This is a genomic window from Niabella aquatica, assembly GCF_054779315.1.
On record NZ_BAAGYM010000004.1, the window covers coordinates 1 to 57671 of the forward strand.

The 57671-nt window shown below is 42.0% G+C and carries 50 protein-coding genes (1 of these 50 running past the window's edge); 22 read left to right on the forward strand and 28 right to left on the reverse strand.

Annotation, left to right across the window (positions count from 1 at the left end):
• Positions 1 to 392 precede the first annotated feature (392 nt).
• Positions 393 to 1298 (reverse strand): ribonuclease Z, encoded by a 906-nt coding sequence (locus tag ACYVBM_RS03780; RefSeq protein ID WP_460684289.1) that lies wholly within the window; start codon positions 1296 to 1298, stop codon positions 393 to 395.
• Between the two features lie 82 nt (positions 1299 to 1380).
• Positions 1381 to 1767, reverse strand: a complete 387-nt coding sequence (locus ACYVBM_RS03785) for an STAS domain-containing protein (RefSeq protein WP_460684290.1) — start codon at positions 1765 to 1767, stop codon at positions 1381 to 1383.
• Positions 1768 to 2059: 292 nt separating this feature from the next.
• Here ACYVBM_RS03785 and ACYVBM_RS03790 point away from each other — a divergent pair, with 292 nt between their 5' ends.
• Both ACYVBM_RS03790 and ACYVBM_RS03795 read left to right on the forward strand, forming a co-directional pair.
• On the forward strand, positions 2060 to 4591 hold the full coding sequence (locus tag ACYVBM_RS03790) for an ATP-dependent Clp protease ATP-binding subunit (protein ID WP_460684291.1): 2532 nt from the start codon (positions 2060 to 2062) through the stop codon (positions 4589 to 4591).
• 357 nt (positions 4592 to 4948) lie between these two features.
• On the forward strand, positions 4949 to 5416 hold the full coding sequence (locus ACYVBM_RS03795; protein WP_460684292.1) for a hypothetical protein: 468 nt from the start codon (positions 4949 to 4951) through the stop codon (positions 5414 to 5416).
• A 156-nt stretch (positions 5417 to 5572) separates the two neighbouring features.
• Here ACYVBM_RS03795 and rsmG read toward each other — a convergent pair whose 3' ends face one another.
• Positions 5573 to 6208, reverse strand: coding sequence for a 16S rRNA (guanine(527)-N(7))-methyltransferase RsmG (gene rsmG / locus ACYVBM_RS03800; RefSeq protein WP_460684293.1), 636 nt, complete (start codon positions 6206 to 6208; stop codon positions 5573 to 5575).
• Between the two features lie 127 nt (positions 6209 to 6335).
• On the opposite strand from rsmG, the gene ACYVBM_RS03805 reads away from it, so the two are divergent.
• Complete coding sequence (locus ACYVBM_RS03805; protein ID WP_460684294.1) at positions 6336 to 7592, forward strand: putative DNA modification/repair radical SAM protein; 1257 nt, start codon at positions 6336 to 6338, stop codon at positions 7590 to 7592.
• A 2-nt stretch (positions 7593 to 7594) separates the two neighbouring features.
• Positions 7595 to 8359: a TIGR03915 family putative DNA repair protein gene (locus ACYVBM_RS03810; RefSeq protein ID WP_460684295.1), complete on the forward strand. Its 765-nt coding sequence runs from the start codon at positions 7595 to 7597 to the stop codon at positions 8357 to 8359.
• Positions 8360 to 8577: 218 nt separating this feature from the next.
• Here ACYVBM_RS03810 and ACYVBM_RS03815 read toward each other — a convergent pair whose 3' ends face one another.
• The 5 genes from ACYVBM_RS03815 to ahcY all read right to left on the reverse strand — a co-directional run bounded on the left by ACYVBM_RS03815 (position 8578) and on the right by ahcY (position 12026).
• Entirely contained in the window at positions 8578 to 9090 is a 513-nt protein-coding gene (locus ACYVBM_RS03815) for a DUF4251 domain-containing protein (RefSeq protein ID WP_460684296.1), read from the reverse strand.
• A 90-nt stretch (positions 9091 to 9180) separates the two neighbouring features.
• The gene (locus ACYVBM_RS03820) at positions 9181 to 9606 is read right to left on the reverse strand and encodes a hypothetical protein (RefSeq protein WP_460684297.1); all 426 of its coding nucleotides are present in this window, start codon (positions 9604 to 9606) and stop codon (positions 9181 to 9183) included.
• Between the two features lie 118 nt (positions 9607 to 9724).
• Complete coding sequence (locus tag ACYVBM_RS03825; RefSeq protein ID WP_460684298.1) at positions 9725 to 10084, reverse strand: hypothetical protein; 360 nt, start codon at positions 10082 to 10084, stop codon at positions 9725 to 9727.
• Positions 10085 to 10214: 130 nt separating this feature from the next.
• The gene (locus ACYVBM_RS03830) at positions 10215 to 10526 is read right to left on the reverse strand and encodes a hypothetical protein (RefSeq protein ID WP_460684299.1); all 312 of its coding nucleotides are present in this window, start codon (positions 10524 to 10526) and stop codon (positions 10215 to 10217) included.
• Between the two features lie 171 nt (positions 10527 to 10697).
• Positions 10698 to 12026 carry an adenosylhomocysteinase gene (gene ahcY / locus ACYVBM_RS03835; RefSeq protein WP_460684300.1) on the reverse strand — a complete coding sequence of 443 codons (1329 nt, stop codon included), beginning with the start codon at positions 12024 to 12026 and terminating at the stop codon, positions 10698 to 10700.
• 158 nt (positions 12027 to 12184) lie between these two features.
• Here ahcY and ACYVBM_RS03840 point away from each other — a divergent pair, with 158 nt between their 5' ends.
• Positions 12185 to 12688 carry an Lrp/AsnC family transcriptional regulator gene (locus ACYVBM_RS03840; protein ID WP_460684301.1) on the forward strand — a complete coding sequence of 168 codons (504 nt, stop codon included), beginning with the start codon at positions 12185 to 12187 and terminating at the stop codon, positions 12686 to 12688.
• Between the two features lie 92 nt (positions 12689 to 12780).
• Here ACYVBM_RS03840 and ACYVBM_RS03845 read toward each other — a convergent pair whose 3' ends face one another.
• Both ACYVBM_RS03845 and ACYVBM_RS03850 read right to left on the reverse strand, forming a co-directional pair.
• Positions 12781 to 14418 carry a helix-turn-helix domain-containing protein gene (locus ACYVBM_RS03845; RefSeq protein WP_460684302.1) on the reverse strand — a complete coding sequence of 546 codons (1638 nt, stop codon included), beginning with the start codon at positions 14416 to 14418 and terminating at the stop codon, positions 12781 to 12783.
• 526 nt (positions 14419 to 14944) lie between these two features.
• The gene (locus ACYVBM_RS03850) at positions 14945 to 15679 is read right to left on the reverse strand and encodes an FKBP-type peptidyl-prolyl cis-trans isomerase (RefSeq protein ID WP_460684303.1); all 735 of its coding nucleotides are present in this window, start codon (positions 15677 to 15679) and stop codon (positions 14945 to 14947) included.
• Positions 15680 to 15777: 98 nt separating this feature from the next.
• On the opposite strand from ACYVBM_RS03850, the gene ACYVBM_RS03855 reads away from it, so the two are divergent.
• Together ACYVBM_RS03855 and ACYVBM_RS03860 are read left to right on the forward strand one after the other, a co-directional pair.
• A complete protein-coding gene (locus ACYVBM_RS03855; protein WP_460684304.1) occupies positions 15778 to 16209 on the forward strand; it encodes an acyl-CoA thioesterase in 432 nt (143 codons plus the stop codon).
• A 12-nt stretch (positions 16210 to 16221) separates the two neighbouring features.
• Entirely contained in the window at positions 16222 to 16983 is a 762-nt protein-coding gene (locus tag ACYVBM_RS03860; RefSeq protein ID WP_460684305.1) for an endonuclease/exonuclease/phosphatase family protein, read from the forward strand.
• 113 nt (positions 16984 to 17096) lie between these two features.
• Here ACYVBM_RS03860 and ACYVBM_RS03865 read toward each other — a convergent pair whose 3' ends face one another.
• The 6 genes from ACYVBM_RS03865 to ACYVBM_RS03890 form a co-directional block, all read right to left on the reverse strand.
• The gene (locus ACYVBM_RS03865; RefSeq protein WP_460684306.1) at positions 17097 to 18623 is read right to left on the reverse strand and encodes a MoxR family ATPase; all 1527 of its coding nucleotides are present in this window, start codon (positions 18621 to 18623) and stop codon (positions 17097 to 17099) included.
• Between the two features lie 13 nt (positions 18624 to 18636).
• Positions 18637 to 19053: a GxxExxY protein gene (locus tag ACYVBM_RS03870; RefSeq protein WP_460684307.1), complete on the reverse strand. Its 417-nt coding sequence runs from the start codon at positions 19051 to 19053 to the stop codon at positions 18637 to 18639.
• Positions 19054 to 19068: 15 nt separating this feature from the next.
• Positions 19069 to 20166: a vWA domain-containing protein gene (locus ACYVBM_RS03875; RefSeq protein ID WP_460684308.1), complete on the reverse strand. Its 1098-nt coding sequence runs from the start codon at positions 20164 to 20166 to the stop codon at positions 19069 to 19071.
• Positions 20167 to 20432: 266 nt separating this feature from the next.
• On the reverse strand, positions 20433 to 23963 hold the full coding sequence (locus ACYVBM_RS03880) for a DUF2723 domain-containing protein (protein ID WP_460684309.1): 3531 nt from the start codon (positions 23961 to 23963) through the stop codon (positions 20433 to 20435).
• Between the two features lie 101 nt (positions 23964 to 24064).
• Positions 24065 to 24781: a DUF4294 domain-containing protein gene (locus ACYVBM_RS03885; protein WP_460684310.1), complete on the reverse strand. Its 717-nt coding sequence runs from the start codon at positions 24779 to 24781 to the stop codon at positions 24065 to 24067.
• 89 nt (positions 24782 to 24870) lie between these two features.
• Positions 24871 to 25596 carry a DUF92 domain-containing protein gene (locus tag ACYVBM_RS03890; protein ID WP_460684311.1) on the reverse strand — a complete coding sequence of 242 codons (726 nt, stop codon included), beginning with the start codon at positions 25594 to 25596 and terminating at the stop codon, positions 24871 to 24873.
• A gap of 361 nt (positions 25597 to 25957) precedes the next feature.
• On the opposite strand from ACYVBM_RS03890, the gene ACYVBM_RS03895 reads away from it, so the two are divergent.
• From ACYVBM_RS03895 to bshC, 10 genes are all read left to right on the forward strand, one after another.
• Positions 25958 to 26881: a prephenate dehydratase gene (locus ACYVBM_RS03895; RefSeq protein WP_460684312.1), complete on the forward strand. Its 924-nt coding sequence runs from the start codon at positions 25958 to 25960 to the stop codon at positions 26879 to 26881.
• On the forward strand, positions 26872 to 28068 hold the full coding sequence (locus tag ACYVBM_RS03900) for a pyridoxal phosphate-dependent aminotransferase (RefSeq protein ID WP_460684313.1): 1197 nt from the start codon (positions 26872 to 26874) through the stop codon (positions 28066 to 28068). The genes ACYVBM_RS03895 and ACYVBM_RS03900 overlap by 10 nt, the downstream gene beginning before the upstream one ends.
• A gap of 47 nt (positions 28069 to 28115) precedes the next feature.
• Positions 28116 to 28967: a prephenate dehydrogenase gene (locus ACYVBM_RS03905; RefSeq protein WP_460684314.1), complete on the forward strand. Its 852-nt coding sequence runs from the start codon at positions 28116 to 28118 to the stop codon at positions 28965 to 28967.
• Positions 28968 to 29084: 117 nt separating this feature from the next.
• Entirely contained in the window at positions 29085 to 30173 is a 1089-nt protein-coding gene (locus ACYVBM_RS03910; RefSeq protein ID WP_460684315.1) for a chorismate mutase, read from the forward strand.
• Between the two features lie 24 nt (positions 30174 to 30197).
• The gene (locus tag ACYVBM_RS03915; RefSeq protein ID WP_460684316.1) at positions 30198 to 30818 is read left to right on the forward strand and encodes a hypothetical protein; all 621 of its coding nucleotides are present in this window, start codon (positions 30198 to 30200) and stop codon (positions 30816 to 30818) included.
• A 68-nt stretch (positions 30819 to 30886) separates the two neighbouring features.
• Complete coding sequence (aroB, locus tag ACYVBM_RS03920; protein ID WP_460684317.1) at positions 30887 to 31903, forward strand: 3-dehydroquinate synthase; 1017 nt, start codon at positions 30887 to 30889, stop codon at positions 31901 to 31903.
• Positions 31904 to 32021: 118 nt separating this feature from the next.
• Complete coding sequence (gene aroA, locus ACYVBM_RS03925) at positions 32022 to 33410, forward strand: 3-phosphoshikimate 1-carboxyvinyltransferase (protein ID WP_460684318.1); 1389 nt, start codon at positions 32022 to 32024, stop codon at positions 33408 to 33410.
• A 261-nt stretch (positions 33411 to 33671) separates the two neighbouring features.
• Positions 33672 to 34664 carry a chorismate synthase gene (locus tag ACYVBM_RS03930; protein WP_460684319.1) on the forward strand — a complete coding sequence of 331 codons (993 nt, stop codon included), beginning with the start codon at positions 33672 to 33674 and terminating at the stop codon, positions 34662 to 34664.
• A gap of 110 nt (positions 34665 to 34774) precedes the next feature.
• Positions 34775 to 35035 carry a GlsB/YeaQ/YmgE family stress response membrane protein gene (locus tag ACYVBM_RS03935; protein ID WP_460684320.1) on the forward strand — a complete coding sequence of 87 codons (261 nt, stop codon included), beginning with the start codon at positions 34775 to 34777 and terminating at the stop codon, positions 35033 to 35035.
• A gap of 216 nt (positions 35036 to 35251) precedes the next feature.
• A complete protein-coding gene (bshC, locus tag ACYVBM_RS03940; protein ID WP_460684321.1) occupies positions 35252 to 36856 on the forward strand; it encodes a bacillithiol biosynthesis cysteine-adding enzyme BshC in 1605 nt (534 codons plus the stop codon).
• On the opposite strand, the gene purE is transcribed toward bshC, so the two are convergent.
• The 7 genes from purE to ACYVBM_RS03975 all read right to left on the reverse strand — a co-directional run bounded on the left by purE (position 36853) and on the right by ACYVBM_RS03975 (position 47183).
• Positions 36853 to 37365, reverse strand: a complete 513-nt coding sequence (gene purE / locus ACYVBM_RS03945; protein ID WP_460684322.1) for a 5-(carboxyamino)imidazole ribonucleotide mutase — start codon at positions 37363 to 37365, stop codon at positions 36853 to 36855. The genes bshC and purE overlap by 4 nt on opposite strands.
• Positions 37366 to 37402: 37 nt before the next feature.
• A complete protein-coding gene (locus ACYVBM_RS03950) occupies positions 37403 to 37864 on the reverse strand; it encodes a hypothetical protein (RefSeq protein ID WP_460684323.1) in 462 nt (153 codons plus the stop codon).
• Positions 37865 to 37880: 16 nt separating this feature from the next.
• Positions 37881 to 39272: an alpha-L-fucosidase gene (locus ACYVBM_RS03955; RefSeq protein WP_460684324.1), complete on the reverse strand. Its 1392-nt coding sequence runs from the start codon at positions 39270 to 39272 to the stop codon at positions 37881 to 37883.
• Between the two features lie 220 nt (positions 39273 to 39492).
• Complete coding sequence (locus ACYVBM_RS03960; RefSeq protein WP_460684325.1) at positions 39493 to 41355, reverse strand: SusD/RagB family nutrient-binding outer membrane lipoprotein; 1863 nt, start codon at positions 41353 to 41355, stop codon at positions 39493 to 39495.
• A 139-nt stretch (positions 41356 to 41494) separates the two neighbouring features.
• Positions 41495 to 44902: a SusC/RagA family TonB-linked outer membrane protein gene (locus ACYVBM_RS03965; protein WP_460684326.1), complete on the reverse strand. Its 3408-nt coding sequence runs from the start codon at positions 44900 to 44902 to the stop codon at positions 41495 to 41497.
• A gap of 74 nt (positions 44903 to 44976) precedes the next feature.
• The gene (locus tag ACYVBM_RS03970; protein WP_460684327.1) at positions 44977 to 46206 is read right to left on the reverse strand and encodes an ROK family protein; all 1230 of its coding nucleotides are present in this window, start codon (positions 46204 to 46206) and stop codon (positions 44977 to 44979) included.
• 368 nt (positions 46207 to 46574) lie between these two features.
• Positions 46575 to 47183 carry a MiaE family protein gene (locus ACYVBM_RS03975; protein ID WP_460684328.1) on the reverse strand — a complete coding sequence of 203 codons (609 nt, stop codon included), beginning with the start codon at positions 47181 to 47183 and terminating at the stop codon, positions 46575 to 46577.
• A 202-nt stretch (positions 47184 to 47385) separates the two neighbouring features.
• On the opposite strand from ACYVBM_RS03975, the gene ACYVBM_RS03980 reads away from it, so the two are divergent.
• The 5 genes from ACYVBM_RS03980 (at position 47386) to ACYVBM_RS04000 (ending at position 51894) form a co-directional block, all read left to right on the forward strand.
• On the forward strand, positions 47386 to 47739 hold the full coding sequence (locus ACYVBM_RS03980; protein ID WP_460684329.1) for a hypothetical protein: 354 nt from the start codon (positions 47386 to 47388) through the stop codon (positions 47737 to 47739).
• A gap of 110 nt (positions 47740 to 47849) precedes the next feature.
• Positions 47850 to 48119, forward strand: a complete 270-nt coding sequence (gene rpsO, locus ACYVBM_RS03985; protein ID WP_460684330.1) for a 30S ribosomal protein S15 — start codon at positions 47850 to 47852, stop codon at positions 48117 to 48119.
• 251 nt (positions 48120 to 48370) lie between these two features.
• Positions 48371 to 50542, forward strand: coding sequence for a polyribonucleotide nucleotidyltransferase (gene pnp, locus ACYVBM_RS03990; RefSeq protein WP_460684331.1), 2172 nt, complete (start codon positions 48371 to 48373; stop codon positions 50540 to 50542).
• A gap of 145 nt (positions 50543 to 50687) precedes the next feature.
• Positions 50688 to 51530, forward strand: coding sequence for a HipA family kinase (locus tag ACYVBM_RS03995; protein WP_460684332.1), 843 nt, complete (start codon positions 50688 to 50690; stop codon positions 51528 to 51530).
• Complete coding sequence (locus tag ACYVBM_RS04000; protein WP_460684333.1) at positions 51508 to 51894, forward strand: DUF3037 domain-containing protein; 387 nt, start codon at positions 51508 to 51510, stop codon at positions 51892 to 51894. The genes ACYVBM_RS03995 and ACYVBM_RS04000 overlap by 23 nt, the downstream gene beginning before the upstream one ends.
• Positions 51895 to 51899: 5 nt before the next feature.
• Here the strand turns inward: ACYVBM_RS04000 and ACYVBM_RS04005 are convergent, their stop codons facing one another.
• The 5 genes from ACYVBM_RS04005 to ACYVBM_RS04025 all read right to left on the reverse strand — a co-directional run.
• Complete coding sequence (locus ACYVBM_RS04005; protein WP_460684334.1) at positions 51900 to 52889, reverse strand: UbiA family prenyltransferase; 990 nt, start codon at positions 52887 to 52889, stop codon at positions 51900 to 51902.
• Positions 52876 to 53883, reverse strand: a complete 1008-nt coding sequence (locus tag ACYVBM_RS04010) for a glycosyltransferase family 2 protein (RefSeq protein WP_460684335.1) — start codon at positions 53881 to 53883, stop codon at positions 52876 to 52878. Before ACYVBM_RS04010 ends, ACYVBM_RS04005 begins: the two co-directional genes overlap by 14 nt.
• A complete protein-coding gene (locus tag ACYVBM_RS04015; RefSeq protein ID WP_460684336.1) occupies positions 53880 to 55052 on the reverse strand; it encodes a glycosyltransferase family 4 protein in 1173 nt (390 codons plus the stop codon). Before ACYVBM_RS04015 ends, ACYVBM_RS04010 begins: the two co-directional genes overlap by 4 nt.
• A gap of 2 nt (positions 55053 to 55054) precedes the next feature.
• Positions 55055 to 56872 carry an ABC transporter ATP-binding protein gene (locus ACYVBM_RS04020; protein WP_460684337.1) on the reverse strand — a complete coding sequence of 606 codons (1818 nt, stop codon included), beginning with the start codon at positions 56870 to 56872 and terminating at the stop codon, positions 55055 to 55057.
• Positions 56873 to 56937: 65 nt separating this feature from the next.
• A protein-coding gene (locus ACYVBM_RS04025) for a prenyltransferase/squalene oxidase repeat-containing protein (protein WP_460684338.1) crosses the window boundary here: on the reverse strand, positions 56938 to 57671 show its 3' portion. It continues 343 nt past the right edge of the window; the window shows 734 of its 1077 coding nt (coding positions 344–1077); its start codon lies beyond the right edge, outside the window — the gene reads right to left on this strand; it ends in the stop codon at positions 56938 to 56940.

Below are 57671 nucleotides of genomic sequence, written 5' to 3' on the forward strand. Positions count from 1 at the left end.
GAGTAAAAATACTCACCCAACAAACAAATGATGAATTTGACACCCTCTCTTAATGTACGAAAATAATCGTACAATGACTATCTTTTAATTTTCGGGAACACCCTTTTGATTTCGGTCTTTCCGGCTTTTCTGACCTCCGACTTCCGCACTTTTCATCGGGTTCATATATATAGCAGCTGTGAGTATATAAATTCTATATTATCTATCTGATTAGGTTTAAAATTCAATGTTCCAGGTTTAAGGTAATAATCAACAATCGATGCTCAATTTCCCGATGTTCATTGGACTTTCGTTTTGAAGGCATGATTGAACGTTGATTATTGCGTATTGAAAATTGGATATTCAACTTATCCCCTGTCAATTATCATCTGTCATCCGTCAACTAAACCATCTCACGGCATCAGATAGCTTACTCCTTCCAGTGCCAGATCGGTATCCGGAAATACTTCTCTAGTTTCAATTTCAAATTCCTCAAGTGTATCGTAACGGCTGCTAAAATGGCCGATCAGTAGTTTTTTGGTACCAGCCAGCCGGGCTATGGTACCGGCCTGCCTGGTAGTAGAATGAAACCTCGCATTAGCAATCTCTGCAAAAACATCCAGGTAGGTGGTTTCATGATAAATCATGTCGGCGCCTTTTATGTGATCCAGGATGCCCTCATCATAACGGGTATCGGCACAAAAAGCATATGTTTTGGCCTTGTCAGCAGGAAAAGTAAGCAGTTCGTTCTTTATAACGCTTCCATTAGGTGTTACATAATCCTCACCTTTTTTCAGGTGATGATAAAAATTTACAGGAACTTCCGTGGCTTTTACAGCGTTGATATTCAATTTCCGGAGTTTCTCAATTTCTTTAAACACAAAACCATAACATTCTATGCGATGGTCCGTTCTGAAGCAGCTTACTTCCACGCCATCAATAGCAAGTAAGGTGCCGCTGCAATTAATGGTTACAAAATTCAGCGGAAAGCAAAGTGTGGTGTGGGCCGCATCAAGCTGCATCTGGATGATCTGGCGTAATGGCTCAGGAGCAATAATGGTAAGCTCCTGCTGACGGCCCAACAGGGCGAATGAATTAATAAGTCCAACCAGGCCGTAATAATGATCTCCATGCAGGTGAGAAATAAATATGTGTGAGATCTTACTTCTCCTGATTTTGTATTTTATAAGCTGTATCTGAGTTCCTTCACCGCAATCGATCAGGAAATTACGACCCGGCAAAGTTAATACCTGGCTGGTAGGGTGCCGGTCAAAGGCAGGTACCGCCGAATTATTACCAAGTATAGTTACTGCAAACATTAAAAAAATTACCGGTTAAGTTAAAACAATAATTGGTTAACAGATCAATGCCTCCATTTTTTATTAGCGCACCTGCAGATTTTTACGCGTCCAGCGGATCTTCATCCAGCAGCTCCCGTTCTATTTCTTCCATTTGTACAATATCTGCGGCTTCACTTTGAGTGGGAGCAACATTTAAAAGTTCTAAAAGTTCATTTTCTGCCAAAAATGCTTCTGCTTTCCTGCTCAGGCAGCATGAAACAAAAGAAGCATTGTTTTCATAAAACTCCTGCTGAATATGAAGCAATTGTTCTGCAGCCCCCATGTCTAATACAGTAATATTGCTCATATCCAGTACAATGTTTTTTACCTTATTTTTTATATAAGGCAGCAATGCTACCTTAATACCATCTGCCATTGTAACAGTTAAAGCAGTCTCAATTGGCGTGATGACGTGAAATTTCTCTTTGGTATCTATTTTGACCTGCATAATAAGTTCTAATTTCCTCTTGTAAATGGTATAAATATTTTCAAGAGCTGCCTGCGGTAAGCAGCGCAATAGCCTTTCTGAAATTTTTCATTCGCGGTTCATGAGCCAACAGAAAACTTTCATATAGGTTTTAAATGGTTGGTGATTTTTAAAATATTTCCAATTTTTTCGTCTTTTCCTGAAAAGAAATGATAAAGCCGGATTAAATTTTGGATAGATACATTATAAATAACCTAAACCAGTACCAAATATATTTGTTAATATTGTAACTAATCACTTTATCTGCAATAATATGGATAATAATTTTTCAACTCAGGTAAAAGAAATCATTTCTTACAGCAGGGAAGAAGCCCTCAGGTTAGGGAATGATTTTATTGGCACAGAACATTTATTGCTTGGTTTGATACGTGAGGGAGATAATACAGCTATACGAATACTGAAAGGATTTAATATAGATATTTTCGAACTCCGTAAAGAAATTGAGCTGGCCATAAAAGACAAAACAGGCAAAAATATTGCAAATATTAACAGCCTGCCTTTGACCAAACAGGCCGAAAAGGTCATCCGGGTTACGGTGCTTGAAGCGAAAGCTTTAAAAAGTAACCAGGTAGAAACCGAGCACCTCATGCTTTCGATTTTAAAAAACAGGGAGAATATTGCTACGCAGATTTTAAACCAGTACGATCTGGATTATGATATGTTTAAGCAGGAGCTGGGCATCGTAAAATCCAATGAACCCCGTGCGGAGTTTGGCGAGGAGAACGACGATGATTTTGATGATGAAAAGAAATATGCCCAGCAACCGAAGGGTACCGCTTCCAAATCGAATACAAAGAGTAAAACGCCTGTTCTGGATAATTTTGGGCGCGATGTTACCCGCCTGGCCGAAAGCGGTAATCTTGATCCGATCGTAGGCCGCGAAAAGGAAATTGAAAGGGTTTCCCAGATATTAAGCCGGCGTAAAAAGAATAATCCTATTTTGATCGGTGAACCGGGTGTAGGTAAAACCGCTATTGTAGAAGGTTTGGCACTTCGGATTGTACAAAGGCGTGTAAGCCGGGTGTTGTTTGACAAAAGAGTAATATCGCTGGACCTGGCATCGCTGGTGGCCGGTACCAAATACCGCGGGCAGTTTGAAGAAAGGATGAAGGCTATTATGAATGAGCTGGAAAAGAACCGCGACGTTATTTTGTTCATTGATGAAATGCACACTATTGTGGGTGCCGGTGGTGCCAGCGGTTCGCTGGATGCCAGCAATATATTCAAACCTGCATTAGCACGCGGCGAACTTCAATGCATTGGAGCATCTACATTAGATGAATACCGCATGTATATCGAAAAGGACGGGGCTTTGGACCGTCGTTTTCAAAAAGTAATTGTGGATCCTCCAAGCGTAGAAGAAACCATACAGATATTAAATAATATCAAATCCAAATACGAAGATTTTCACAGTGTAACTTATACGGATGAGGCTATTGAAGCGTGTGTTAAACTGAGCGACCGCTATGTAACAGACCGTTTGCTGCCTGACAAGGCTATTGATGTGATGGATGAGGTAGGGGCCAGGGTGCACTTAAAGAATATCAATGTACCGGATAACATTGTAGAGCTTGAAAAGAAAATAGAAGATGTAAAAGAAGAAAAAAACCGTGTGGTAAAAAGCCAGAAGTTCGAGGAGGCTGCTTCTTTGCGCGATACCGAAAAGAAGCTGGCTGAAGAGCTGGAACGCGCCAAAGCACAATGGGAAGAAGAAAGCAAACACAAACGTTATCCTATTACCGATGAAGATATCGCGGAAGTGATTAATATCATGACAGGTATACCGGTAAGGAAAATGGTAGAAGCAGAAACGGAAAAGCTTCGGAAAATGAGCGAGGATATGAAGGGCATGGTCATAGGCCAGGATGAAGCGATCGTGAAGGTAGTAAAAGCTATTCAAAGAAACCGTGTAGGTTTAAAAGACCCCAGAAAGCCTATTGGCAGCTTTATATTCCTGGGCCCCACTGGTGTAGGAAAAACCGAGCTGGCACGTTCGCTGGCAAGATATCTTTTTGATTCGGAAGATTCGCTCATTCGTATAGACATGAGTGAATATATGGAGAAGTTTACAGTAAGCCGGTTAATCGGGGCGCCTCCGGGCTATGTAGGGTATGAGGAAGGAGGTCAGCTTACAGAGAAAGTACGCCGCAAACCTTACAGTGTCATTCTTTTAGACGAGATCGAAAAAGCACATCCTGACATTTATAATATTTTATTACAGGTGCTTGATGACGGACAATTGACGGATGGCCTGGGCCGAAAGGTGGATTTTAAAAATACCATCATTATCATGACATCCAATATCGGGGTACGCCAGCTGAAAGATTTTGGATCAGGTGTTGGTTTTGCTACCCAATCGCGCTTAGCTAATGAAGAGGAGGAAAATAAGGCAGTGATCGAGAAAGCGTTGAAACGTACGTTTTCTCCGGAGTTTTTAAACCGTATTGATGATGTAGTGATCTTTAACAGCCTTACTAAAGAAAACATCTTCAGTATCATCGATATTTCGATGAAGGGAGTGTTAAAACGTATCCAGAACCTGGGTTATGGGCTGGAGCTTACCGAAGATGCCAAAACCTTCCTGGCAGATAAAGGGTATGATCAGCAGTTCGGCGCAAGACCCCTGCACAGGGCTATTCAAAAATATCTCGAAGATCCTTTGGCAGAAGAAATTTTAAATATGAATGTTAAGCCGGGTGATGTATTGCTGGTAGATTTTGATAAAGAAAAGGATAAGCTGTTCTTTACAGTAAAAGACCCCAAAGAGAATCCACAGGAAGCATAATGGAAAGGATTAAATGCTGGTAAAGGTTGTCTTCAATTTCTGAAGACAACCTTTACTTTTATCAGCCGTTTTGTGCTCAAACAAAACGCATAGATATGATCCGGGATATTATAAATGCAGGCCTGGCTTTTGTATAAAGCTGATTCATCAAGCTTACATGAATGGCCTGATGCATTTTTCAATTTTTATGAACGCTGTTAAACTTTTGCTAAAAGCATCTCCGTAGCTAAAGAAGTACGAATGTGATCGTATTTTTATACGAAATATTTCGTTCATCTAAATCAAAGCTTTATGTATGGCTTCCACACAGTCCGGAACAAACTTATTGTAGCTGTAACTTTAATAATCGCTGTTTTAATGCTTGTTTCCTGGAGTATGCCGCTTTCCGGCAACATGTTTACGGATTTTTTTTATGGTACAGATACTATACCCGCCAGTTGCGATAAAAAAATAGCAGCGCTTGATAAAGCCCTGGCCCGCCTGGAAAAGGTAAAAGAGGAATTGAAAGAAAAAGATATTAAGAAACGGATAGAGCAGGCATTAGAAGATATAGATATGCAGCAAATAAAGGCAGGCATTGATAATGCAATAGAAGGCGCTAATACCGCTTTACAAAATGCAGATGTGGAAAACGTAAAGCAGCACGTAGAAACCGCTATGGCGCGAATAGATATAGATAATATCAGCCGGAAAGTAAAAATGGCGGCAGCTGATCTTCAGCCGCAAGTTGAAAAATCGCTGGAAGAGGCCCGGTACCAGATCGAAAATGCACAGGATGAGCTGAAGAAGGCCAAGCGCCAGTTAAGAAGCAGGGATGATTTATAACTCAAAGACAGCAAAGAGCTGGTGGAGAAATGATTGTTCAGCCGCCGCTTCGTTCCCCGGCGCGATTAGATGCAGCGCTCATTGATGAGAGATGCTTGGGTTTAAGTATTGGAGAGATATCGATTTTTTGTAAAAAATGTACCTGGAAACCCTGCTCTATTTCGGTATATACAGCATATATTTTTCCTCAAAAAAGGGCTCCTTAAAAATATCTTTAATAGGGGTAACATAAGGACGGGTGCCACTTTCCTGGATCTCTTTTGCCAGGTCGCCGCCTTTCAGGCAAATAAGCCCCGGAGCCGGCGTATCATTATTTCTCTCTGTATTTAATTTTTGAATCAGTGGTTTGCTCCAGAGCCAAAGATCCTTCAGCGGCGCTACAGCGCGGGAAATAACGTAATTACATTTTTTGTCCTTTATATCTTCCACCCGGGTATGCTGAACGGTTATGTTCTTCAGGCCTGTTGCTGATGCTACTTCCTGTACCACCTTTAGTTTTTTAGCAATGCTGTCTACCAGGTGAAAATGAACTTCAGGAAAAAATATCGCCAGTGGCACACCCGGAAAGCCACCACCGCAGCCAAGATCTACAATACGGCTGCCTGCATTAAAATGATACACAGCGGCAATGCTTAAAGAATGCAGTACATGCTTTTCATAAAGACTGTCAATATCTTTACGGCTGATCACATTTATCTTTTCATTCCAGTTCCTATACAATTCCTCCAGCGCTTTTAATTGTTCCAGTTGGGTATCTGAGAGCTCAGAGAAATATTTTAATATAATGTCCATTGTTACAAAAGTAGAAATATGTTGATGCATTCATATAAAGATTGCAATAGGAATTTTAATAAAGACCCAATTTCTTTTTTACTAAAAAAATTAGTAAATTTGTGATGGCAAATCATAATATTTTCGAATGGAAAGAATAGAAGAAAAGCTGAAGATATTGGCGGACGCAGCTAAGTATGATGTGAGCTGTAGTTCCAGCGGAAGCAAAAGAAAAAATACCGGTGGTATTGGCGATGCTTCATCGTCGGGTATTTGCCATACATACACAGAAGATGGGCGGTGTGTTTCCCTGCTGAAAATTTTACTCACCAACCATTGTATTTACGATTGCGCATTCTGCGTCAGCCGGAAAAGTAATGATGTAAAAAGAGCCGCCTTTACAGTTGAGGAAGTGGTAAGGCTGACAATGAATTTTTATCGCAGGAATTATATTGAAGGTTTGTTCCTGAGCTCCGGCATTTTTAAAAATGCGGATTTTACCATGGAGCGTTTGCTGAGGATTGTAAAGAAGCTGCGGATAGAAGAAAAATACAATGGATATATACATTTGAAAACTATTCCCGGGGCCAGTGAAGGCCTGATTATGGAAGCGGGTTTGTATGCTGACAGGATGAGCATCAACCTGGAGATGCCCACGGAAGCGGGTTTGAAAATGGTAGCGCCGGATAAAGACCACGAGTCGGTAAAGAAGCCATTGGCTTTTGTAAATGAACAAATCCAGGGATATAGATCCGAATCTAAAATAATCAAACATGTTCCTGTTTTTGTACCGGCAGGACAAAGTACGCAGATAGTAATAGGTGCCACACCCGAAACGGATTTTGAAATCATGAACGTGGCAAAAACATTTTATAAAAACTACCAGCTTAAAAGGGTGTACTATAGCGGTTATGTACCTGTTAATACCAATAATCATTTATTGCCCCTGGTAGGTTCTGCGCCGCCTTTGATCAGGGAGAACCGTTTATATCAAACAGATTGGCTGCTGCGTTTTTACGGTTTTGAGCTGGATGAGATCTTGAATAAGGAGCATACCCATCTGGATCTGGATATTGATCCGAAACTTAGCTGGGCATTACGTAATCTGTATTTATTTCCGGTGGATGTAAACAAGGCGGATTATACAATGATTATCCGTATCCCCGGCATTGGCCGGCAGTCGGCCCTGAAAATAATCCAGGCAAGAAAATTCGGGCGGCTGCACGAATACCAGCTACGGAAAATGGGAATCGCTTATAACAGGGCGAAACATTTTATGACATGTGCCGATTCTCCTTTTGTATTCGGAATACCGGATGTATCAGCTATCAGAAGCAATATTCTTGAAAACGGCAACAGTAAATATAAAAGTAAAACGCCCGAAGCACAGCTTACACTTTTTTAAAAATGTATTATTTATTCGACGGCAGTTATGCAGGATTTTTATGCTGCGTTTTTGAAAGTTTTGAAAGGGAGGAATGGAATGTCATTCCCTTAACGCCGCAGCAATTTACAGGAGATTTTTTCAGCGATAAAAGAGAAATATTCACCCACCCTGCCAAAGCCAGACGCGTGCAGTACGGTTTACAAAAAAAGACAGGAACGGAAAAATCTAAAGATTTTTTCCGGGCTTTTTTATCAGAAGACAAAAAAGCATGGGGTGCTTGCTTCAAAATTATTACAGCAATTTTTAAGACAGGCGTCACCATTTTAGAAAACTTTGGGAATGCCGATGTATTGTATTTCACTCAAACTTTAAAAAAAGTGGGCCGCGAACGTCATCGCATGAAAGCCTTTGTTCGCTTTCAGAAAAGTAGTGATGGAATGTATTTCGCGCTTATTGAACCGGATTTTAACGTACTGCCTCTGATCTCGGATTTTTTCAGGAAGCGCTATGCCGACCAGCCATGGCTGATATATGATATGAAAAGAAAATATGGCTTATTGTATAATAAAGTGGCTGTTTCGGAAGTTACTTTATCGCCTGAACAAAAGCAATCCTTGACTGCACCTGTTATCGCCATATCCGCGGATGAGCAGGATGAAAAATTTCAACGCCTTTGGCAGCAATATTTTAAAAGCACCAATATTGAAGCCCGCAAAAATATTAAACTGCATTTGCAGCATGTGCCTAAAAGATATTGGAAGTACCTGGTGGAAAAGAAGAATTGAAATATTCCAACAGAACTATAAGAAACTATTTAACTGTAAATGATCTGCCCTGATACTGAGTTGTCAAAAAAAGCAAATAAACAATTATTCAATTAATGTCGTTTACTTAACATTTCAGGGTAGTTGCAGGCGTTTGCAACTGTCTCTTTAAGTAACAGGCATGTGTTGTAAATACAGAATGCCGGGATCACCAACAGGTGTTTATAAATCATGGATTTCTATGGTGCAGGTTCTATGATCCCGTTAAAAGATATAGGGGTTTTGTTAAGGCTCAATACCTGTACATAAGCATACCCTGCTGGGGTAATCGATATCAATACGCTCCTGATATCCTGCACATCTTTAGGTGTAATGGTGATTTCGGTATTCTTCTTACGTATTGATTTTTTATAGTCAAAATCAGTAGATGTAAATTTGATGCCACCTTTTGAAGGATCAAGCGGCGCGGTAAAAGACCGCCCGAAAAACGGCAGATAGGCAATAACAGAATCCCGGGTTACCTTAAGATCGTAACCTGATGTTAGCTGGTACAGATTATTACCATTCGGAAACATAAACCTGGGGTTGTAACGGCTGTCTTCGGTAGGTATTACAGTTCGTGCCACAAAAGTATATCGTTGCTCATTCAGCATATTTTCAATGTCGGAAGCTGTTGCTGCTGCCGTACTTTTTGAAGAGGAGCAGCTTTGTATAATCATTCCCAGGAACAGAAATAAAACAATGCGGTTCATAACAGTATTTTACAGTAAGATGAAAATTATTGTCTTTTTACATAATCACTTTACCATAATATGCAGCTAAAAATGTACCAAATAGCCCGGCTAGCGCCTTTCAAAAACATACGTAACCACGTTCATGCTGTTATAAACTTTGGCTTTAAACCTGTTGGCATTTCCAAAACGGGGTATTTCCAGCCTGTCGAACTTGATACTATTGCCATTGGCCACATCGATACTTAAAATATATTCGGTATCGCTGTCTCCTTCATTGTCGGTGTAGGTATAGGCGTCAATATACCATGTGCCGCTATAAGCAACATTATTCCTGTCGTAATAAATAGCGCTGTTATCGCTTCTGAAAGAGAAGGAGCCTCCGTTAAAAACGATATAACTGCTTCCCAGACCAAAAGTGTTGATCTCTACAAGGCTCCAGTTTCCCACGATCCGGTTATTGAATTTTTCAAGCCTGTGTTTGGTACAGCTTACTAATACGATCAAAAAAAGAAAAGAAATGGTGAAAGCTCTCATAATACGGGTTTTAAACAATTGACGTACAGTGAAGAGCAAAGGTTGCAGATATAAAAAACCGCCAGTGAAGGCGGCTTTTAACGGCATCGGAGAAATGTTCTGAACTTGCTTTAAAAAATTACATATTTTTTTCGATAGTTAATAATTTGCTTTTCAGATCCTGGATCTCTATACTTTGCTTTTTAAGCGAAGATACCATTGCCGGGATCAAGGCTTTCTCGTCAATTACTTTAACAACTTTAGTGCGATAGGCATTTTTGCCAAATCTTTCGCTTACTTTTTTTTCTTTAACCAAAGAGGGAAACAGCTCCTGTAGGTCTTTGGCCAGGAATCCGTATTCCTTTCCATGCTCAAGGTCCAGTTCATTAATAAAATGGGCATCTGAACCTAATTTGATTACTTTTTGGGGATCAGTTACCTGCGCGAAGGCTGAAAGAGAAAATAAAAGAGCAGAAAATGCAATATATAATTGTTTCATGATTGTATAATTTTTATAGAATTTTAGATATACTGATGTATACGGATCGTACTACACGGTTGAATTTTGCAAAATAAAATTTGAAGTAAAAACAGCGCTGATATAAATGCGTGCAAAGCGCCTTTGCCAGTTATCCAACTTTAGGAGGCGGAACAATAATACCGGGTTCAATGGCAGGAATATAGGGAGCATTATAGGTCGTTTTATGAAAAACAAGGCAAGCTGCCGGCACCGGTATCAACATGGCATCTGCCGGTAATTTTTGCTCCTGCTCAGTACTTCTTTCTTCAGCATCCTGGTTTTGTTCTGTGTTGGATGATTCGCAATCGGTACAAATTTCTTTTTTTTCAGTATGAACCAGGCGAACACTAGCCGCCATTTCATTTGATGCAAAAAGCAAAAAAAGCAAGCAGGCAATAATATGTATCCATCTTAATTTCATGTGTAGCGCAAAGCTATTTATTCCTGTTTTTTTAATGAAAAAATACCGGTATTTTTTTTCAGGTTATAACAATTTTATAACAAAAAGTCCGCCTTTTAGGGCGGACTTAATGATTTGTAAATTAATTGTTTACAAAAACATATTCATTTTTTTATTATATTGATAATTAATTTAATATCTATATAATTCGGGTTTGAACGGGCCTTCTTTGGGAATACCCAGGTACAAAGCTTGTTTATCAGTAAGAATGTCCAGTTCCACCCCGATTTTTGCAAGGTGAAGGCGTGCCACTTTTTCATCAAGGTGCTTTGGTAACACATATACGTTATTCTCATATTTATCGTGATTAGTCCATAGTTCGATCTGGGCTAAAGTTTGATTCGTAAAAGAATTGCTCATCACAAAGCTGGGATGACCTGTAGCGCAACCTAAGTTCACCAGCCGGCCTTCTGCCAGCAGGATAATATCTTTTCCCTCCACGTTATAAATATCAACCTGTGGTTTGATGGTGTCTTTCGTATTGCCATAATTATCATTTAACCATGCCACATCAATTTCAATATCGAAGTGACCGATGTTGCAAACAATGGCTTTATCTTTCATTGCCTTGAAATGTTCAGCAGTGATCAGATCACGACAGCCGGAAGCCGTAACTATGATATCCGCTTCTTTCACCGCGTCGACCATTTTCTTTACTTCAAAACCATCCATTGCCGCCTGCAGGGCACATATTGGGTCAATTTCAGTAACAATCACGCGGCAGCCGGCGCCGGCTAATGAAGCTGCAGAGCCTTTTCCTACATCTCCATAACCACCTACAACCGCAATCTTCCCGGCCAGCATTACATCAGTAGCACGGCGGATAGCGTCAACGAGCGACTCTTTACAACCATATTTATTATCAAATTTGGATTTGGTTACAGAATCATTTACATTAATGGAAGGCACAGGCAAAGTACCTTTTGCCACGCGCTCGTACAGGCGATGCACACCGGTGGTAGTTTCTTCGCTGATGCCTTTTACATGCTGAACCAGCTCTGGGTAGGTATCCAGTACCATATTGGTAAGGTCGCCGCCATCGTCCAGGATCATGTTCAAAGGACGGTCGGCACTACCGAAGAACAAGGTTTGTTCAATGCACCAGTCGGCTTCTGCCTGTGTTTGCCCTTTCCATGCAAATACACCAATACCGGCAGCAGCAATAGCTGCAGCAGCGTGATCCTGCGTAGAAAAAATGTTACACGAGCTCCATTTTACTTCAGCGCCTAAAGCCACTAAAGTTTCAATGAGCACCGCTGTTTGAATGGTCATGTGCAGGCAGCCGGCAATACGCGCTCCTTTCAGCGGTTGGGAAGCGGCATATTCCTGGCGGATGCTCATGAGGCCGGGCATTTCAGCTTCGGCCAGGCGGATCTCTTTGCGACCCCATTCAGCTAATGAAATATCTTTTACCTTGTACTTCAGGTCAAAGTCAATCTGGGATTTTGTAACGGTTGACATATTTCTTATTTAAGATTTAATATTTGTATATGATCCATGAATTGTAAGCTATGAACCAGGCCGCAAAATTACCTCATAGGATAAAATAATAGGTTAAAATTAATATTTCAGGATAAAATGATATAAATTGAGTATCTTTTAGCGTATAATCATATTCCATGAACTCAAATAAAGCTGCAAAAGAAAAAGTAACTATGCAGGCCCCTGCTCTTGATGCAAAAGATGTTGACATATTGAAGATGCTTCAGCAAAATGCCCGTATTACTGTAAAAGAAATTGCAGATACCATACATTTAAGCACCACGCCCGTGCATGAGCGCATCAAGCGTCTGGAACAGTCGGGGATTATTACCCGTTATGCGGCTATGCTCGATGCTGCCAGGTTAGGTAAAAAGCTGATGGTGATCTGCCATGTATCTTTGAGGGAACATAATAAGATTGCCGGTTCAAAATTCATAAGATCCATTCTGGCAATGCCGGAGGTACTGGAATGTTACAGTATCTCGGGCGAATTCGATTTTTTGCTGAAAGTGCTTACAGAAGATATGGAGACGTATTACAATTTTCATGTAAACAAACTTAGCCAGGTAGAGAACGTGGGGCATGTGCAGAGCACCTTTGTAATGGGTGTGGTAAAGCAGACGCATGAAGTATTGAGTTAGCAACAGAACTGATTGTTAAGGAGCCTGCGATCACTGATAGAATAAGCATACGATTGTATGTAGCCGGTTATAACGCAAGCGTTATTGCTTTTTTATTCCCGCAATCGCAGATGCTCTATAAAGTATGATGGAGAGATACCCGTTTTCTTTTTAAAGGCAATTGCAAAAATCGCTCTGGAAGAGAAGCCACAGGCTTCAGCAAGGTAGCTTATTTTATATTCCCTGTACTTTGGCTCTTCATACAGAAGTTGGGTGATGTAATCAATCCTCAGGTCATTAATGTACTGGCTGAAGGTTTTGTCTTTATATTGTTTTAAAATCTCGTTCAGGTATTTCGAGTTCGTTCCCAGGTAATTGGACAGATACGCAAAATTGACCTCCGGCTTTATAAACCTGTTGGATTTTTCAAATTTATCTAATTTGCTCAGTAGTAGTGTAATTGTTTCTTTGGAGATATTTACTGATCTCTGCATATTTTTTTCGGGTACCTGCTGTTGCGATGGTGCTGCAGGGGTTTCCTGCGGTTCCGACAGGTTCGTTTTCAGGTGATCAATAATGGCTTCATATTTCCTGTGAAGCCTTTTTTTCTTGTGCTTCCAGATTATGAGGCCTGTAAGAAGCAAGGCCAGAACCAGCGTGCCAACGATGACACTTATATTTTTTATCCTTTGGGAATAGCTTTTTTCATTCTTTTTAATCACCTGCCGTACCGGGTCTTCTACGGCTTTTTTTTCTACGGTATTAATACTATCGTTCAGCTTCGAATATAACTCCAGGTATTTTTGGGAGATTTCATTTTGCCCCGTTCCCAGATAAGATTTTGCCAGCACCATATAACAAACCCTCCTGTTGTACGGCATGTGGTAAGATTTTTCCAGATCAAGCATTTTTTCACCGTAATGGATGGCTTTTTCATAATCCTTTGTGTTGTAGTAAAATTCCAGGAGCGCTTCAAAAAGATCAATTTTAGAATCGGGGCGTATTTCGTAGCGGTCATTCTCAGCATCTTTTAAGGCTGCCATGAAATAAGATGCTGCGAGGCGCAGATTTTTTTTCGGGTTTCTTTTAAGGTAATAGAAAGTGCCAAGATTCATATTCGTTGAAACCAGCATATCCTTTTTTTTGCTCAAAGAAATGGTGGTGCTGCTGTCTTTTATTTTTTCAATTTCATATTTGCTTTTTTTCAGGTATTCTATCGATTTTTCCAGGGAAGTGTCCTGATAATAAGGGGCAAGGTTATAATAAATAAATCCACGATTATACTGCCTGCTGTCTTCATTTTTAATGAGCTCCGTATAGGTAAGCGCCGTTTCGTATTGCCGGATCGATTCGCTATACATACCTAAATTAACATATAACGTAGCCCTTGTTGTGTACAGGGTAGATAAAACGGGATAATCTTTAAGCTGCTGGGCAATTTTTTCTGCCTCTTCCGATATTTCAAGTGCCTTTTTATAGTTATAAGCCTGGGCGTAAAGCAGCATCAGGTTTTTCCTGGCGGAAAGTTCCCCATGCCGGCAATCTGATGATTTAGAAATATTAATTGCTTTCGTTAGTACCTCAATTCCTTTTTCCGGTTCTCCGGCTTTTGTATATCCAATTCCCTTGTCAATTAATTGGTCTACTTCTTTGTTTTGCGGGCATAATATCGTTTGTGAAATGGCAGTACTTCCTAAAAAAAGAAAGATAAAAGCTATAGAATTCCGGCAGAAGTTTTTGTTTGTGATCATATATCAGGTAATCAGGATTTTTTCCGGAAGTAAAGTACAGCGTATCGGGTACAAACACGAGTTTTAGCTGTAATGAATTACAGAATTATCCTATTGATAGGAAGTGTTCAATTATTTGTTAGTCATTTAATTAGGTGTAATTTTTTTAATAAAAAGGATCTGCCCTGAATTAAGGAATTTTATAGCTTCAGTTTTCAGAAAACCTATCCTGGATCATTTTTATATACTGTTCCACGTCTGTAAAATTGGAAAAAAGTAGCTTGATGGCCAGGAATGCTGTATTTGTAGACAGGTTAATAAAATGTAACGGAAAAGGAATATCTAACCGGATAATCCAGCCGCTGATTTTATTCTTTTTCTGTATGTTTATTATAACCGGGGCAGATAGTAAGCGCAAAAACGGGCATGAAATGTCCAGACAGATGTACATCAGCCCACATGATAGACCAGTAATCAAACACTCCTGCTTTTCAGATTTTGGACCTTCCTGGATATTGAAATTAGAGCAATTTCATTTTTGAACCTGCTATTCGCCTTTTTTAATATCCAGCAGTTCAACTTCAAATATTAAAGTGCTGCCGGGAGGTATATCGCCAGCGCCACGTAATCCATAACCCAGTTCCTGGGGAATATAAAATTTATACTTTGAGCCTTTGCTCATCAGCTGTAATCCTTCTGTCCAGCCAGGGATCACATTCGATACATGAATGGTTAAGGGCGCTCCACGATCGTAAGAGTTATCGAATGGTGTGCCATCTGTCAGGGTACCCTTATAGTTGCAGACAACTGTATCGCTGGCGCCGGGTTTATCGCCGGTTCCCTCTTTTATTACTTCATATTGCAGGCCGCTGGCAGTAGTTTTAACACCAGGGTTGGTTTTGTTTTTTTCAAGGAAAGCGCGGCCCGTATCAATCGTGGCTTTAGCCTCGCTTTCCTGCTCCTGCTGCGAAAACTGTGTAAGAATGGAACGTAGCTGCTCTTCGCTGAACTTAGGCGCTTTACTGTCAAAAATATTTTTTATGGCCTGAAGAAAAGCATCTTTATTCAGACTTTTCAGATCTTTGCTGATAGATTGCGCAATGTTTTGGCCAATAGCATAGCTTGCAGAGTCCGCAAGATTTTTTAAAGGAGCCTGGGTATTCACATTTTGTGTTACAACCGGTTTTTTTACCGGCGTAGTGGTTTTGGGTTTTGCTTTTGTTTGAGCAAAGGCATTCATGGTAAGAACTAATGATAAACTGATAATACTTAACTGCTTCATAATTAAAAATAATTGTTCGGAGTACCTCTCCGGGAGGTGCAAAAATAGTTGTATCATTGTTATGGAACTGATAATTGCATGCTCAATTTTAAGTACGTATGGGATATATAATGCAGGTACAGATAAGATGGTCTGATTTGGATGTTAATGCACATGTAAGGCATAGTGTATATTACGATTGGGGGGCATTTTGCCGTATTGAATTTTTGCGGGAAAAGGGTTTGCCTGCTATAAAAATGCAGGAGCTGCACATTGGGCCTGTAATTTTCAGAGAGGAATGTTTATTCAGAAGGGAGATAAGGCAGGGAGATGTAGTGAACATCCGTTTAGAGCTTACGAAAGCCCGTAAAGATCTCAGCAGGTTTTCCATCAGGCACACGATCATAAAAAACGAAGAGGTCATTTCTGCTGTTATTAATATGGACGGGGCATGGATGGACACCATAAAAAGAAAGCTGTGCACGCCTCCGCCAATTGTTGTGGCTGCTCATGCCGATATGCCCAGGGCTGATGATTTTGAATGGCAATAAAATTTCTGTAAAATGCTTTTCCTGAAATTCATATTTACTATTCTTCTTTGTGGTTGCACACAGGTTATTGTGGCACAAACCATAGCGGTAATGAGTTATAATATTCATCATGGTGCAGATAAAGAGGAACGCGACCGTGTAGCAGAGATAGGCGCATTTATAAAAAGTTCGGCGGCAGATATTGTGGGATTACAGGAAGTGGACAGCGTTTGCCTGCGTACAAAAGGAGTGGACCAGATGAAAAAGCTGGCTGGCATAACCGGTATGTATTATGCCTTTGTACGGCATTTTGCTTACCAGGGAGGTGCCTATGGCATGGGCATCCTTTCACGTTACCCGATTGAAAATGTGGAAAATAAAAGAATGCCCCTGCTTAATAATAAAAACCCTTCAACCGCAATGATCACTGCTGTTATACAACTGCCGGAAAATAAAAAAATAAAATTGGCATCAGCCCATTTTGCTCTGGACGATTCTTCACGGATGCTGCAGGCTGCAGCAGTAGTTACTTGTTTTAAGCAGGAAAAAATACCTGTAATTTTTACGGGAGATCTGAATGCTGAACCTAATACCCCGGAAATAAGATTTCTTAAAGAATATTTTGCTGAAACTGACGCTGCAAATATTTTTACATTTCCCGCACCTGTTGCTACAAAAAAGATTGATTATATTTTTATAAGAAAGCCCCACCTGAAAAAAATAAAGCAATATACAGTGCCTGTTAATGCCTTGTCTGATCACCTGCCGGTAATAGCAGAGATGGAGCTGAAATAATAGCTATATGTGAAATCTGCTGTATTGAGAATTGATTATTGAACATTGTGCATGAGTATTACGGTCTGTTTCAGCACTCAACTGCACCACTGACAACTTACGCTAACTTAATATTACATATCATCTTCATCCAAATCCTGCGCTTCATCGTCATCATGATCCATATTCATCATGCTTCCAAAAAGATCTTTAAATTCAATTTTTGTTTCAAACAGCTTTTTACTGATAGCAGAGTAAGAGGCCAGTCCATGCAGCACAAACTCCATCATCAAACCCGTCTGCAGTTCATTGGCGCCCGGAAAATATTTTTTTACCAAAGCGTGTAACCCGTCAACTGTATAAAGCAGTTGCAGCTTCTGTTCGTCCTTTGTATTGAAAGGGATGTTGAGCTGGTTACCTTTATCGAACCAGTTAATAACAGAGCGATATGGGTTTTCCTCTGCTTTTTGCTGTGATGAAGGTTTGCCGGTATTGCGGCGTTTTTTTAGCTGATCAGGATCAGGGAAGTATTGTACGAACTGGGTACGGATGGCCTTGTCCACGAGATTCATGGCTACCTGGTAAGGGCCTTCCTGCTCCCCTTCATATACCAGCTCTACCTTTCCGGTAATGGACGGGATAATGCCTGACAGATCCGAGATCCATATCTGCGTGGTGCTTTCACCATTTATCAGTGCCCGCCTTTCGGCAGCGCTTACTGCATTTTCCCTTGCGGAAATGGTAAGCCTGGCACTTACACCACTTTTCTTATCAACCAGCTCACTATTGCGCGCCTCAAATGCTACCTGCTCAATAAGTCGTTTTACCAGGTCGCTGATCATTACTTTTTCTACCACATCGCCGTGCACAAAAGCTTCCTGGTCGGTGATGTCCAGCGCATGCTCCAGTGTTTTAGGGTAATGCGTTAATATCTGGCTTTGGATGCGGTCTTTTAATGGGGTTACAATAGAGCCACGGTTGGTATAGTCTTCGGGGTTGGCGGTGAATACGAACAAGATATCCAGCGGCAGCCTTAATTTAAAACCGCGTATCTGAATATCTCCTTCCTCCAGTATATTGAACAGTGCCACCTGGATACGAGCCTGCAGATCGGGTAATTCGTTTATTACAAAGATGCTGCGGTTACTGCGCGGAATGATGCCGTAATGTAATACGCGCTCGTCTGCAAAGCTTAGCTTCAGGTTAGCGGCTTTAATGGGATCGATATCCCCGATCAGGTCCGCTACGCTAACATCGGGTGTGGCCAGCTTTTCGCCATAGCGTTGGCTGCGGTGCAGCCAGTCAACAGGCGTGCCGTCTCCCTTTTCTGCTATCAGATCAATGGCATATTTTGAAATGGGGTTGAACGGGTCGTCGTTGATCTCACTGCCGGCTACAACAGGGATATATTCGTCTAACAACTCCGTCATCTGGCGGGCCATCCGTGTTTTAGCCTGTCCGCGTAAACCCAGCAACAGTATGTTATGCTTGCTTAACAGGGCCCTTTCTGTTTCGGGAATTACAGAATCTTCATAACCTACAATGCCGGGGAAAGTGGTTTCTCCTTTCTTTAGCCTGCTGATAAGATTTTGCCTTATTTCTTCTTTTATGGATTTGGGTTCGTAACCCGATTTTTTTAATTCACCTAAAGTTTTTACCACGATTTACCGGATTTTAATGATTCAAATTTTTTGTGTTATTTTCTTTGAATTTGAAGTTTTCAATTCTTTTGAATTCGAGGCTGGTACCGCCAAAATTAATAAGCAACCCTACCTGTAGGTTGAAGGCTTCCAGGTAGTTTTTAGCCTGACGGAGATGAGTATTTTCTAATTGCATAAACGCTTTTATTTCAAGCATTACCTTGTTTTCAATGAAAAAGTCAACACGTCCTTTTCCTATTTGTTTTTCTTTATAATAAATGGGTATATGATATTCCTGCTTGTATTCAATTTGTAGGGAGTCCAGTTCTATTGCTAAAGCTCGTTGGTATATAATTTCTTTAAACCCATTTCCAAGATGTGAATGGACTTGCATTGCGGCTCCAATGATTTTTTCAGTCAGGTCTTTGTATTTGAAGTTTGATACGTCCATTAATCCAAAAAATCGTTAAATCAGGGTTTTCGACTTCCCACTCTCAAAATCTTTAAAGATAAAGCTTCCCAGGTTATCTAAAGAAGCAAAGTAGGCTTTACCGTGGTTCATTTCTGTAAATTCCTGTACAAATCTTTGCAGGTAAGGGTCGGTGGCTATCATAAATGTTGTGATAGGTATCTTGTTTTTCTTGCATTGCGCTGCAAGGTTCATGCAGCGGTTGATCACTTTGCGGTCCAGCCCGAAAGCGTTCTTATAATAACGCTTGCCTATTTTCAGGCAGGTGGGCTTACCATCTGTTATCATAAAGATCTGCTTGTTCGGATTTTTCCTTCTTCTTAGAATATCCATGGCCAGCTCCAGGCCGGCAACGGTATTGGTATGATAGGGCCCTACCTGTAAATAGGGTAGATCTTTTATTTCAACCGGCCATGCATCATTACCAAATACCACAATATCCAGCGTGTCTTTGGGATAACGTGTGGTGATGAGCTCGCTTAGTGCCATAGCTACTTTTTTAGCCGGGGTAATGCGGTCTTCGCCATACAGGATCATAGAGTGCGAGATATCGATCATTAAAACAGTAGAGGTTTGGGTCTTAAAGTCTGTTTCGCGGATGCTTAAATCATCTTCGCGCAGCGAAAAGCTTTCTATGCCATGGTTAATCTGCGCATTTTTTATGGATTCTGTAAAATCGATCTGTTCCAGCATATCTCCAAACCGGAAGGGCCGGGTTTCGGGATTGATCTCGTCTCCCTGCCCCGGCCTGAATGTTTTATGATCTCCCTGTTTACTTTTTTTCAGTTTTCCGAAAATTTCTTCCAGGCTTTTTTTACGGATGCCCTGTTCTGTTTTGGGCGTGATCTTTATTTCTCCTTTTTGCTGGTCTTCGGTGATGTATCCTTTCTCTTTAAGGTCTTCCATAAAGTCGCCTATTCCATATTCCCCGTCTGTAAGCCGGTATTCCTGGTCTAACTGGTTCAACCATTGCAAAGCTTCGCCCACATCACCGCTGGTATAGGTGAGTAACTGCATGAAGATATCAAGTAATTTATCAAAAGGCGGTTTGCCCTGCTGGTCGATATCGAACCTTGAAAAATGAAATCCGCGCATACCTAAATATAACACTTTACCAGTTGATAAGTTGAAAGGGTGCAGCTGAATAGTGAATGGGAGGCAGTGAATAGGTGAGGCCCAGGGTTTAAGGGTCAAAGTTTTATGCAGACACCGTTCCCGGTTCGGGAGCAGATTAATAAAAAGTATAGCATTTCTATACTTAATGATTGGTAATCCATCATGTACCCTGTTATCGGTCATCTGTCCATTAAAAATGGCTGCCCGGTTAAGAGCAGCCTCTGTATTATTTCATGCGTTTTTCTTTATTTACCGGCAGCCTTCTTTGCGCTGTCTGCGACATTTAATAACTGCTCAGGGGTAAGCTCCTGTGCCGGGTTTTTAGCAGCCTTTTTTAAAGGATCATACTGCTGTTCTACCTGGTTCAGTACTTCTTCCATTATTTCGTTTAGCACTACCTCAGTATGTTCGAGCCCGGCAAAATATTCAGGCCGCTCTGTTTTAAGATAATTATAATAAGACCGCTGACTGTTCATGTCTTTCCGTATATCGGCAGCAATCTTCCTTGCCTGGTCCAGCTTACCCGCTTTATAGTAGGCTTCGGTAAGTAATATACCGGTCTGATTGTGCTGGTTATAACGGCTTGCCATTCCATAAGGCAGGTTTTCAGGGTCTATGCCCTCAGCTTCCTTATTCAACAGCTTCACTGCCTCGTCTGTTTTCCCTGCATCAGCAAGATTACCTGCTGCCTCAGCAAAGATGGCCCTGATATTCAGCAGATACTGCCTGTTTACTTCATCAAAATAAACGCCTTTTTTATTGGCACCGCCAAATTCAAATTTTTTAAGGTTATCGTAAATAGCCGTAAGGTTATTATCTTTTACAGATGAACCGCCGGCTCTCATGGTTCTCATCGCCTGATCAGTCACCCAGTTTTGCTGCGGTGTTTTAGTTGCAAATGGCACCAGCCTGTAAGTAAGACCATCTTTGCGCAGGTGCTGTCCAAAGCCCAGTTCGCCATAAGCAGCTGTAAAGTAAACAGGCCTTTTCCACTTATTGGTAGCAATAATATTCAGCATGATGAGATCATTGCGGGCAATAGCGCTGGAAGGAACCTCGAATGCCAACTGGTCTAAAACGCTGTCTGCGGGAGTAGCGGTACCATTCTTGTAAACCAGCTCCTTATCCACAGGTACAAAGAATTTTTTAAATGGCATGGTATTAGGGCCTACGTCATTACCGTCATTATCTGTTACTTTTTGCCCCAGGTAATCTTTCATTATATCGTATAAGGGGTAATAAGCGTTAGGATCGAGGTTTTGCCCCTGTTGCTGCCTGCCAATGCGGATGTATTCCCTGTTATGACCTTCTATTTGCTCGGGGCTCCAGATCACATCCACGCTGTCCGCATTATTGATCTTATACCTTAATTGATTGATGTACCAATCTATACCCAACAGGCTGGTATTGATGATGCGGATATCTGTTCTGATGCCTTCTACTTCCTGTGCATACCAGAGGGGATAGGTATCATTATCTCCGAATGTGAAGAGGATAGCATTCGGTGCGCAGCTTTCCAGGTAGTCTTTTGCGAGGTCAGGCGCCAGGGTTTTCCTGCTCCGGTCGTGATCGTCCCATTCCTGTTGTGCCATCAGCACCGGCACCAGCAGGGTAATGGCGCTGGCGGTGATGCCCGCCATCCTGAAATTGCCACCTTTGCCCGAAACGGCTCTGACAATGTAGGTTACTGCAGCAACTACTACAGCGAACAGCACAGCAGCCACAACGCTGGCTGTAATGGCGCCGCCTGCGGTACCGTTAAGGCTGGTCAATATAACAACCAGGAAGGTAGCTGTAGCACCGTATATCAATACTTTTTTGAAAAGCTCTTTATCTGTTTTCTCAATCGCCATCCTTACAAAAGCCAATACCGATAAACCAATCCATATGGCAAATACATACATAGCGCCTACAAATACATAGTCTCTTTCTCTTGGCATGTTACCGGGGGCATTGAGGTAAATAACAATGGCTTCTCCCATAAAGAAGAACAGTATCAGGGTAACAATAAAATCCCGGCGATTTCTTATCAGCTGGAACACAAAGCCTAAGATGCCCAATATTAACGGCAGCATAAAGAGCCTGTTATGCGCTTTGTTGTTTTTAAGGCTGTCCGGCATCTTGCTTTGATCGCCAAGGCGCGGCGAATCGATCAGGCTGATACCCGAGATCCAGTTGCCGTCTCTTTTATTTCCAAAGCCCTGCAGATCATTCTGCCGTCCGGCAAAGTTCCACATAAAATAGCGCATGAAGAGGAAGTCGGTTTGATAGGTAAGGAACCAGTTCAGGTTGTCTCCATAGCTGGGTGCTCCATATGTTGGCTGACCTGTATTTTCGTCCCTGGACTGATCCAGGCTTAGCCAATCGGCATAAAACTGTGCATGGCCCTGATCGTTGCTGGCATCCCAAACCCGTGGGAACAGCTGCATATCGCTGCTTTGGTACAAAGGCCTGCGATCTCTTCCTGCAGGAATATACTTGTTTTTCCCCTTGGTATATTTCATCTCACCATAGCTCATGTCAACCATTCCATCTCCATCCTCATCCCTGTATTGCGCAGCGAAGTGAGGCCCGTAAACCAGGGGAGCGCTGCCATATTGCTCGCGGCCCAGGTAATAGACCAGGTTAATAGGATTATCCACATTATTCATATCAATGCCCGGATTGGCATGGCTGCGAATAATGGATGTAAAATACATGAAATAGCCCAGCATCATAAAGGCATAACACCAAAGGGAAAGTTTTAAGATTCTTAAAGCTGAGGTTTTAATAAAATACCCAAGTACGGCACCAATAATTAAAAGCAGTATCACTTTAAAAGCGGCTGCCGTTCCTGAAAAAGCAAAAGGTAAGAAGGCCAGGGTAAAGAACAATGCGGTCCAGATAATGATTTTCGTTTTGGATACATCGGGCTTAAACATCAGCGCCCATGCTATTAAAGCTGCAATTGCTATGAAATAGGCAGCAAAGCCAGAGAAGAATGGCAGGCCGAAGCTGTTTACAAAAAATACGTCAAACAAGCCCGCCGCTTTCATGCTGTATTGAATTACGGCTACCTGCACGATACCGGTAATTATACAGCCTATAAGGAACGCGATAACAGCACCTTTGGTAGTGGGTTTAAACCTGCGATAATAATAGATCATTACAATAGCAGGAATAGTAAGCAGGTTTAACAGGTGCACTCCTATGGACAAACCCATCATAAAGAAAAGGAAAATGATCCATCGGTCGCTGTTAACACGGGCAGCCTCATCTTCACCGGCATGTTCATCGGCATGCTCCCATTTTAAGATGATCCAGAATACAAAAGCAGTAAAAAAAGAGGACAGCGCGTACACTTCGCCTTCTACAGCACTGTACCAGAAAGAATCGGTAAACGTATAGGCTAAAGCACCCACTGCGCCTGCTCCCATTACGGTAATCAGCTGCGGGTTGGTAAGCGCTTCACCTGCCTTTACAAACATTTTTCGGGCAAAGTGCGTGATAGTCCAGAAAAGAAAAAGAATGGTACCGGCGCTGGCTAATGCGCTCATAAAATTTACGGCATTGGCAGCGGTTTGGGGATTGTCGCCAAACAGGATAATAAAGAACCGGCCTAACAAAGTAAACAGGGGAGCACCCGGAGGGTGAGGCATACCTAATTTGAATGCACACGCAACAAATTCACCACAATCCCATAAAGAGCCCCTGGCTTCTTTGGTGAGCGTGTATGTAATGGCGGCGATCGCAAAAACCACCCAGCCTGTAAGGTTGTTTACTTTTTTGAAATTCATGTTAAAATATAATTTATAACGCCCGCAAAAATAGGGATAAAGCACCCACTTAGCTATAATTTGGAGTGGATGTTTGAAATTTATGAAATTATAAAGAGTGTTTACTGCCTGATATATGCAGGGTTGCGGTAGGGGTTATTATACCATGTGGCATCAATCTCTTTTACAAAATTTTCGATATCGCGGTCAAAGGTCTCTTTCAGATTAAAGTCCTGCTTCAGGTTTCCTCCATAAAAAAAAGCAATAGTCTGATAAAGCCGGGCATTTAAGCCGCCTTTATATTCTTTGAGAATTTCATAACAATTGTTTCCGGTTTGACGGTTGATCAGCTTCATCAAAACCTTGCCCTGGTAAACAGAAAGATTGGTAAGCGGGTCAGCAAACTGCTTTTTGAGTTCTTTCTCTTTCTCTTTAATAATAGCTTTCCTGTCTTTCTTATTCCCGGTAGCTTCTATTTGCTTGTTCATCTGGTTGATGGTATTTCCTGCCACTCTTGCATAGGGGTAGCAAACATATACCGCATTACGGAGCCGGTTATATTCGCGTTTTACCTGTTCGAGCCTGGCCGGCGGAAGCTTGGATATCCATATATTTTCCTCTTCCGTATAGGGCATCATTTTAAACGAGTTATAGTCTGTGCCATACCATATGGCCGGAACCCTGGTAAGATCGAGAGGCCCCCAGTCTTTCATGACCTCCTCCATACTCGGCCTGGGGGGAATAGAAATAGTATCGGCAGGAGCCGTTTGTGCACTGCTATAAAAAAAGGGTATTGTAGCAGTTAATAGAAGCAAATAATATTTCCAAAGGGTATTCAACTGTACAAAGTTAATAGCTGCCAGATATAATAAGGTATTTTGAGCTTCTTTCTAAATGATAAGAAAATCATAATTTATTTCCGAAAAAATCAAAAAGCGGTAAATGATATTGTCAAGATCCAGGCCATAATAGCTGCAACAGCAGTACTCAAAAAATTGACGGCATTATTGTTCAGCCATCCTTTTCGCTCCCATGCAGCCCCACACACCGAATCTGCAATATTGCCTGCTGTTCCCGAAATAAGAACGATCATAAAGGAACTGAGCGTTCCGGCATTAAACGCGCTATACAGCAGGGCTATAATACCGCTTCCTGCAAACCCCAGTAAGCTCCCTTCGAGGCTTATTACCCCGTTCAGGCCTTTTTTATCCTGTTTAAGACCAAGGATATTATAGAACCGGCGCCCGTAAATGTTTCCCAGTTCCGATGACACGGTATCGGCGGTAGCTGCAGAGAAACACGATGCTATCATAACCGGCGCGTTAATTTGAAGCAAAGGGCAGAGCCAATCTGCCAGCCCGATAAAAGCAGGCAGGCCGGCATTGGCAAAAACCTGACCCACTGTTCGTTTACCTTTGCCGGTTTCTGCCAGTCCGGTTTTTAGCTTTGTGTCGAGTTTCCACGAAGTAACCCATACGCCTATAATAAAGAATGCTGCCATTACGGCAATGCCGGGCAGGCCGGTATCCAGGTAAATAAAGCTGCTGAGTAATCCACCTGTAATGGCTGCAGGTATGGTAAGCTTTTTCAGCAGTATACTTAACACGATGCCGGTACTGATGATAAAAAGAAATATCCAGTTGCTTATTTCCATTATTAATGATTGAGCCGGCAGGAAAAATAAGCAATTTGATTGAAGGATTTACTTCCGCTCAAAAGCTACGTTTAAAAAAATAGTCTTTAAAATGAAATAGCAGGCTCCAATATTTGTGTAAATTTTTTTTGTCTATTAATTTTTATCTTATAAATTTGCTCCGCAATGAGTACAGCAAAATTCTTTACCGGCTTTTATTTTAGCTTCTTTTTTGAAATGAGGCCGGGTATGCTATAGTTGAACTCAAACAAAACAGAAAAAACTCAACATAGGAAGTCCCGGCGAAAATAGCCGGGACTTTTTTAGTGGTCGCTAAACCCAGGCTGCTGCTCTAAAAGAGCGTGCTGTAAAGAATATAAAAATGGAACAACAGAAGCTAAATAATAAACCGGTAGAACATGAAGGTGCTGACACGGCTGTTCAAATCGGTTCTGTGCCGGAAATACAGGCAAGTAACATACCGCACATGGCCATTCAGGGCGTTGAGGGCTGCTTTCACCAACAGGCTGCTAATTATTTTTTTGGGAAAAGTATAAGCGTGGAATGTTGTACTACCTTTAAAGAGGTGATAGCTGCTGCTAAAGACAAAGACAGGACCAATGGCTGTATCATGGCTATCGAAAACTCCATCGCAGGAAGTATATTACCTAATTATAATTTGATACAGGCCAGCAACCTGAGGATTGTTGGAGAAATATATATGCAGATCCATCAGAACCTGCTGGTCAATCACGGAGTAGGGTTGGAAGATATAAAAGAAGTACATTCCCATACGATGGCATTGCAGCAATGCTATGAATTTTTAGACCGGTATAAATGGAAGCTGGTAGAAAGCGACGACACTGCTTTAAGCGCCAGGCATATTGCGCAATATAAAAGTAAACATATTGCGGCTATCGCGAGCAGCCTGGCTGCGGATATTTACGGGCTCAATATAATCGCCCCTAAAATTCAGACCTTAAAAAAGAATTATACCCGTTTCCTGGTTCTGAAAAGGCCCGAAGATGTAGAAGCACCGCAAACAGGAAACAAGGCCTCCGTAAATTTTCAAACAATACATAGAGAAGGCTCGCTGGCGAGGGTTTTGGGCGTCATCGCTATTCATAGCGTGAACCTTACAAAGCTACAGAGCTTCCCCATTCCGGGATCGGAATTTAAATACCAGTTTCATGCAGATATGGAATTTGACAGTATGGAGGCTTTTGAAAAGGTGATCCGAAAGATCACGCCACTTACAGAGGATATTAAAATTTACGGTATTTATAATAAAGGTATATGGAAATAGCAAAAAGATTACAGGGCGTTGGTGAGTACTATTTTTCAAAAAAGCTGAGAGAAATAGATGAGCTGAATAAACAGGGGAAAAAGGTATTAAACCTGGGCATAGGCAGCCCCGACCTGCCGCCGCACCCGGATGTAGTAAAAGTTTTGTTCGAAGAAGCTCAAAAACCTGATGTGCATGGGTATCAGAATTATAAAGGAAGCCCTGTATTGCGTAAGGCGTTTGCAGACTGGTACCGGAACTGGTATGGCGTTTCACTGGATGCGGATACCGAAATCTTACCCCTGATTGGGAGTAAAGAAGGCATTATGCATATCTGCATGACCTATCTGAACGAGGGAGACGCCGCTCTGGTACCTAATCCCGGTTATCCTACTTATCGGAGTAATGTTACCATAGCAGGGGGAACCTGTCTCCATTACAACCTGGAGGAAGAAAATAATTACCAGCCGGATTTTGATCAGATAGCGCAACTGATTGCTTCCTTTTCAAAAGAAGGGGAGAGCGGGAGCGGAGTTGTGAAACTGCTTTTTGTGAACTATCCTCAGATGCCTACCGGTCAGAAGCCTGTTATGGAAGTATTTGAGCAACTGGTAGCTTTTGCCCAAAAACATCGTATCTTAATTATCCATGATAATCCTTACAGTTTTATCCTGAACGAAGAGCCGGTTAGCCTGTTAAGCGTTGAGGGGGCAAAAGATGTGGTGATCGAGCTGAACTCGTTGAGCAAATCACACAATATGGCCGGGTGGCGTGTAGGCGTGCTTTGCGGCGCAGCAGGCAGGATTAATGAAGTACTTCGCTTTAAGAGCAATATGGATAGTGGTATGTTCCTGCCCCTGCAGCTTGCTGCAGCTAAAGCCCTGACTTTAGGAAAGGAATGGCACGACGAAGTAAATGCTATATACAGGGAAAGAAGAGAAAAAGTTTTCAGGTTGCTGGACCTGTTAGGCGCTACCTATTCTAAAGACCAGGTGGGAATGTTTGTTTGGGCACGCATTCCTGCGAGATATAAAGACTGCTATGAAATAGCAGATGAAGTACTGTACCAGGCTGATGTGTTCATTACACCGGGTGGTATTTTTGGCAGCGCCGGTGAAAGGTATATCAGGATAAGCCTCTGCGGCTCGGTAGAAAGATTTGATGAAGCGATTGATAGAGTGCAGAAAAGTTTAAAGTTTAAATGTTGATAAAGTTGCCATGGTAATCTTTAACCACATAAATCATGGTTCATAAAATGAACAACAGGAAAAAAATAGCGATAATAGGGGTAGGGCTCATTGGCGGATCGATGGCGTTGCAGTTGCACGAAAAAAAACTTTCATCCAGGTTGATTGGCGTAGAAGCGAGCCAGAAACATGCAGAGCAGGCATTGGAATATGAGTTGGTAGATGAAATTTTACCACTAGACGAAGCGATACTGGAAGCCGATGTGATCGTGATGGCCGTGCCTGTGAATGTACAGGTACGCTTACTGCCAGAAGTACTGGATAAAATCACTCACCAGATAGTGATAGATCTGGGCTCTACAAAATCTGACGTTATTACGGCCGTACAACATCATCCTAACCGGGGACGTTATGTAGCTACCCATCCCATGTGGGGTACCGAGTATAGTGGCCCCAAAGCTGCTGTACGCGGGGCCTTTGAAGGGAAGGCGGTTATTATATGTAACAGGAAGGACAGTGATGCCGATGCTGTGGAATGGGTAGAAAAAATGTATACCAAAATAGGCATGCGCCTGGTGGATATGGATGCCAAGGCTCATGACCTGCACGTTGCCTATGTGAGCCATATTTCACATATTACATCTTTTGCACTGGCCAACACTGTATTGGAGAAGGAAAAAGTGGAAAGCGCTATTTTTCAGATCGCTTCGGCAGGTTTTGAAAGTACTGTTCGCCTTGCCAAAAGCAACCCGGCTATGTGGGTACCTATCTTTTTGCAGAACAGGGATAATATACTTGATGTATTAACAGAGCATATTGACCAGCTTACCAGGTTTAAGGACTATATAGCCAGCAGCGACCAGGAAAATTTACAGGCTCTCATAACAGATGCCAACAAAATAAACAGAATCATTAAATAAAAAAGTACATTTGCCGGAAGGTGAAATAGTTGAATAATCTTCAGTATTTCGCCAGATAAGGAATAAAAATCAAAGCAAATTCTTCCGGTTATTAAATAACATCAATAATAAATGATAATGAGCACTCAGCAAGCAACAACAGAAAAAACACTGAAAGAGGTATGGGCCAAGCGTCCGTTAATTATAAGCGGGCCCTGCAGCGCAGAAACCGAAGAGCAGGTGCTGGAAACAGCCCGTCAACTGGCCGAAACCGGTAAGGTTAATGTGTTACGTGCAGGTATCTGGAAGCCCCGTACCAAACCCGGTATGTTTGAAGGGATCGGCGCTAAAGGCCTGCCCTGGATGCAAAAAGCGAAACAGCTTACCGGTTTGCCCACTGCTGTTGAAGTGGCCACAGGAAAACAGGTTCAGGATGCTTTGACATTTGATGTAGATATCCTTTGGATCGGTGCCCGTACCACTGTAAACCCATTTAGTGTACAGGAAGTAGCCGATGCTTTACGGGGTGTAGATGTACCTGTTTTGGTCAAGAACCCGATCAATCCCGATCTGGAGCTATGGGCCGGAGGCGTAGAGCGGATCGCCCGGGCCGGGATCAGGAACCTGGGGCTTATTCACCGTGGTTTCTCTTCTTACGGAAATACCCAGTACCGCAATGCGCCTATGTGGCATCTTGCCATTGAAATGAAGCTGAAATACCCTGAATTGCCCATTATCAACGATCCATCCCATATCTGCGGCAAACGCGATACCCTCATGGAAGTTTCTCAAAAAGCCATTGATTTGGATTACGATGGCTTAATGATCGAAAGCCATATTGATCCGGATAACGCGTGGAGCGATGCCAAGCAGCAGGTTACTCCTGCCCGCCTGAAAGAAATGCTGGAGGAGATCATCTGGAGAAAAGAGGATATCGATAATAATGAATACCACCAGGCATTGGAAAAGCTGCGCCAGCAAATTAATCATTTGGACGATGAGATGCTGCAGATACTGGGCCAGCGTATGAAAATTGCAGACCAGATCGGGCAGTACAAAAAAGATAATAATATTACTATTTTACAGCCAGGCCGCTGGCAGGAGATTATTGAAAAAACAGCTGCCCGGGGCGAAAAGCTGGGGCTGAGCCGTGATTTCTTAAATAAATATTTAGATGCCGTGCACCTGGAAAGCATCAACCGCCAGAAACAGGTGCTGGACGCATAATCCTGATTCGTTAAGATTTAATATATGAAAAGGGGATGGCCTATTTGGGTTTTTATGATTTCGGTCTTATTGGCCTTAATTTCATGCACTAAAAATGATGGAAGTGGCGTATCTGAAACAAAGCCACTGCCTGAGAATGAAGTGAGAATTGATTATGTTTTTTTAAAGAAAGAAGTTGTGGATTTTAAAGCTTATGCCGGATCCCCGGGAGGTGGCATTGATATAACATCAACTTCATCTCCACAGTTATTTTGGAATGCAACTAAGCTTAAAGACGGATATTATGATAATTTGGCAGTTCAAAAAGATTCCATTTTTGAACTGCCGTATAAGTATGAAAAAAATAATTTTCGGTTTAAAAAGAGCAACGATACAATTTATCAATGGAATCGTTATGCAGATTCTTGGCAATTGTACGGTCATCAGAAGGGAGATACGATAGCACACTATATGTGTTTCTATAGTATTCAAAAATCAACTCCACCATTACTTTTTGCTGAGAATGGGCATGATGACGGAATGGTAAACAATGAAAGATATTTTAATAATAACCCTCTTTTTTTTAAGAGCATAAGTGATATACTAAATACAAATGATAAAGTTGCCTGGTACAATATTAAGTATGTATATGTCAAGAAAAAGTAACAGTCTCTGGTTTTTAATATAGATCGGGTATTTTTTATATACTAAATAGTTTAGGATAAGTTTTTTTAATGAATAATACATTTAAGTTTTCTAATGCATCAACTGATTTCTACTTCAACAGCTCTTTAAAGGAGTTGGGTAAAATGATTGATAAGAAACATACTGTTCTTATCACAGATCAAAATATAATTAAAGCCCACGAAAGCAAATTCAAAGGCTTTAACACCATTGTGATCCCCGCAGGGGAAGCGCATAAAAACCAATCTACTGTTGATGAAATTATTTTAAAGCTCATAGAAAATAAAGCCGATAGGAAAACTCTTTTGGTAGGAGTGGGCGGCGGTGTCATTACAGACCTTACAGGGTATGTAGCATCGGTTTACATGCGTGGTATCTCTTTCGGATTTGTACCTACAACCATCTTGGGTTTGGTAGATGCTTCTATTGGCGGTAAGAATGGCATTGATGTAGGGGTGTATAAAAACATGGTGGGCATTATCCGGCAACCTTCTTTTTTGCTGCATGATCTTTCGTTGCTGCAATCTTTACCGCAGAAAGAATGGCAGAACGGGTTTGCTGAAATCATTAAACATGCCTGCATTAAAGATGCCGCCATGTTTAAACAATTAGAGCAGCACGACCTGGAGGATTATGTAAAAGATAAACAACTGACGGCTGATTTAGTTCAGCGTAACGCTATGATCAAAACCAGGGTAGTGCAAAAAGATGAGTTTGAAAAAGGAGACAGGCGTTTATTGAATTTTGGCCATACTATTGGCCATGCCATAGAAACGCAGTATGGCCTGATGCACGGCGAGGCAGTAGCTATTGGCATGGTTTACGCCAGCCGGATCTCGGAACAGTTAATTGACTTTAGCGGCAAAGAAAAAGTTCGGTCATTGATAGAACAATACCGGTTGCCGGTTACTATTGAATTTAATGCGAAAAAAGTCTTTGAGGTATTGGCAATGGATAAAAAACGTGTGCAAAAAGAAATGAATTTTGTGTTATTGGAAAAGATAGGTAAAGCGGTAGTGTTCCCCCTACCATTGAAACACCTGGAAAAGATCATTAATAAATTATAAAATTGCTCTGCGAAAGGATTATTGAATGAAACGATGCACGGCATCCACTACCAGGCAGGCTCGCCTCGCATATATTATGTAATCGCCTCCGGGCGGTAAATGCAATACAATAAGAAAAATGAAAATAACCATTTCTCCGTCAGAACTACAAGGAAATATACTGGCGCCTGCCTCTAAAAGTTCGATGCAGCGTGCCTGTGCTGCGGCTTTAGTGGCAACGAAAAAATCGGTAATATATAATCCCGGACATAGTAACGATGATAAAGCCGCAATGGGTATCATTGAAGCATTAGGCGCCACCATCGAAAAAGGTAACGAAGAAATTGTAATTGATAGTTCCGGTTTCAGGGCTGACAAGGAAGCCTCCTCCCTGACAGCAGCTTCGGAGGCGACTATTAACTGCGGGGAAAGTGGTTTAAGTATCCGTATGTTTACGCCCTTGGCCGCGCTCACCGGTAATACAATCACTATTAATGGTGAGGGTAGCCTGGTTACCAGACCTATGGATTTTTTTGATGAAATATTACCCCAGGTTGGAGTAAATATACAGTCTAACCAGGGGAAACTGCCACTGGTGATCCAGGGTCCGCTGCGGCCTAAAAATATTACCGTGGATGGATCATTAAGCTCACAGTTCTTGACAGGGTTACTGCTGGCATATGCAGCAGCGTCCCCGTCTTTTAAAGGAGGAAACTTAGAAGCCCCTGGAAATAACCGGGTTGCTATAAAGGTGAACAACCTGAAAAGCAAACCTTACATTGATCTTACACTGGATGTAATGAAAAAGTTTGGCCTTCGTGTACCTGAAAATAAAAATTATGAGGAGTTTATATTTACTTACGGTTCTTCGGAAACCTCTCCTCTTGGAGGAGGGTTGGAGGGGGCTTACACCGTAGAAGGAGACTGGAGCGGCGGAGCCTTTTTGCTGGTAGCCGGTGCCATTGCCGGAAACATCACCGTTCGGGGTTTAAGCATGGCCAGTACTCAGGCAGATAAAAAAATCACCGAAGCCTTGATGTCTGCCAACGCAGGCATGGCTATAGATGCGAAAGGCATCCGGCTGCATAAAACCGCTATGAACGCTTTTGAGTTTGATGCAACGGATTGCCCCGACCTGTTCCCACCGTTGGTAGCACTGGCTGCTTATTGCGATGGTATTACAAAAATAAAGGGAGTAAGCCGCCTGGCTCATAAAGAAAGCGACAGGGGTATAACTTTACAGCAGGAGTTTGGCAAGATGAGCTTGCAGGTAGAACTGCAGGGAGATATGATGTATGTGCATGGTGGCAAAGGATTAAAAGGCGCCCCGGTGCACTCCAGGCACGATCATCGTATTGCGATGGCTTGTGCAGTGGCAGCATTAAGGGCAGCTGGCGATACCGTGATTGAAGAAGCAAATGCAGTGAACAAATCCTATCCTGATTTTTACGATCATATACAATCTTTAGGTGCAGTAGTGAGAAGTGGCTTGGATTGGAAAAGCGTTGCAAAACAGGTAAATGATTAGATGTACGGAGTACGGTATGTTTTAGATACTGGTTGCCGGTGTTATGCTCATAAAGAATTGTCGCATTTAAAGTGAGAGTAGTGAATGGTCAGTTGTGGGTATATCTACGGAATTATTCACTATTCACTACTGACAACTCACACTTAACTTAACACGATTTGTGAACTCGGGCTTTCTGCTTTTAGCTTTCGGCCTTTATCGTTCGTCCCATACACCGTACATCTGACATTGTACATTATATTAAGATTAAATAAGATCATTATGAACTCATTTGGTAGAATTTTCAGGGTACAGATTTTTGGCGAATCTCACGGAGATGGAGTAGGTGTGGTTATTGATGGCTGTCCTGCCGGCCTGGATGTGCCCGTAGCGGATTTTTTGCCCGATATGGAGCGTCGTAAAGGTGGCACACAAAAGGGGGCTACACCGCGCAAGGAAGATGACATCCCGATATTCAGGAGCGGCGTTTTTAACGGAAAGACGACAGGCTTCCCGGTAATGATATTTTTTGAAAATAAGAATACGCGAAGCGGCGATTATGAAAAGCAGCGCAGCTTCCCGCGCCCCGGGCATGCTGATTTCGTAGCCCATAAAAAATTTGGCGGCTTTGAAGATTACAGGGGTGGCGGACATTTCAGCGCGCGACTGACTACGGGGCTGGTGGCCGCCGGTGTGATCGCTAAGAAGCTGTTGAAAGAGATCATTGTCGAGGCTAAAGTAATTGAGATAGCCGGAGAAGCCGACCTGGAAAAGGGGTTGCAAAAAGGGATCGATGCTAAAGACTCTGTGGGCGGCATTATAGAATGTCGCGTAAACGGATTACCCATTGGATTGGGAGAACCTCATTTTGACTCGGTAGAATCCTTACTGGCCCATGCCATGTTTTCCATTCCTGCTGTAAAAGGTGTAGAATTCGGAAGCGGATTTGCTGCTGCCAGGATGTTTGGAAGCCAGCATAATGATGCTATTGAAAATATGCAGGGCACCACTGCCACCAACCATGCAGGAGGTATTGTAGGAGGAATAACCAATGGTAATGAGCTGGTATTCAGAATAGCGGTGAAACCTACTGCCTCTACTCCCAAAGCACAGCACAGTCTGAACTGGGATACCGGCACTATGGAAGATTTTTCTGTTAAGGGGCGTCATGATCTATGTGTGGCTTTAAGAGCCCCGGTTATTGTAGAAGCTGCAACAGCTATAGTTCTGGCAGACCTGATGATGCAGGAAAACAGGGTGCTACGAATAGTTTAGCCTTTTCTACAGGGCATTATTATGTGAATAAAATATTTTATAGGATAGCTTTGGCATGTTTTTAGTATTTTAGGGTAGTAAAATATTTAAAAACTTTTAAACTTAAAATTATGAGTATTTTATCCTGGATCATTTTCGGTTTGATTGCCGGAGCTATTGCTAAAGCCTTGCACCCCGGAAAAGATCCGGGCGGTTGGATCGTTACAATCATAATTGGTATACTCGGTGCATTGGTAGGGGGGTGGATAGGCACACAGGTTTTGGGCATCCCTATTAGTGGTAACTGGACTTTTAAAGGTTTTGTATTTGCTATTGGCGGCGCTGTTCTTTTGTTATGGTTATATGCTATGGCTACCCGAAAACGAGCCTGATCACGTTGTGTAATTCTTTTATACAACCACCTTCATGCAGGTGGTTTTTTGTTTGCCGGAATTATTCCTGTTTAAAAACTATTTCAATATAAAAATGTTATAGTATTTTCATTTATGTTTTTGTCTGCCGCTAATAAAGCGGCTGTTATTTTTGTCGAATGAAACATTCTGATATAGATTTTCGCGGAATGTTTTATTGCATAAGCCAATAGCGGTATGAATTTTAAAGCAACAGGTATCCCATATGCGCAAACTCATTTTTTTTCCGGCCTTGTTTTGGATTACCTGGGTGAACGCGATGCACTGAGGCCGTTCTATCAGTATTTTCCTGAGAAAGCATTTCTGGAAGATTGTATGAAGGAGAAAGCGATCCAGCCAATAAACAGGAATTTGCTGGTGAACACTTTGTTTGACCAGTATAAAAATCTGGATAAGCATGAAACGCTTATTGCTCACCTGGAGCTGCTGAAAATTGATACTACGTATACCATTACCACTGCCCACCAGCCTAATATTTTTACCGGCCCCCTTTACTTTATTTATAAAATATTGCACGCTGTAAAGCTGGCTGCTTATTGCAGGGAACAGTTTCCGGGTTATAATTTTGTACCCGTATATTATATGGGCAGCGAAGATGCTGATCTGGATGAGCTGGGTCATATATGGCTGAACAGGGAAAAGCTTACCTGGCAAACCACCCAGGCAGGAGCTGTTGGCAGGATGAAGGTGGATGACAGCCTGCTGCAATTGATTCAGCGGATAAGTTCGGAGATCGGTGTGCTTCCTCACGGTGAAGCTATTATGGCGCTAGTAAAGAAATTTTATACCAGGGGAGAATCGGTACAAAATGCCACTCTGGGTTTTGTAAATGAGCTTTTCGGCAAATATGGCCTGGTAGTGGTAATTCCGGATAACGCCGCATTAAAATCAGTAGCTGTTGATTTATTCAAAGATGAGCTGTTACATCAGAACGCTTCCCGGGTTGTTGAAGAAACAACGCAGCAATTAACAGAAGCGGGCTATAAAGTACAGGCTCATGGCCGAAACATTAATCTTTTTTATTTAAAAGAAGATGGTGCCCGCCTGAGAATAGAAAAAAAAGCGGAGCAATGGCATGTGGTAGGCAGTAATATCAGCTTTAATGAAGAGGAGCTGATACAGGAACTGCATTCCCATCCCGAAAGGTTTAGTCCTAATGTGATTTTGCGGGGGCTTTTCCAGGAAATGATTTTGCCCAATATCGCTTTTATCGGCGGAGGCGGCGAACTGGCTTACTGGTTAGAGCTGAAAGGTATATTCAATCATTATAAAGTACCTTATCCGATGCTGGTGTTACGTAATTCCTTTTTGGTGATCGATAAAAAGCAGGGCGAGCGGTTAGCGAAGCTCGGATTCGTAGCTCAGGATGTTTTTAAAAATAAATTACAGTTACAGGCTGAATGGGTAAAAAGAAATAGTGACAATAATGTTCAGGTTAACGATTCTCTATCCATTCTCGGGTCGTTATTCGATAAGTTATCCGAACAGGCAGTCTCAATTGATAGCTCTTTGAAAGGACATATATATGCGCTTCGTAAACAGTCTGAAAAAAAGGTGGTGGAAGTGGGTAAAAAGCTGATGAGGGCAGAAAAACGCAACCATGCTGACGCTATGCGCCAGATCGAAGCCTTAAAAGAACAACTGTTTCCCAATAATAACCTGCAGGAGCGTATAGATAATATTCTTCCATATTATGCTGCCTGGGGCCCATCGTTCATAGACGCCCTGTACCAACATTCCTATGCTTTAGAGCAGGCGTTCGTTATAGCAGAGGAAGTTTAATCGAAGCTGTTCGTATAGCCTTTCTCTTTTAGCAGGGTTACTTTTTCCAATACTTCCTTTTCCAGTCTGGCTTTGTACTGCTCTATTTTTTTACCAACAGCCTCATTGGCTGTACCAATGATCTGGGCGGCTAATATACCGGCATTTTTAGCAGCGTTGAGCGCCACTGTGGCTACAGGAACACCGTTGGGCATTTGTAAAATAGAAAGCACACTATCCCAGCCATCGATCGAGTTGCTTGATTTTACCGGCACACCAATTACCGGAAGTGGGGTGATGGAGGCGATCATACCAGGCAAATGCGCTGCACCGCCGGCACCCGCGATTATTACTTTTAATCCCTTTGATTTTGCTTTTTGAGCATATTCCACCATACGCAGCGGTGTTCTGTGCGCCGAAACTACTGTCAGCTCGTATGTCACGTCTAAATCTTTTAGAATATCTGCTGCGGCCTGCATTACGTTCAGATCGCTGTCGCTGCCCATTATGATGCCTACTTCTGTTGCCATACTGCAAAGAACCATAAAAAACGGGTGCGTACAAAATCTATTTGTATTTTGGCTGATTGATTTTCATAAACCTGTATATACAGCCTTCAATGCAAAAACCGGCAAGCTCCAAAGTATCTTTATTTATACGTACAGGATGAAAAAATACGCTGTCTGTAGTTCCATGTTTTACAAAATAAGTTGCATTTGACCCCCAGATGCTTTTTGTACGCACCCCCAGCTTTCCTTCCGCGCCCAATATCATAAAAGGCCAGTATGTTGCGTTATCATTTCCGGCGATTTTATAAGTGTAATTTTCATTGATGGTGAGCGTTGCTCCGTTATCTACTTTTTCCCAATGCCATATAGTACCGGGTGATACATAATTTTCGGTGTATTTCCATTCTCCAAAAATACGGTTATCCGGGAAGGGAACCCGTTCGTCATTTTCAAGGCTATTCCCTTTATTACAGGATAATGCGAGCACTGGAATCCAGAGTATGCAAACAAATTTGCTCATATAAAATGATTGATTCTTATGAAGACGTATATGCCAATGCGATCGCAACAGTGTTTAAAGGTTGGGGCAGTACAACTTTTACCCTGCCGTTCTCCACCCGCCATCTTAAGGGTTGTTTTGTATGCAGCAAAACCATTTTTGATCCTTTTGCCGGGATGTTACCGCTCCATTCCACAACTGATGGTACAGGCTCGCCTTCTTTTACCGGTATCAGGGCGTACATTTTTTTACTGTCTTTTGACCGGGTGAAAAATGTATTACCATCTTTAAAAACAGGGGTGGTGCGTGTATGGTAAATCGCTTCGCCGTTAATGTTCATCCAGTTCCCGATTTCGGCAAGCCGGTCTATGACGGGCTGCTGTAAAGTGCCGTCGGCAGAAGGGCCTACGCCCAGTAATAAGCTGCCACCTTTAGCTACAATTTCAATCAAGCTGGCAATAACTTTTGAGGCAGGCTTAAAAATTTCATTAGGGACATACCCCCAGGCATTGCCCAGCGTCATGCAGCTTTCCCAGGGGTTATCAATTTTATGGTCGGGGATGCGTTGTTCGGGTGTTTGGTAGTTCTCGTATGGTCCGTGTACCGTTCTGTCTACAATCAATAAGCCGGGTTGCGCTTTACGTGCCATCGCTGCAATTTTGGGCATGTCAATATCCTGGCTCCAATCAGGAATGGGCGCACCCCAGCTCAATACTTCAGCATTTACCGTTTCGCGCGGCCGTACCCAGCCACCGTCCAGCCAAAGAATATCCATTGCACCGTAACCGGTCATCAGTTCGTTGATCTGGTTATAAGTGTATTGTTTAAATTTCTCCCAGCGCCACGGGAATTTTCTTATATCATAATTATTATTTCGATTCGCCGTTTCATACATGGGCCACCAGTAATGCTCATTATGCCAGTCGGGCTTCGAAAAATAAGCGCCGATCATCATGCCTTCTTTCCTGAAAGCGTCAAACACATATTTGGCTACATCGGCTTTGGGATTATTTTTAAAGGGCCCGTTGGCAATGCTGAAGCTGGTTTGTTTGGTATCGAACATGCAAAATCCATCATGATGCTTGGTAGTAAATACCAGGTATTTCATGCCCGCGCTTTTGGCTGCCCGGGCCCATTGCTCCGGGTTGAAATTTACGGGGTTAAAATCTTTCTGCAGTCCCCAGTACCATTTTTTATAATCGCCGTAATAAGAGTTGCTGTCGCGGGATATCCAGTCTTCAGAGCATAGGGTCCACGATTCCATAATGCCCGGCACGGCATATAAGCCCCAGTGAATGATCATGCCCAATTTCTGGTCCTGCCATTTGTCTAATTTTTGTTTTACCAACGGATCTGTTGGCCATTCGTATTGGGCAGAGGAGGGGTGGATGGCCTGATGTTGTGCCTGGGCGGATATTGTAAAAAACACAAGGAGGAGAAGTATGGACGGTCGCATATTGTAAAACTATTAAAAATGAAGCCGGCTTTATAACCGGCTTCTAAAATAACTAACAAAACTTTTATTCATAATTATGATTATCCGGGTATGGATTTATACTTCTCTGCCTAATATGTATAGCAGTAACTCCAACGGTTATGAATAAAAAAAGAGCTGTCTGACAATTATAGACAGCTCCTTTTGGAAAAGGCTATTTAGGTCCTTCGCCATAATTAGGATTTTCTTTATCGAACCATATCCGCTCAGTACTTAACGTAGCAGGGATATTTGTACCAGAGGTGAATCCTTGTTCCTGCAGCGCTTTTAAAGCATTCTCGTAGTTCTTGTTTGCTTTAGTAGGGGTTGCTATCGGGAACCTGCGCGGTACTGTTAGTTCTGCTCCTCCCTGGGTGACAAAGAATTTTTCCCTGGGTAATACAGTGCTGTTGTTGATAAATACGCCTGCCCTACGGATCAGTGTCCACATGTCAAACGGTGTTTGAGCAAAGTTGATCAGCTGTTGTATGTACACCTTTTCCAAGGCGTTTGAAGACAGGTTATATGCCGGCTGAGTGAGTAGTTGTGTAATTTCACCATCTTTAAGTTTAATGGAAGCCTGTGTTGCCTCTGTTCCGGAATAAACAGGATCACTGTCATAATAAGGCAGCTTATTGTTACTGGCAATAGCGTCCATTCTTTTTACCGATAGTTCAACACCTCTGTTGAGATATTCCTGCGCAGATTTGGGTAGATTGGCGCCTAGCAATTTAAATTCAGCCAGGTAAAGGTTTGTTTCTGCCGAGGAACCCAACACTACATTATACCCAGCAGTAATATCCTTTTGTTCTATCAGCCTTCCTCCTACCTTCGTAGGATAGGTAAAGTTCATACTTGTCCTGGTAATATATTCGGAATAAGACGAAGTAGATCTAAATGTTTTGGACGCATTGCCAACATCAATTTTATTCCTGGTGTTTTGTTTAAAATAATCATCATTGGCCGAAAGCAATGTTTCGTGAGGTGATACAGGTACGCCAAAATATCTTACCCAGGGTTCTCCCAAACTCTTCCATCCTGCAAAATTACCGCTGCCATCAACATTAACATATTGTGCCACATAGGAAGGAAGTGGCTTCTTCTGATCTATAAACTGTTGTATCACTTCTGCATTGAAGTCGTTTTTTTGATATATAAACCGTACTCTTGGGTCTTTATTGTTCACCAAAAAGTTTATCAGGTTCCTGGCGCCGGTACCGGGCTGGGTACCGTTTCCTGTACTGTAATATTTAACCCCCCTGTTATATACAAAATCTTCTGTAAGATTATCCATATAACCTGCTGGAGAATTGGCTACTTCCTGGGCAATCTGTAAAGCCTTCGCTCTGTCTTTGTTTATCAGCCGCGCTGCGATCCGTAGCTTTAGCAGGTTGCAAAACTTCGCCCATTTCCCGTAATCGCCTTTGTATATCAGGTCCTGATTGCCTAATTGAATAGTTCCCGGAACATTTGCTGTTAAGTCCGTGATAGCTTTGTTGAGCTCTTCAAGCCATGTATCAAAGAGTACTTGCTGGTTATCATAGGCGGCTGTCAGCGTTGGAGGGGTGGTTAATAATCCTATACCGGCTTCTTTATAAACGATAGAGCCAACATTATCACTTAAAACCATGGAAGGCTGTATCATAATGGGGTAAGTGATGGCACGTATGGCTGCCAGCGTCTTCTGTTCTTCGGTACTTTTTGCATCTATGTTCTTCCTCAGATCAATGATGTTGGGTAACAGGTCGTTGTAGTTGCGCCAGAAGTCATAAATTGCGCCTACCTCAACGAATGTTTCTGCATTTCCTAAACCCGATGTGGTAACCTGGGCCCAGGGAAAGATATATCGAAAATTGTTATAGAACCACGGCAGATAATCCTCATTGTACATATTCTTGATACTTTGCGTGGTTTGAAAACGCACATCTGCGGAGGTTACCGTGGATGGATTGGAGTTTAGCTCTGCAAACCTGTCTTTATTACATCCGATAAAAAAGAAAACAGCGCCTACAGTTACTATTTTTATTATACTTTTCATCAGTATATTTTTTATGCCTGCCTCGCCGGCAGGCGGGTTCTTGAATGTTCTGACGGAATTTTGCCTACATATTCCTGATAGGGTAGATATATATATGCATCGTTTCGCCTGCTTATTATTATTGCTGACGCTATCCTGCTTAAAAATCAAGCGCCAGGGTTATCGAATAATTTCTTGTATATGGGATGAAATTCCTTTCCCTGAACGATTCGGTACTGCTGGTACCCCTGAAGCTTTCGGGATTCAGGTGATTGGGCAGTGAATTGTACAGATAAGCAACATTCCTTATATTCAGTGCAAGGTTTGCGTTCCTGATACCGATGCCTTGGAACCAGTTGCCCGGCAGGTTATAACCAATAAAAATATTCCTTAGCGCTATGTATTTTACTTCGTTGAACCAATCAGAATTGATCACACCATTACCCCAGTCATTACTCCGGTAAGTATAATAGCTGGCATGTGTGGGCTCTATATATCCCTTTTCGTAAGCTTCCCGGTAGGTCATTCCGCCTACGTTTTGAGTAGCTCCGGTGGGGGTAGTAACAACAGTGCCTGTTTTAAATACCCCGTCAGGGATGATACCATCTTCAAAAGTCTGCCCTTTGCTGTCGTTGTATTGACTTGTCCAGGTTACGCCACCATGTGCAGCATCTCTTCCTTTTAAAGAAGTTTCAAGGAAGCCGTAAGCCGTTCCATACCTGTTGGAATAGGACGCCAGATAGCCACCGAATCTCGCATCTAACTGGAAGGACAACGTTAGCGCCTTGTAAGAGAAGTTATTGATCCATGATCCTTCAAACTTAGGCTGCATGCTTCCTACCTGCTGCACCTCATAGCTTCTTGCATAATAAGCTCCGCGTCTTGAATCAACCCATGTAAGGATCTTCATCCCGTTCCTGCTGTCCTGAGGGTCGTCCGATTTCCATACGGCCGGTAAGATATCGGACATCAGCACGCCGTATTCCCCGTTTCTGTAAGCTACAGAGCCCACTCTGAAATTACCGTATGCGATATCGCCGCCCAATGTTTTATATTCACCGTAGCTGTCGTCTAATTCAGTAACCTTTGTTTTGTTCTTCCAGTAATTGAATACGGTGTTCCATTTAAAATTGCTGGTTCTGACAGGAGTTGCATTGATATTTAGCTCAATACCTCTGTTGCGTAATGTGCCGATGTTTGTGATCAGGTTAGAAATGCCCACTATCGGGTCAATAGGAATAGTACCGATCTGGTTGCGGATGATGTCATTATAATAAGAAATGTCAATGCCTAACCTTTCCTTTAGGAAGCGGAGGTCAGCGCCTATTTCAAACGAGTTTTTCTTTTCAGGCTTAATATCCTTATTTACATAAACGGGGTCAATCCCGTTTGTGAATGCAAATACACCATTCTCCAGTTCTATCTTGTCTACACTGTAGCCCTTGTTAATAAAGAAGGGATCAGTATCGCTTCCTACCTGTGCCCATGAGGCCCTCAGTTTTGCAAAACTAACCCATTCGGGCATGTTAAGGGTTTTATTAGCCAGCCATGAGGTAGATACGGAGGGATAGAAGTAAGAGTTGTTTCCGAAGCCGGCCGTATAAACCAGTGACGAAGACCAGTCATTTCTGCCGGTTACATCAACAAACAGATAATCTTTATAACCGAAGTTTGCCAGGAAGTAGGCAGAGTTGATCTGTTTGGTGCCGTATACATTATTATTTGTTTCTGATATTACGGTTCTTTTGGAATTACCTAAAAAGAACTCACCGGGATTGATGAGCCCGCCATCTGTCCAGGAACCGGTTTTTGTTTTATCCTGTTTCCATATTTCGCCACCTACGATAAAAGTGGAACTGATATCTTCGCTAAAATTTTTGTTGAATGTTGCTGTAATCTTACCTGTTCTGCTCACATCATCTGTATGGGACAGCTGATAAAGGCCGCCTTCGTTCAAGTAGCCTTCACCCCATTCTTTTTTCTCAAACCTTGTGGTATAATAATTCATGTTTCCTTCCAGTGCAAGCGTTGCCCAGCTGGCGAGTTTGGCAGACAGTTTTACCACCGGCCTGGTCAGGTATTCTTTTTGTGTTTGATTGTTCATATTATAGCGAAACCAAATAGCGCGGCCCGGTACAAAAGCATTTGCATCGCCATAGTTCGAGTTGGGAACACCTCCGTGCGAAGCTTTCCAATACGGTTGTTGTTCATATTTCTTAGTATCGTAGTAGTTCATCCAGGTGCCATCAAGAAAATTTTGCGACAGGTCGTTCCTCGGGTTTTCGGCGGTAGAAGCGGTAAAAGATACGGAACCTTCTGCTTTCAGCCACTTTGCCAGATTATAAGATCCGGTGAACTGGAGGGCATTTCTTTCAAAAGCGTTTCCCAGTAAAACGCCGTTTCTTTTTTGATAAGCGTCGGAAAGATAGAAATTACCTTTATCGTTGCCCCCGCTTAAAGCAATGGATGTTGTATTACCTATGCCAAGCTGATAGGCATCTAACAGGTTGTTTTTATAAGGTACATAGGTGGTTTCAGAACCATCATAATCAATGATCTTCCGGCCGTCAAATTTAGCCCCCCACGCCATACCGGACGGGTGATCGATTTTAGTCGGAATCCCTTTGTCATTCAAATAAAACTGGTTGGCATCAAACCGGTAATAGTTGCCGTTTCCGTCTTTTTGGCCAAAGTCTACATATCCTGCCAGCATCCCTTCACCAAATTCATACTGCAGATCTGGTTGTCCGTACACATGATCAACGGCTAGCGTGTGCTTTACCGAAATTCCCAGGCCTTTTACACCTGTTCCGTTTTTGGTTTCAATAATAATCGCTCCATTGATACCCCTTGAGCCATAGAGCGCTGTTGCTGCTGCGCCACGCAATACAGAAATGCTTTTGAAGTCTTCAGGGTTAAGATTTTTTAATATATTCCCGTAATCGTTTGAGTTTCCATCCCAGTCAGCGGAGTTATTGGAAATGGAGTTTTCAAGTATCACACCATCTATTACAAATATAGGCTGGTTGTTGTTAGAGTTTAAAGAAGCAACACCTCTCAACTGGATCTTTGAATTACCAAATAGACCGCCATCCGATGTCCCGATACTCAGGCCCGGTACCTGTCCCTGTAATGCCTGCACCGGGTTGATGGTATTGGTTTTAGCCACATCGCCGCCGCTCAGGGTGGTCATTCCATAACCAAGTTTTCTGTTTTCTCTTTTTATCCCTAATGCTGTTACCACCACTTCATCCATCTGCTTGCCGCCGTCTTTTCTTAAAGTAATGTTCATGTCGGTTTTATCACCGATTTCAATTTCCTGCGTTTGGTAGCCAACATAGCTTAGTTGCAGTATTGAGGTATTGTTAGGTACGGCAACGCTAAAAGCGCCAGATGCGGTTGTTACACCGCCCGTATTGGTGCCTTTAACGATGTAGGATACTCCAGCCAGCGGTGCGCCCTGTTCATCTGTAACGGTACCGCTAACCGTTCTTTGCTGTGCATGAGAGAGCATAGCCATGCAGCTCATCAGCAAAGCCAACAGCATTTTTTGCATTGTTTTCTTCATTCTTGTTGTTTTTGATTTTAAGAAATAACAGATGTTTCAATAGTTTCCTATTGCAAATAGTTCTTTATATATAATTATTGAGCTACAAATTTTTCTGCTTTGTCCTGTATTACAGGCAGCTTTTCATAATTATCCATGATCAATGCTGCAGCACCCACTATTTCCGCATTGTATCCAAGCGATGAGATGTTGACCTCTGTGTGTTCTGCAATTTTGGGAATGCAATGCTCATTGATTGCCTGCTGTATAGGAGCCATCCAGACCTTCCCAGCCAAAGAGCCTATACCACTGATGATGATCTCTTCCGGGTTTAATAAGTGAATCAATATAGCCACCCCTCTGCCAATATGATAGGCTGCTTCCGAAAGCAGCTCTATAGCAAATTTGTCGCCCTTGCGGGCCGCTTCAATGATCTTTTTGGCAGATTCCTCAATGTGGTCAGCACTCAGCTTTTTTATCAGGGAGGGCTGATGCAGTTTTTCGAGCTGTCTGGCACCTTTTTGGGCTACCACCACCATCGAGGTTTCGGTTTCAAGGCAACCCAGCTTTCCGCAACTGCATATTTTATTATTATCAAACAGCGGTATATGGCTAAACTCCCCGGCAAACCCGTCTTTACCCCTGAACAGCTTGCCATTTGAAATAATTCCTAATCCTATTCCCCACCCGATATTTACTACCATTACATGCTCTTTGTCTTTTGCCGCGCCCCATTTTAATTCGGCCAGGCCTACCAGGCTCGAGTCGTTATCTATAAGGGCAGGGATCTGTAAGGCATGCTGTATGTTACTAACAATGGAGCCATCGGGGCAGGGTAAAAAAGTGTGATTAATGCCTTTTGCAGAATCTACAAACCCGGGCATTCCAATCCCGATACCTGCAATCCTGGATTCAGGCAATCCGGTATTTCTGATAAAAGTGCGGAGGTGCGTAATCAGTTCGTTCAAACTGTTAGGATTGTTTGCTAAAACCAGGTCAAACTTTTCTATTTCGCCTACTATGGTGTTATCGTTAGATATTAATGCAATACGGGTAACCAACTGGTCCATGGCTACCGCTACTACATAAAAAACGCTGTTCCGGATACAATAAGTCTGGGGCCGCCGTCCTCCCGTAGATACTGCATATCCTTTTTCTACCACCATTTTCATACTCATCAGTTCGGTTAAATACTGGGTGGTGAGCGGGATGCTTTTGCCGATAAGGTTGCTAAGGTCAGCACAGGACAGCTGCTTATTAAAAAACAGGTGCTTTAAAATTTCCTTATAAAACTTTTGTTTTTTAGAAATGACATTAGCAATCATTCGCTATAGTTTTTCCCTTAATAATAATACAAACTAAATATAAAAATATATATAATTATTAATAAAATAAAAAACTTTTTAAAAAATTTATTAAGTGTTTATTTAACAATTATTTAGGAAGCTGCTGATTGCGGCTTTAGTTAAAGAAGGTTCAGATAAATAAAAGCTGCATACGGCGGATGCTGGGCTGTAACCGCGGGTAGGCACGCCGGGAAAGAGGTGCTTATGTCGGATTTCAGGTTTAGTATTTGGTCTGGATTAGAAGAAAACGATCTTCCTGTGCTCTGTTCACTGGTTCCTTCTTCGAGTTTAAAAATTTCTGATCCGCCGCTTGTTCTTTGAGATTTACAATTTCCCACTCGACAGGCTCAATGTATTCTGTCGCCACGAAGCGACAGCTCCTGCATAATATCTGTTTCGTGTGCCAGCCACGCGGCCCAGCGGGCACGCACCTGCTCTTTGGGAAGATAGGTTTCGGCGAGATCTATAAATAAAGTATAATGGCCGGCTTCGCTTTCCATAAAACGGCGGTAAAATTTGGCAAGATAGGGATCGTTTAATCCTTCGCTCAGGCGTTTAAAACGTTCGCAACTGCGGGCCTCAATCATAGCCATCATCAGGAGCTGGTCCAGGAACCTGTCATCAGGATGTCCGCCTTTGGTTTGAAAGTGAATCAGGGCATTCACGTATTCGTCTTTACGCTGTTTGCCTAACTTCAGGCCGCGTTTGTGCAGTTCCTGCAGCACAAGCCTGAAATGCCCCCACTCTTCTGTTACAATGGGCGCCAGTTCTGTTACCAGCTTCTCTTTATCGCTGTATTTTTGTATGATCGTGATGCAACTGGTGGCTGCTTTCTGCTCACAGTAAGCGTGATCTGTCAGAATGGCTTCTAAAGAAATTTCAGCCAGGTTTACCCAGCGCGGATCAGTGGGCAATTGTAAGCCGAGAATATTTTTTGTGTCTTGTGTAAGTTCCATAATCAGCGCCTGTTTAAAATGTATTCATTGGCTTTTTTATGTATTTTTTTGGTTGTAACTTGTTTCGCTCAAAAATAATGTATAATAACTCTCACCAGTAAAAGCCGCTAACAAAATATTATTTTAAGACCGAAGTTTTTTAATGGGTGCTGCGTTGGGTAAAAAAAAGTCGTCTTATTAATATTTGGCTTATAAACATGGAATGATGCAAAGAATTATTTTCTTATTGATGATAGGGTTGAGTTTTGCCAGTTGTAAAAAAGCGCTGGATGTAAAGCAGGATATGTACTTTGAACAGGTTAACTGGGTAGATCCGGGAGGCGAACGTGATCCCATAGCAGGTGCCGGGCCTATGCACCTGGAGCTGAAAGCTAATGGTTTTGCAGGATTATATCCGGGAAGCGGCGATATAGTGGGAAGCGGAACTTACCGGGTAAAAGGAAAGAAGGTGAAAGTAAAAGTAGACCATATCGGGCGAACCTACTATGAATTTAAAATAAACTCCCCTACGGAATTGACGGGTCCTGAAGGTGAAGTATTGCGTTTAAAAGAATAAGTCCTGTTCAAAATTTATAGTTTAATATTTTATATTTTACATTTAAAACCCTACCTTTGCCGCCTTAAATTATAGGATACAAAACAGGATGACCTTTTAAAAAAGACAGTATGCCACTTACAAAAGAAAGAAATGTAAAAATTTTTGAAGAATTTGGCGGAAGCGCCGCTAATACAGGCTCTATTGAAGGGCAGATAGCCCAACTGACAGAGCGTATCAGCCAGATCAGTGCTCACTTACAGCAAAATAAAAAAGATTTTTCCACGCACCGCGGCCTTATGCAGCTGGTAGGCAAGCGAAAAAGCCTGCTGAGCTACTTACAAAAACATAACCTTACAGGTTACCGTGCATTGATTGAAAAGCTGGGATTAAGAAAGTAATTTCCCTATCGTCTTAGGTTGGGGAAACTGGTTCTATATCCTGGGTTTGATCAGATATTTCAGACTTATCATATTATCGTATTCCCAACATTTACAGATGTTGGGAATACGTGTTTTTATACCATCGCTTTTTAGCATGCGGGTAATACCTTAGCTGACGTTGATAGCAGAAATACAGCCGCACCGTCAGCCAAAAAAAACAGTGCTGCTGCTTGCCTGATATTTTAAAAAAAATTTTCAAAAACGATTTTATGTTACAACAACCAATCAGAAAGACCTTCGATATCGGCGATGGCCGTGAGGTTACAATAGAAACAGGCCGTCTTGCCCGCCAGGCGGATGGCTCGGTTACCGTTACTATGGGTAAAGCCATGCTGCTGGCTACTGTAGTGGCCAATAAAGAGCCTAAGGAAGGGCAAAGCTTTTTCCCGTTAACAGTGGATTACCAGGAAAAATTCGCATCTGCAGGCCGTATACCAGGATCATTTTTTAAACGTGAAGGAAGGCTGAGCGATTATGAGGTGCTGGTTTCGCGCCTTATTGACCGTGCGTTAAGGCCTCTCTTTCCCGATGATTATTTTTGTGAGGTTCAGGTGCTGGTTACATTGATCAGCAGCGATCCTGAAGTTTTACCGGATGCCCTGGCCTGTTTGGCAGCCTCGGCGGCACTGGCAGTGTCGGATGTGCCCATTAAAGAGATTTTGAGCGAGGTACGGGTAGCAAGAATTGATGGGGCTTTCAAAGTAAATCCTACCAGGGCAGAGCTTGAAAATGCCGACATGGACTTTATTGTAGCTGCTACCGAAAAGAACCTGATGATGGTAGAGGGAGAGTCTGAAGAATGTTCAGAAGCAGACCTGGTAACTGCGTTGGGTATAGCGCACGACGCTATCCGCATCCAGATCAAAGCACAGCAGGAACTAAGGGACCTGAAGGGTGTAACCGGTAAAAGGTCGTATACCTTGCCGGTATTGAACGAAGCTATCCGCGAGAAAGTATATGCTTATGCAGGACCTAAAGTTTTAGAAATTGCAAAAGGCCAATCTGCCAAACATGAAAGAAGCGATAAGTTTAAGGCACTTGAAGAAGAATTGATCGCTAAATTACAGGAGGAATCAACAGAAGAGCATCTTTTTACAGATGTTGAGAAAAAGCTGGCCGGAAAATATTTTCATGACCTGCAATATGATGTGGTTCGCGATATGATCCTGAATGACCGTATCCGGCTCGACGGCCGTGCTTTAAATGAGATCCGTCCTTTAGATATGGAAGTAGATGTGCTGCCTTCTCCACATGGTTCTGCATTATTTACGAGAGGAGAAACCCAGTCTCTTACCACAGTTACATTAGGTACCGGTTTAGATGAGCTTTTGATAGAGACTGCTGCTGCTTCTAAATACACCAAATTTATATTACATTATAATTTCCCTCCTTTCTCAACAGGAGAGGTAAAAATGATGCGTGGCCCGGGCCGCCGGGAAGTTGGACACGGGAACCTGGCTATGCGCTCATTAAAACAAATGATGCCGACCGAAGCAGATTTTGGATATACGGTTCGTGTGGTAAGTGATATCCTGGAATCGAACGGCTCTTCTTCTATGGCTACTGTTTGTGCTGGCTCGCTGGCGTTAATGGATGCAGGGGTACCTTTCCCCAAACATGTTGCAGGTATTGCAATGGGGTTGATCACTAAGGGTGAGAAATATGCGATATTGAGCGATATTTTAGGTGATGAGGATCATTTGGGAGATATGGATTTTAAAGTAACCGGAACCCGGGATGGTATTTGCGGTGTGCAGATGGATATTAAGGTAGATGGCCTTTCAATGGAAGTGATGAGCGAAGCCCTGAACCAGGCTAAAGCTGGCAGACAGCATATTCTTGATCACATGTATAAGGCAATACCTGAAGCCAGAACTGAAGTGAAGCCTCATGCTCCACGGGTAGTAAAAATGTTCATTGACAAAGAATTTATTGGTGCGGTAATAGGACCCGGTGGTAAGGTGATACAGGAAATTCAGCGCGAAACCGGCGCCACTATTAATATTGAGGAAGTAAACAATATGGGCGAGATCAGCATCTTTGGTGTGGAAAAAGAAGCTGTAGTGCGTGCCGAAGACTGGATCAAAGGCATTGTTGCAGTACCGGTAGTAGGGGATGTGTATGATGCTACGGTTAAATCGGTTGTTCCTTTTGGTGCTTTTGTTGAGTTTTTGCCGGGCAAGCAAGGCCTGGTACACATCAGCGAAATTAGCTGGAAACGACTTGAAACACTGGAGGGCCTGGTGAAAGAAGGCGATTCGATGAAAGTGAAGCTGATTGGCACCGATCCTAAATCGGGCAAATTTAAGCTTTCTAGAAAGGCGCTCATACCTAAACCCGAAAGAAAACCACAGGAAGGTGAAACCCCTTCTCAGCAATAAGAAAGTTAAAGCCTCCGCAAGGAGGCTTTTTAGTACCATCACCCAATTTCTCCTGGGAATTTATTATTACTCCTGTAGCGGGCAGGTTGTTTTTAAACAAAAGAAACGGTTTTATAAAGTTTTCCATCCCATTCTTTAAAAAAGCATGAATGAAGAATTTCATGTAAGTTTGGGCCCGCGTTTTTACAGTTCAAAAAATAATTTGCCAGATATCAGGACCATAAATGTTACGCGTTATGTCACTCCTTTAAGGGAGGGTGGATCGCTACCTGCTATTGCTGAAGGCGATGACGGCTTTTTATATGCCTTAAAATTCAAGGGTGCGGGGCAGGGTATTAAAGCGCTGGTATCTGAATTTATAGGAGGAGAGATTGCCCGGGTACTGGGCTTGAAAGTGCCGGAAATTGTATTTGCCCGCCTCGATGAGGCCTTTGGCCGCACTGAGCCGGACGAAGAGATACAAGATCTTTTAAAAGCCAGCCAGGGGTTAAATATTGCGCTTCATTATTTAAGCGGAGCGGTTACTTTTGATCCGGCTGTTACGAAGATTGATGCTTTATCCGCCTCAAAAATTGTATGGCTGGATGCTTTCCTGACAAACATGGACCGCACAGCCCGGAATACTAATATGCTGATATGGCATAAAGAGCTTTGGCTGATAGACCATGGAGCCTGTCTTTATTTTCATCATAACTGGGATAGTAATGCAACGCAAATGAAAAGTACTTTTCCTTTAATTAAAGACCATGTTTTATTAAAGGACGCGGCTTTACTGAAAGAGGCTGATGAATATGGAAGGGATATTTTGTCGGACCAGATCATTGCAGCAATCATAGAAGCATTACCTGCAGAATGGCTGGCTTATGAAGAAACAGGTGGAAATATAGAAGCCACCCGGAAAGTGTACCGTGACTTTTTAACCTACAGACTGTACAACAGCAACTTGTTTTTAAACCAGGCTATTGATGCAAGAGCAGCACTTATATGAGTACGCCGTAATACGGGTGGTGCCGCGTATAGAGCGTGAAGAATTTATAAATGCAGGGGTTATTATATTTTGCAAAAAGACCGCTTATATAGGCTGCCGTATTTTTTTGAACGAACAAAAACTCCGGTGCTTTGACGGGGAGGCCGACCTTGAAGTGATACAAAAGAACCTAAAGGCTTTTGAGCTGATTGCAGCAGGGGATAAACTAAGTGGCTCCCCCATAGCCCTGCTGGATGTGCCTTCGCGGTTCAGGTGGCTTACTGCTACACGCAGTACTATTATTCAGTGCTCGAAAGTTCATCCGGGTTTAACCGGTTGCCTTGAAACTTCTCTCAACAAACTAATGCGGGAGATTGTGTGTTAGGGTAATTAGGAGCGCAATAAGCCATTCTTCAGATCTTTAATAACCTGCAGCGTTCTGAAAGGGAAAAGTAATAAATGTATCAGTAATACAATCCATCCATCAGATTGTGTAAAAGCTACATACATTAATATGGATACCGGGAAGAAAACCTGTGCAAAGTCTTGCAGCAGAATCTGGTGAGGACGTTCGGGGGCAATAATGATAACGGGCGTCCTATGTAATTTCCTGTACCGGACAAATACTACAAGCAGGTACAATACAAATCCTACATAAACGAGAAAATTGTTTAATAAAAACAAAATACAGAGCAGGGCAGATACTTCCACAGACAAAATGACAAATTCAATGTTACTAAATTTTTGAGGGTTTCTTTTTGTGGCAAAAGTTTCAATATGCGCCCTGATATCATTGTCCCTGTCATGGAACTGATGCCATAAAATGCCTCTTATTCCATAACAGGCTGCCCATATACCTATTAAACATATCCAGGCCGTATTTACCTGCTGATTGATACGGAAGCACATATAGCTGACCATAAGTAAACTGGTAAAAATGTGCGCACCGCTGGCATCAGCCAATACGCCTAAAATGCCTCTGTTCTTTAACCGGATGGGTTTGAAACTATACATGGAGAAAGCAATCCATGGGATGGAATAAAACAGGCAGGATAAATAGTCTGGCCAATAAAGAAAAATAATAAAAAATAAACCTGTTAATAAGCAGATCCCTGGTAGAAGGAGTTTTGCAAAAAGCGGAAGTTTTTCCATCCGGTTTTGTTTCCCGGCTGCCGCATCATCCTTTATGTCTGCTATATCATTGATGATGCTTACATAGACTGCGCCTGCAATTAAGGAAATAAGAGCTAAAAGAATATATAGCCCCTGGGTAAAAATGTTTTGGTTGTTAAATAACAAGGTGGCATAAGCTATACCTAAAAGTGGTGGTAGCTTGTATTCCCACCATTCAATATGCCTGAAAGCTTTAATTAGTTTCATTTGCTATTATTCCTATTCCCGAATCATTTTTTCTTTTTTTGAGCGTTTGCCTGTTTCTTTTATAACCAATGGCTATTACATTCTGTATGCTCCATAGTGTATGCGAGGCATCAAGGGTTAATGATTTACCAAGCAGTTTAGTGGATTGTACAAGGTTGAAATTTCGTATCAGGTGATGTTTTGCCAGCTCTACCATACCATACACATGCTTTTTTTGCATGAGCCTGTACTCTTCCGGAGTTAATTTATGTTTAAAATCATTTAAGATTTGTGCCGTATCAGCAATGTACAGGTACTCCAGAACCTCGGATCTTTTTCTTCCGTCATAAACATTCATCTCCGTTACTTTTTTTCTCCAGAGCCGGTCTACAGTAAAAGCCGCCTTACGCTTTCCGGATAATATAATATCTAAATACAGGTACCAGTCGTCACCGATCTTCATCTTTGTACTCCATCCCGAAGACACTAATTGCTTTTTTGTAACAAATGAAGAGGACGGAGAAGGGCAGGCCTGGATATAAAGACTTCTTAATTCAGCATCATTCAGTTCTACCCAACCATCTTTCAGCTTGTGCATATAAAGAGCAAGAAAAGGATCTCCTGTCAGGAAATCCCAAAGGCGGCCATCAGGATCCTGCTGGTCCCAGTTGGCAAAAACGAAATCCAGATCGTCATCAACCATTTTTCTGACACAACGCTCTAAAAACAAAGGATACCATTCATCATCAGAATCCAGGGATGCAATCAATTCTCCTGTAGCATGTTTGAGCCCTTCGTTCCTGGCGCTTCCCTGGCCGCCATTTTCTTTATAAATGTATTTTATGTTTTTATATTGCTGTAGAATTTCTGAGGTATTGTCGCTAGAGCCATCGTCCACTATTATTATCTCAACGTTTGTATATGTTTGAGCCAAAAGACTGTTGATAGCATTGGGTAAAATGCCAGCTCTGTTGAATGTAGGAATGATTACCGATATTAGAGGGTTCCTATTCATATCAGGTTCTTTATAATTAATGCTGCAAAAATTTCTTCAGGTGCTTCGGGTAGTATTTTATTGATGGAGGTACAGGCCTTTAACCCAATTTGCTCCCATTGTTCTCTGCTTGTCCAGGCTTCTTCCATTTTTTGTTCGAAGTCTTTTTCTGTGGCTTCTCCAATAAATCCTGTTACCCCGTCTTCAATAATTTCTGAATTACCGCCGGCATGTGTTGTAATTACTGTTCTGCCTGCAAGCATTGCTTCAATAACGGTCAGGGGCATACCTTCGCTTCTGGAAGGCAATATCAATGCATGGTAGTTTTTCCAGAGATCTTCAATGCTGTTATGATAGCCGGAGAAACTGGCATTTTTAACATTTAATAGCGCTGCCATAGATTTTAGTCCTTCCTCATCGGTACCACTTCCTATAAAGGAAACCTGTACAGGGCGTGAACACCAGGGCTCTTTGGACAGTATTCTCAATAAAATATCCTGGCCTTTATCAATAATAAAAAGCCTTCCTATACAGGCTAATTTGTAAACTTCGCTTTGCTGAGGATAAGGTATCGGTTCCCTTTTTAATTTTATGGGATTCCATATAACCTGCGCATTCATAAACCTGAAACCAAATTGTTCTTCAGTAAGCTTTTTATTGTGATGCGAAACAAAATAGCATTGCTTGGCGTTCTGGTATATTTCTTTCATCAGCGTCCTTTCTGAAGAAGGCGGCCAATAAAATTCTACAGCTTTATGCATAACAAGGGAATAGGGAATATGAAGCAGTAAGCATTGATATGCATAACTTAACCCGTCAAAATTCATTCCCTGGTTGATTACAACGAACTGCGGGCGATCTTTTTTTAATTGCTGCCTGAGAGCCAGTGAATATGTTCCGTGAGCATAAAGCTGGTTAATACGCGAAGCAAACAGTTTTTTATAAACTTTTTTGAAAGTTCTTTTTGTTAGAGAGGTATTTTTGTGTAGCCCGACTAAATGAATGCCTGCATCTTGCAGCCTTTTTACTTCAGGATGCTGCGGGTTAAAGTTTTGTTTATAGGCCGTAATTCTATATCCCTTGGTTTTCAGAACGAGTGCTGCCTGGCACCATAAGTCTTCACTTCCTCCCCAGTCATCGGGGCAGCAGGAAATGATGGCAATACTGTTCTTGGGGTGGTTTAAAGACATGGTTAATAAGCGGCTTCAGTATTTATATTTTCATTAAATAACGCAGCATAGGCTCCATTATTTTGCATTAGGAAAGTATCTGTGCCTTCTTCTATAATTTTTCCGCCCGATAACACATAAATATAATCAGCATGTAGTATGGCCGAGCGCCTGTGGCTTATAATAACAGCCCCACGATTGCCTATCCTTTCTCTAAAGCTTTCGAATAGTTCTTTTTCAGAAACAGCATCGAGTGCGCTGGATGCTTCATCGAAAATCAGAAAACGGGCATCTGAATAAAAACATCTTGCCAAAGCAATCTTTTGCCATTGCCCGATACTAACTTCTTCACCATCATCAAATATTCTGCCCATCATAGTATTGTAAGTATCGGGAAACGTTTCTATAAATACTGCTGCACCAGATTTTTTAGCGGCATCCTGTATCTTTTCCATGTTATAAGGCTTTTCGATGTTTCCAAAGAAAATATTTTCACCTGCAGTAAAACTATACCTGTTAAAATCCTGGAACACTACACCTAATTGCTTTTTGTATTCTTCCGGCTTAAACAGTTTAATATCTTTTCCACCATATTTTATAGTGCCGGTTGTGGGGTCGTAAAGGCGGCATAGTAATTTAATGAGTGTTGATTTGCCTGCACCATTCAATCCTACAATAGCTACAATTTTACCGCTGGGAATTTTAATATTGATACCTGTAATAGCTTCTTTATCTGCATGGGGATAAGAAAAGTGCACATTCTGAAGCTCAATGCTTACATCGTCCCCGTCCGGAATAGTTTCCGGCTGATCAGTTTCATAAAGCCCATTGGTAAGCTGCAGCAATTCAAAAGTGCTATTGATATAAATGCTGTTCTGATACACCGTTGAGATACTTGAAGCCAGACTTTGCAGCAATCCGAACGCCTGGGGAAAAGCAACCAGGAATAATGTAATATCGCCGGTACTGGTTTCGCCGGTTATTACCTTTAGTGAAATAAACCCTATACTTACAAATACACCTATGTAAGATAAGGTAGTCGTTACAATTTCAAGCTTGGTACGTTTCAGGGTGATGGCTAGTTTTTCTTTTACCAGACCCTGCCTGATCGCTGTGAATTTTTCTTTTAAATACTGCCCTAATCCGTAAGAGCGGATTTCTTTAGCGGCCGTATCGGTTGTAATCAGGTTGCTGTAGTAAGATGATTTCCTTTCAAACGGCGTTTGGGCAATCCTTAGCCTGTTTAATTTTTTAGAATAGAAAAGCCTTACCAAAAGAGTGGGAAAAATAAATAGTGCCAGTAAGGGTAATAGTACCCAGTTGATAACTATAAGTACAGAAGCTACGGCAGCCAGCGACAGGCAATTTTTAACGATTTCTATTAAGCTGGTTACCACAAGCCCTGGTTTATCGTATCCCGAATCAAGTGCTCTTTTTAATGTATCGTAATAAGAGGGGCTTTCGTAAAAAGACAGCTCAAGCGCTACGGCGCGTTCATGCACTTTTTCATTGATATGCTCGGTAATTTTTGTGGAAAGCACTTCAACGGAATAAGCAGAATAGGAGCGCAATACGAAATATAGAATACCAGCGCATCCTGCCAGCGTTACGTATCTTATGATGTCTGCTGTGTCAGCAGTTGAATGCAGTTGAACACTGGCTACTTTGTCAACCAGCAGTTTCATAATATACAGGGAAACAAAGAAAAACAGGGTTTCAATGAAAATTAAAATAATAGAAATGTATAGCCATTTGGAAGCAGCAACTTTAACTAAACTTAAAATTTCAGATAAGTTTAAATTATTTTTAATATGAGATATCTTTCTTTGAATAGCGATCATTGGAAAACCCGTAAGCTTTATATATATTGTAATCAGGGCTAAACTTACATATTGGCGCAAATATATTATTTAATATCTGAACCGCCGGATAGTTTTTTATCTAAATATTGCCGATAAAGATGCAGCGCTTCAATACCCAAAGCGGTTGTCAGTTCTTCGCTTCCCCAGAAACGGGCCTGCGATGGTGTAGTATAAAATCCATAGCGTTCCCATTCTCCATCTTTTGTTTGCAGCAATAAAAGCTGGCGCATGCTTTTTTCAATTAACGGGCCATCCTCATTTAACATCAAAAGGGAAGTAATACCAACTGCCAGTTCCAACGGACAGTTAAAATAGGTTCGGCTGTTGTGTATTTGATATATTATTTTTTTAATTAATAGTTCTCTGATCTCTACTATTTCAGGAATATTTAAAACGTTCAGCCTTGCTATAAAATAATAATAAATAAAAATATTTTTATACCAGTTGTCTGATTCTTTATTTTTTTTTAAAGTGTCCACAATATAGTCAACAGCCGGCTTGGTTATTTCCGAATATCCGAGATAGGCTACTATATTAGCATTTACTACAGGACCTATATCATCTCTTTTTAAATCTTCCTTCATCCAAAAAAATAAAATTTTTACAGGATATTTAAGTTCTCTTGCGATAAGCCGCCAAAATGCTTTTGGATACTTCCTGAAATTTTTATGCAGTGTGAACCAGGTATAAAATACTCCATTTGGGGCCCTGTTGCTTAGAAGTAGCGGAACATTATCTGGAAAATTTATATTTCTTTTTTTTAATAATGCAGATATTA

Bases quoted from the DNA above. Each gene is read 5' to 3' on its own strand.
- ACYVBM_RS03780 (WP_460684289.1), bottom strand. From the start codon at position 1,298: ATGTTTGCAGTAACTATACTTGGTAATAATTCGGCGGTACCTGCCTTT.
- ACYVBM_RS03785 (WP_460684290.1), bottom strand. From the start codon at position 1,767: ATGCAGGTCAAAATAGATACCAAAGAGAAATTTCACGTCATCACGCCA.
- ACYVBM_RS03790 (WP_460684291.1), top strand. From the start codon at position 2,060: ATGGATAATAATTTTTCAACTCAGGTAAAAGAAATCATTTCTTACAGC.
- ACYVBM_RS03795 (WP_460684292.1), top strand. From the start codon at position 4,949: ATGCTTGTTTCCTGGAGTATGCCGCTTTCCGGCAACATGTTTACGGAT.
- rsmG (WP_460684293.1), bottom strand. From the start codon at position 6,208: ATGGACATTATATTAAAATATTTCTCTGAGCTCTCAGATACCCAACTG.
- ACYVBM_RS03805 (WP_460684294.1), top strand. From the start codon at position 6,336: ATGGAAAGAATAGAAGAAAAGCTGAAGATATTGGCGGACGCAGCTAAG.
- ACYVBM_RS03810 (WP_460684295.1), top strand. From the start codon at position 7,595: ATGTATTATTTATTCGACGGCAGTTATGCAGGATTTTTATGCTGCGTT.
- ACYVBM_RS03815 (WP_460684296.1), bottom strand. From the start codon at position 9,090: ATGAACCGCATTGTTTTATTTCTGTTCCTGGGAATGATTATACAAAGC.
- ACYVBM_RS03820 (WP_460684297.1), bottom strand. From the start codon at position 9,606: ATGAGAGCTTTCACCATTTCTTTTCTTTTTTTGATCGTATTAGTAAGC.
- ACYVBM_RS03825 (WP_460684298.1), bottom strand. From the start codon at position 10,084: ATGAAACAATTATATATTGCATTTTCTGCTCTTTTATTTTCTCTTTCA.
- ACYVBM_RS03830 (WP_460684299.1), bottom strand. From the start codon at position 10,526: ATGAAATTAAGATGGATACATATTATTGCCTGCTTGCTTTTTTTGCTT.
- ahcY (WP_460684300.1), bottom strand. From the start codon at position 12,026: ATGTCAACCGTTACAAAATCCCAGATTGACTTTGACCTGAAGTACAAG.
- ACYVBM_RS03840 (WP_460684301.1), top strand. From the start codon at position 12,185: ATGAACTCAAATAAAGCTGCAAAAGAAAAAGTAACTATGCAGGCCCCT.
- ACYVBM_RS03845 (WP_460684302.1), bottom strand. From the start codon at position 14,418: ATGATCACAAACAAAAACTTCTGCCGGAATTCTATAGCTTTTATCTTT.
- ACYVBM_RS03850 (WP_460684303.1), bottom strand. From the start codon at position 15,679: ATGAAGCAGTTAAGTATTATCAGTTTATCATTAGTTCTTACCATGAAT.
- ACYVBM_RS03855 (WP_460684304.1), top strand. From the start codon at position 15,778: ATGGGATATATAATGCAGGTACAGATAAGATGGTCTGATTTGGATGTT.
- ACYVBM_RS03860 (WP_460684305.1), top strand. From the start codon at position 16,222: ATGCTTTTCCTGAAATTCATATTTACTATTCTTCTTTGTGGTTGCACA.
- ACYVBM_RS03870 (WP_460684307.1), bottom strand. From the start codon at position 19,053: ATGGACGTATCAAACTTCAAATACAAAGACCTGACTGAAAAAATCATT.
- ACYVBM_RS03875 (WP_460684308.1), bottom strand. From the start codon at position 20,166: ATGCGCGGATTTCATTTTTCAAGGTTCGATATCGACCAGCAGGGCAAA.
- ACYVBM_RS03880 (WP_460684309.1), bottom strand. From the start codon at position 23,963: ATGAATTTCAAAAAAGTAAACAACCTTACAGGCTGGGTGGTTTTTGCG.
- ACYVBM_RS03890 (WP_460684311.1), bottom strand. From the start codon at position 25,596: ATGGAAATAAGCAACTGGATATTTCTTTTTATCATCAGTACCGGCATC.
- ACYVBM_RS03895 (WP_460684312.1), top strand. From the start codon at position 25,958: ATGGAACAACAGAAGCTAAATAATAAACCGGTAGAACATGAAGGTGCT.
- ACYVBM_RS03900 (WP_460684313.1), top strand. From the start codon at position 26,872: ATGGAAATAGCAAAAAGATTACAGGGCGTTGGTGAGTACTATTTTTCA.
- ACYVBM_RS03905 (WP_460684314.1), top strand. From the start codon at position 28,116: ATGAACAACAGGAAAAAAATAGCGATAATAGGGGTAGGGCTCATTGGC.
- ACYVBM_RS03910 (WP_460684315.1), top strand. From the start codon at position 29,085: ATGAGCACTCAGCAAGCAACAACAGAAAAAACACTGAAAGAGGTATGG.
- ACYVBM_RS03915 (WP_460684316.1), top strand. From the start codon at position 30,198: ATGAAAAGGGGATGGCCTATTTGGGTTTTTATGATTTCGGTCTTATTG.
- aroB (WP_460684317.1), top strand. From the start codon at position 30,887: ATGAATAATACATTTAAGTTTTCTAATGCATCAACTGATTTCTACTTC.
- aroA (WP_460684318.1), top strand. From the start codon at position 32,022: ATGAAAATAACCATTTCTCCGTCAGAACTACAAGGAAATATACTGGCG.
- ACYVBM_RS03930 (WP_460684319.1), top strand. From the start codon at position 33,672: ATGAACTCATTTGGTAGAATTTTCAGGGTACAGATTTTTGGCGAATCT.
- ACYVBM_RS03935 (WP_460684320.1), top strand. From the start codon at position 34,775: ATGAGTATTTTATCCTGGATCATTTTCGGTTTGATTGCCGGAGCTATT.
- bshC (WP_460684321.1), top strand. From the start codon at position 35,252: ATGAATTTTAAAGCAACAGGTATCCCATATGCGCAAACTCATTTTTTT.
- purE (WP_460684322.1), bottom strand. From the start codon at position 37,365: ATGGCAACAGAAGTAGGCATCATAATGGGCAGCGACAGCGATCTGAAC.
- ACYVBM_RS03950 (WP_460684323.1), bottom strand. From the start codon at position 37,864: ATGAGCAAATTTGTTTGCATACTCTGGATTCCAGTGCTCGCATTATCC.
- ACYVBM_RS03960 (WP_460684325.1), bottom strand. From the start codon at position 41,355: ATGAAAAGTATAATAAAAATAGTAACTGTAGGCGCTGTTTTCTTTTTT.
- ACYVBM_RS03965 (WP_460684326.1), bottom strand. From the start codon at position 44,902: ATGAAGAAAACAATGCAAAAAATGCTGTTGGCTTTGCTGATGAGCTGC.
- ACYVBM_RS03970 (WP_460684327.1), bottom strand. From the start codon at position 46,206: ATGATTGCTAATGTCATTTCTAAAAAACAAAAGTTTTATAAGGAAATT.
- ACYVBM_RS03975 (WP_460684328.1), bottom strand. From the start codon at position 47,183: ATGGAACTTACACAAGACACAAAAAATATTCTCGGCTTACAATTGCCC.
- ACYVBM_RS03980 (WP_460684329.1), top strand. From the start codon at position 47,386: ATGATGCAAAGAATTATTTTCTTATTGATGATAGGGTTGAGTTTTGCC.
- rpsO (WP_460684330.1), top strand. From the start codon at position 47,850: ATGCCACTTACAAAAGAAAGAAATGTAAAAATTTTTGAAGAATTTGGC.
- pnp (WP_460684331.1), top strand. From the start codon at position 48,371: ATGTTACAACAACCAATCAGAAAGACCTTCGATATCGGCGATGGCCGT.
- ACYVBM_RS03995 (WP_460684332.1), top strand. From the start codon at position 50,688: ATGAATGAAGAATTTCATGTAAGTTTGGGCCCGCGTTTTTACAGTTCA.
- ACYVBM_RS04000 (WP_460684333.1), top strand. From the start codon at position 51,508: ATGCAAGAGCAGCACTTATATGAGTACGCCGTAATACGGGTGGTGCCG.
- ACYVBM_RS04005 (WP_460684334.1), bottom strand. From the start codon at position 52,889: ATGAAACTAATTAAAGCTTTCAGGCATATTGAATGGTGGGAATACAAG.
- ACYVBM_RS04010 (WP_460684335.1), bottom strand. From the start codon at position 53,883: ATGAATAGGAACCCTCTAATATCGGTAATCATTCCTACATTCAACAGA.
- ACYVBM_RS04015 (WP_460684336.1), bottom strand. From the start codon at position 55,052: ATGTCTTTAAACCACCCCAAGAACAGTATTGCCATCATTTCCTGCTGC.
- ACYVBM_RS04020 (WP_460684337.1), bottom strand. From the start codon at position 56,872: ATGATCGCTATTCAAAGAAAGATATCTCATATTAAAAATAATTTAAAC.